The following is a 55,753-nucleotide window of genomic DNA, read 5'->3' as shown; positions in this document are numbered from 1 at the left end:
CCTATTCGATTGCTACCGGATGGACGATGAACCCGGCAGAAACGAGCGCCTCGGACAGCCGGTCGAGCTGCGCCGAATCGCGCGCCTCGCACTCGACGTCGATCGCCGCATCCTTGGCCGGAAGGCTGGTGAACACGCGCTGGTGATAGACCTCGACGATGTTGACCCTGTGCTCGTCGAACAATTTCATCACCGCGGCGAGCGCGCCGGGCCGATCCTGGAGCTGGATGCGAAGGCGAGTCATCCGCCCGGAGCGGGCCAGATCGCGAAGCAGCACGTTGGCGAGCAGGTGAGTGTCGATGTTGCCGCCTGAAAGGACCAGGCCGACGGTTCGGCCGCGGAAGCGGTCGGGATGGGCGAGCAGCGCCCCGAGCCCGGTCGCGCCCGCGCCCTCGGCCACCGTCTTCTCGGCCTCGACATAGAGGACGATCGCCCGCTCGATGTCGCGCTCGGGGACGAGCAATATGTCGTCGACGAAATGGTTGATGACCCCGGCAGTGATCATCCCCGGCGATTTCACCGCGATGCCCTCGGCGATCGTGTCGCCGGCGCAAGGCATCTGCTGGCGGGAGAATTTGGCGTACATGGACGGGTAGAGCTCGGCCTGGACTCCGACCAGCTGGATGCCCGGGTTCAGCGCCTTGGCCGCGACTCCGATCCCGGAAATCAGGCCGCCGCCGCCGATCGGAACGACGAGTGTGTCGACGTCGGGCGCGTCGGCGAGCAGCTCGAGCCCGACCGTCCCCTGCCCGGCCATCACCTCGAAATCGTCGAACGGGTGGACGAAGGTCAGTCCGCGCGCGTCGGCGACGCGAAGCGCCTCGGCGTAAGCTTCGTCGTAAACCTCGCCGTGGAGGATGACCTCCGCGCCATGGCCCTCGGTCTGGCTGACCTTGATCGTCGGCGTGGTGGCCGGCATCAGGATCGTCGCCGGCACGCCGAGCCTCGCCGCGTGATAGGCGAGCGCTTGGCTGTGGTTGCCGGCCGAGGCGGCGATCACGCCCCTTGCGCGCCTGGCTTCGTCCATCAGCAGCAGCTTGTTGAGCGCGCCGCGCTCCTTGTAGGCGCCGGTATGCTGGAGGTTCTCGAACTTGACGTAGACGGTGGCGCCGGTCGCTTGAGAGAGCGTTCGGCTGAGCATGGTCGGCGTCCGCACCACGGCGCCGGCGATCCGCCCCGCCGCGGCTTCGACGTCGGCGAGGCCGATCGGCAGGTCTGACTGGGGCGCCGGGCTCGCCATCGCGCCCGTCTAGAGCATCTGGCGCCTCGCGCAAACAAGCCTTATCGCCGCTTCATGCTCCGCAAGATCCTCGCTTTCCTCGCCCTCGCCTTCGCCGCGCCCGCGCTGGCCGACACGCTCGTCGACAACGTCAACGGCTACACGATCCGCGCCGACGGGCACGCCTTCCGCTTCAACGGCATCTGGATCGGAGACGACGGGCGCGTGCGCCAGCTCCTGAATCGCGGCGACCGCCGGCCGGAGCGCCCGCGCTATCTGCTGAACGGCCGCGGGCGGACACTGCTGCCGGGGCTGATCGACGCTCACGGCCACGTCATGGGCCTGGGGCTCGGCGCTCTGGTGCTCGACCTTTCCGACACGACTTCGCTTGCGGAGGCGCAGGAGCGGATCCGCGCTTATGCCGCGGCCAATCCGACGCCGCGCTGGGTGATCGGACGCGGCTGGAACCAGGAGCGCTGGGGCCTCGGGCGCTTCCCCACCGCGGCCGATCTCGACGCGGCGGTTGCCGACCGGCCGGTGTGGCTCGAGCGGGTCGACGGCCATGCCGGCTGGGCCAACGGCGCGGCGATGCGTGAGGCCGGGATCACGCCGCAGACGCAGGCGCCCAACGGCGGGCGGATCGAGCGGACCGGGCGCAATCCCAACGGCATCTTCGTCGACGCCGCGACGGGCCTGATCGAGCGCGCCGTGCCGCCGCCGCTGCCGATCGTTCGCGACCGCGCCTTCGCCCGGGCGCAGGAGATATTGCTGTCCTACGGAGTCACCGCCACCGCGGACATGGGCACCACCACCGAGGATTGGGCCGTGATGCGTCGGGCGGGCGACGACGGGCGGCTGAGCGTGCGCATCCTCTCCTACGCGTCGGGAATCGACAATCTGCTGGCGGTGGCCGGCACGCGCCCCACGCCCTGGCTCTATGACGGACGCCTGAGGATGGTCGGCGTGAAGCTCTATCTCGACGGCGCTTTGGGCTCGCGCGGCGCTTGGCTCAAGCAGCCCTATCGCGACGCGCCGGGCCAGCGGGGCCTGCCGTTGCTCACCGACACGGTGCTCAAGAATCTGATGAGCCGCGCGGCGATGGACCATTTCCAGGTCGCGGTGCACGCGATCGGCGACCAGGCGAACGCCACCCTGCTCGACGCGATCGAGGAGATGTCGCACACCTATGACGGCGACCGGCGCTGGCGGATCGAGCACGCGCAGATCGTCGATCCCGCCGATCTGCCGCGCTTCGCCCGGCATGGCGTGATCGCCTCGATGCAGCCGACCCACGAGACCAGCGACTGGCGCATGGCCGAGGCCCGGATGGGGATCGACCGGCTGCAGGGCAGCTATGCCTGGCGCTCGATGCTCGACAACCGCGTTCCGCTCGCCTTCGGCTCCGACTATCCGGTCGAAAGCCCCAATCCCTTCCCCGGCCTCGCCGCCGCGATCAGCCGCGAGGATGCCCAGGGCCAACCGCCCGGCGGCTGGATGCCCGCGCAGCGGCTCACGCTGGAGGAGGCCTTCGCCGCCTTCACCCGCGGCGGCGCCTATGCGGGCTTCGCCGAGGACCGGCTGGGAACCTTGGAGCCCGGCCATTTCGCCGACTTCATCTTCGTCGACCGCGACATTTTCGCCGAGGGCACGACTGCGCGGCAGATCGCCGAGACGCGAGTGATGGAAACCTATCTGGGCGGCGCGAAGGTCTGGGAGCGCGGGGCTAGCCGCCCAGAGCGGTAAGACGCCCGACGGTCAGGATTTGCGGCAGCACTTCGGCGTCGCGGCCGGGCGGGTAATAGAGGTAGAGCGGAACGCCCGAGCGGCCCTGGCGCTCGAGGAAGCGGCCGATCGTGGGGTCGCCGCGAGTCCAGTCGCCGGCCAGCACCTTGATGCCCCGCGAGCGGAAGGCCTCGGCGACCCCGGCGCCGGCCATCGCGCCGCGCTCGTTGACCTTGCAGGTGAGGCACCAATCGGCGGTGAAATAGACGAACACGGGTGTCCGCGAGGCCCGGAGCGCGTTCAGGCGCGCTTCGCTGAAGGGCTCGGCCGCCAGCCGCCCTTCCGCGCTTGCGGCGGCTGGCGCCCCCGTCGGCAGCAGGAGGAAAGGCGCGGCGATCGCGGCGAGCGCGAAGAGCAGCGCCAGCAAGCGTCCGCCCCGGCCGACCCACCACAAGGCGAGGCCCAGCAGAAGCGCTCCACCGAGCCCGATCGCCATCCCGTCGATTCCACTCTCCGCGCCGAGCACCCAGGCGAGGCCCAGAGCGGTGAGGAACATCGGCACCGAGAGGATGCGCTGGAAGGTCGCCATCCAGGCCCCCGGCTTCGGGAGCAGCCGGCGCAGGGGCGGCACGAATCCGAGCAGCAGGAAAGGAAGAGCGAGGCCGAGGCCGAGGCCGGCGAAGACCGCCAGCGCGCCGGCCGCCGGGAGGACCAAAGCCGCGCCAAGTGCCGCGCCCATGAAAGGCCCGGTGCAGGGCGTCGCGACGAACGCCGCAAGCGCGCCGGTGAAGAAGGCGCCTGCGAGGCCGCCCCGCCGGGTCAGCGCTTCGCCCGCGCCGATCGCCGGCAGATGAAACAGACCCGCCAGGCCGAGCGCGGTGGCCGTGCTCAGCAAGAGGAGGACGAGGATCACGCGCGGGTCCTGCAGCTGGAAGGCCCAGCCCACGGCCGCGCCCCCCGCGCGCACCGCAAGCAGCACCGCTCCGAGCGCGACGCAGGTGGCGATCACGCCGGCCGCATAGGCCAGCGCTTCGCGCCGCGCTCCGGCCGCCGTCTCGCCGGCCCGGGCAAGGCTCAGCGCCTTGAGGCTGAGGATGGGAAAGACGCACGGCATGACGTTGAGGATCAGCCCGCCGAGCAAGGCGCCGAGCAGCGCCCAGAGGATGCCGCCGCCTCCGTCGCCGGAAGCGGTGGACGTTTCGCCTTCCGGCGCCCCCGCAGCCGGCACCGCGCCGCGCGTCGCGGTGAAGGCCAGCCCGCGGCCCGGCCCGACCTGGAGAACCCCCTCGAGCGAAGTAAGCGATGCCGCGCTCGGCCCCGCCCCGGTCTCGACGATCACGAAGGAGCCGTTCCGCGAGATGCGCTGGGGGGGAGCGTAGCGCAGCGCATCCAAGGTGGCCGCGTAGAAATAGGGCGTCTCGATCGGCGTTTCGGCCGGCAGCGGCAGCGCGATCCGGATTCGGCCGCCCGCCGTCTCGAACCGCCCCGCAGTCGGCACGGGCGCGGGGAGCGCCCGGCGGTAGCCGTCGAACGCCGGGTTGGCCGCCCCGGGTGCGCCGATCGCGACCTGGGCGGTGACCGCCGCAGTCTCCGGCACGCACACCTCGTCGGTGCAGACGAGATAGTCGATCCGGGCGTCGATCGGGAAGGTTCCGCCCGGCTCGGCGCCGTCGGGGACCCTCACCCGCGCCAGCACAGCATAATCGCTGTCGAAGACGTAGTTCATCAGCCCCGCGACCGTCAGCCGGCCCGGCACCGGGAACTGGAGGGCGCCGGCCCGCCAGCCCTCCGGCAGGCGCCAGGTCACGCGCGGCGTATCGCCGGCATCCCCCGGGTTGAGCCAATAGCCGTGCCAGCCGGGTTGCGGGCGCATGACGAAGGCCAGGGTGAGCGCAGAGCCCGGGGCCACGGCGCCGGTCTCCGGCACGAGGCGCACGGCCATGTGGCGGCTCGCGGGCTGGGCCAAAGCCGCGCCGCCGAGCATCATCAGGATGAGAAGGAGCAACCCCCGGGACCGATTCATCGTCGCGCTATAGCCCGCCGCGAGCCCGCGAGGGAGTGGCTTCCCAAGCGGCCGGGCGCGCCCTAGCCTTTTGGTCATGCCGACCCATGCCGAGACCCTCCCCGACCGAATCAGGCTGCCGATCGATTTCGACCCGAAGCCGCTGGCGGCGGACCTGGAGCGGTTCGAGCCGGCCGATTGGACGCGCCACTACGTGCGCGACAATTACGAGGGCGAATGGAGCGCGGTTCCGCTACGCGCCGCGGCCGGCGAAACCCACCCGCTCCGCATGATCGGGGTCCATTCGTCTGACAAGGGATTCATCGACACGCTTTATCTCGATCGCGCACCGGCGCTTCGGGCCGCCCTGTCGCAGTTTCATTGTCCGCTGAAGGCGGTGCGGCTGATGCGTCTCGGCGCCGGCTCGATCATCAAGGAGCATGACGACCACGACCCCGAAGCCGAGCGCGGCGCCGCCCGCCTCCATGTTCCGATCACCACGAACCCGGAGGTCGAGTTCCTGCTCAACCGCAGTCCTGTGCCGATGACGCCCGGCAGCGCATGGTATCTGCGCCTTTCAGACCCACACAGCGTCGCCAATCGCGGAGCGAGCGATCGCGTTCACCTGGTGATTGACACCTGGAGGAGCGACTGGCTCGACCGGATGCTGCACGCGGGCGCCGCCCGGGCCGCCTGAACGCGATGAACGCACGCGCCCTCATTCCGATCGCCTTGCTGGGCGCGGCCGCGCCGCCCGCCGGCACGGCCTATTATGCGGTCGTCGCCGACGACGGAACGATCATCGGCTATGCCACGCACGAGGAACGGCGAAGCGGCGACGGACCGGAGAGCGTGGATCGCTCCGAAATGCGCCTGCAGGAGCAGGATCAGCCGGAGTTCCGGGTGCTGTCGGAAACAATCGTCCGCCGCGACGCGTCGGGCCGGACAATCTGGATCAGCGAGCATTCGCAAACCGAATCCGGCTGGTCGCGGAGCGAGGCGCGGATCGCGGACGGCGCCGCCGAGATCACCTACCGCAGCGGGCCCGAGCGCTTCGCCGTCCAGGTACCTTTGCCCGCCGGCGTCCGCTTCGACGGCGGGCAGGGACTGCTGCACGGGTGGGACCGGCGCGCGCCGCTGGAGTTCGAGGATTTCAACCTTTCGGCGATGGCGGTCGAGCATGTGGTGATCGAGGCGGCGCCCGGCGCGGCGGTGGATGAGGAGGGGCGGATCGCGGTCCTGCGCAGGCGCTACGACGGCCGCGACCTGCGCGCGATCTCGCGGCTATTGCTGGATCGCGGCAATCGCGTGGTCGAGCTTACCCAACCGAGCTTCGGCACCGGCATCACCTTTCGCCCGACCGATCGCGCGACGGCGCTCAGGCCGCGGCCGGCCTACAGCGTGATGCGCAATGCCGTCGTCCAATCGCCCTACCGCATATCGGACAACGCCCTGCGGGGTCATATCCGCTATCATTTCCGCTTCCGCGACGACCTTCGTTTCGATTTGCCCCAAACCGGCGAGCAACGGGTGACGGCCGCTGAGGCCACGACCCCCGGCGAGGTGACGGTCGACATCTGCGCCGCCTGCGGACCCGGCCTCGCCGGCGACGATGAAGCCTTCCGGGCGCGGGCGCTGCGCCCGACGCGCTGGCTGCAGAGCAATCATCCGCGGCTGCGGGCGATCGCGGCGCCGTTCGCCGGGATGGACGTTTCCGGCACGCGCAAAATGGAGCGGCTCGCGGTCAGGGCGCGGCAGCTGATGCCGCGGGTGGAGTTCGGCGGCCATTATTCGGCGCTCGAGACTCTGGCGCGCCGCGCAGGCGACTGCACCGAGGCGGCCGTCCTGCTCGCCGCCTTGGGCCGCGCCGCAGGCATCCCCACCCGGGTCGCCAGCGGCCTGGTCTATTCACGCGACGCCTATCACGGCGTCGGCAACGTCTTCACGCCGCACAGCTGGGTGCTCGCCTATGTCGACGGCCAATGGCGCAGCTTCGATGCGGCGCTCGAATATTTCGACGCCACCCATATCGCGATCGTCGTCGGCGACGGCGACGCGCGCTCGATCGAGGCGGCCAACCAGCTGGCCAGCCTGCTTCAGTGGAACGGGATGACCGAGGTCAGGGCCCGTCCGGCGATAGGCAACTAGGGACAGTTACGAGTAACTGTCCCCAATCACTCCACTCACACTGCCTATCTGCCCGGCTGCGCGTCCTCATAGGAAACGGGCAGTTCGGGCAGGCGCCGGTCCGACTGACGGTCGGCCGGACGAGCCGCGCGCCGGTCGCGCATCGCGCCGATCACGGTGATCGTCTGGATCCGGCTCCCGGTCTGGACCTCGCTGGGCCCGGTCGGAGCCGTCGGCTGCTCCTGCGCCGCCGCCGGGAGCGCCAGGGCGAACCCGATTGCGCCAAGTGCGGCAATCCGAAGTCTGGAAGATTTTGTCATGGTCTATCTCCTTTCCGGAACGGCAAGGATAACAGATTTTTCGAGCGAAATCAGTCCAAATTCGGCCGCAGCCAGCGCTCCGCCTGCTCCAGGCTGACGCCGCGCCTCGCGGCATAGTCTTCGAGCTGGTCGCGGCCGATTCGGGCTACTCCGAAATACTGGCTGTCCCTGTGGCCAAAATAGAAGCCGGAGACGGCCGAGGTCGGAAGCATCGCGAAATTGTCGGTCAGGGTCACGCCCGCCGGATCGCCGCCGAGCATCTTGAACAGCATCGGCTTCAAGCTGTGGTCGGGGCAGGCCGGATAGCCGGGCGCCGGGCGGATGCCGGTGTAGCTTTCGCGGATCAGGTCCTGGTTGGTCAGGTGCTCCACGCCGGCATAGCCCCAGACGCTCTCGCGGACATGGCCGTGGAGGCGCTCGGCGAAGGCCTCGGCGAGCCGGTCGGCAAGCGCTTTCAAGAGGATGTCCGAATAATCGTCATGCTCGGCCTTGAACCGCTCCAGATGCGGCTCGATGCCGTGGACGGCGACCGCGAAGCCGCCGATCCAGTCCTCGCCCGCCGGGTCGATGAAATCGGCCAGGCACATATTGGCGCGGCCCTCGCGCTTCTTCACCTGCTGGCGGAGCATCGGCAGGCGAGTCTCGTCGTTTCCGGCGAGGACGAGCAGATCGTCCTCCTCGCGCCGGCAGCGCCACAGGCCGACCGTTCCGCGGATCGTCAGCCAGTGCTCGGCGACGATCCTGTCGAGCATCGCCTGGGCGTCGGCGAAGAGGCTCTGCGCGCTCTCGCCGACCACCTCGTCGTCGAGGATCGCCGGGTAATTGCCGGCCAATTCCCAGGCGCGGAAGAAGGGGGTCCAATCGATATGATCGCGAAGCTCGCGAAGCGGCCAATCGTTGAAATGATGGATTCCGGGGCGCTGCGGCGCCGGCGCCTTGCCTTCGGCATCCCAGGGGAAGGCGTTGGCACGGGCCTCGGCGAGCGTCGAAAGCTCGTTTTGGCCCTTGTTGGCGCGGGTTTCGCGGATCTGGGTGTATTCGGCCGCGGTGCGCTCGATCAGCGGCTCCTTCTGAGTGTCCGAGACGAGGCTGGAAGCGACGCCGACCGCACGGCTGGCGTCGAGCACGTGGATCACCGGCCCTTCGTATGCGGGGTCGATGCGGAGCGCGGTGTGGACCCGGCTGGTGGTCGCGCCGCCGATCAGCAGCGGCAGGGTCAGCCCCTCGCGCTGCATCTCGCTGGCGACCGTGACCATCTCGTCGAGCGAGGGCGTGATCAGGCCGGAGAGGCCGATCATGTCCGCCTCGTTTTCGTTGGCGGCCTTGAGGATGTCCTGCCACGGCACCATCACGCCGAGGTCGATCACCTCATAGCCGTTGCACTGAAGGACCACGCCGACGATGTTCTTGCCGATATCGTGGACGTCGCCCTTGACCGTGGCCATCACGATCCGGCCCTTGGCGGTCGATATCCCGCTCTTCTCCTTCTCGGCCTCGATATAGGGGATCAGGTGGGCGACCGCCTTCTTCATCACGCGGGCGGACTTGACGACCTGCGGAAGGAACATCTTGCCCGATCCGAACAGGTCGCCGACGACGTTCATCCCGTCCATCAGCGGGCCTTCGATCACCTCGATCGGGCGCGGCGCCTTGAGGCGGCACTCCTCGGTATCCTCGACGACGAAGGCGTCGATGCCCTTGACCAGCGCGTGCTCCAGCCTTTTCTCGACCGCCCAGCCGCGCCATTCGGCCTCGGCCTTCTCGCGAACCGGATCGGAGCCGAGATATTTCTCGGCGAGCGTGACGAGACGCTCGGTGGAGTCGTCGCGGCGGTCGAGGATCACGTCCTCGCAAGCCTCGCGAAGCTCGGGGTCGATCGTGTCGTAGACATCGAGCTGGCCGGCGTTGACGATCGCCATGTCGAGCCCGGCGGGAATTGCGTGATAGAGGAAGACCGAGTGCATCGCCCGGCGCACCGGCTCGTTGCCGCGGAACGAGAAGCTGAGGTTGGAAAGACCGCCCGAGATGTGGACGTGCGGGCAGCGTTCCTTGATCTCCGTGCAGGCCTCGATGAAATCGAGCGCATAGCGGCGATGCTCCTCGATGCCGGTCGCGACCGCGAAAATGTTGGGATCGAAGATGATGTCCTCAGGGGGGAAGCCCTCGGCGACGAGAAGCTTGTAGGCGCGCTCGCAAATCTCGACCTTGCGCTCCTTGGTGTCGGCCTGGCCGGTTTCGTCGAAGGCCATGACGACCACTGCGGCGCCATAGCCCTGGACCGCGCGGGCGTGGGCGAGGAACTCCTCCTCGCCTTCCTTCATGCTGATCGAATTGACGATCGGCTTGCCGGAGACGCACTTCAGGCCCGCCTCGATCACGCTCCATTTCGAGCTGTCGATCATGAACGGGACTCGCGCGATGTCGGGCTCGGCGGCGATCAGCTTCAGAAAGGTGACCATCGCATGCTCGGCATCGAGCAGGCCCTCGTCCATGTTGATGTCGAGAACCTGGGCGCCGTTCTCGACCTGCTGGCGAGCGACTTCCACCGCGGCGGCATAGTCGCCGGCCATGACCAGCTTCTTGAACCGGGCCGAGCCGGTGACGTTGGTCCGCTCGCCGATATTGACGAAAGTGGCGGTTGCTCCCTCTCCCCTCTCGGGAGAGGGTTGGGGAGAGGGGGAGTCGTCGGACATCGCGGTGAAGGTCATGGTGTCTCTGGTTGAAAAATGGCGGGGCACTGCCCCTCTCCCAACCCTCTTCCCGGAGGGGAGAGGGCTTTAGGCGGCGAGGATCATCGGTTCGATGCCGGCGAGGCGGGTGCGGCGTTCGGGCGTCGGAATGGCGCGCGGCGGATAGTCGCATACCGTTCGCGCGATGGCGCCGATATGCGCGGGCGTGGTTCCGCAGCAGCCGCCGACGATGTTGACGATGCCCTGCTCGCACCATTCGCGGACCTGCCGCGCCGTATCCTCCGCCGCCTCGTCATAGTCGCCGAGATCGTTGGGAAGGCCGGCATTGGGATAGGCCATGATCAACGTGTCGGCGATGGCCGAGAGAGCGGTGATGTGCGGGCGTAGCTGGGCGGCGCCGAACGAGCAGTTGAGCCCGATCGACAGCGGCCTGGCGTGGCGGACCGAGGCCCAGAAGCTCTCGATCGAATGGCCCGAAAGGTTGCGCCCGGAAAGGTCGGTAATGGTCATCGAGAGCATGACCGGAAGCTGCGGCGCGGCGCTCCGCGCGGCGTGGATCGCGGCCTTGGCGTTCAGCGTGTCGAACACCGTCTCGATCAGGATGATGTCGACGCCGCCTTCGACGAGGCCCTCGATCTGCTCGGCATAGACGTCCGAGACGAGATCGAAATCGACCTCGCGATAGCCGGGATCGTTGACGTTCGGCGAGAGCGACAGGGTCTTGTTGGTCGGCCCGAGAGCGCCCGCGACCCAGCGGTCCGGCCCCGCGACCTCGCGCATGATCCGCGCCGAGGCGGCGTTGATGTCGCGCACCAGGCTTTCCGCGCCGTAATCGGCCTGGCTGATGCGGTTGGCATTGAACGTGTTGGTGGCGAGGATGTCGGCGCCAGCGTCGGCGAAGCTCTGGGCGATCTCCCGCACCAGCTCCGGGCGGGTCAGGTTGAGGAGGTCGTTATTGCCCTTCTGTTCGCGCGACAGGCCGAGGTCGCCGGCATAATCGGCTTCCCTCAGGGCGCGCTGCTGAATCTGGGTGCCGTAGGCGCCATCCTTGACGAGGATTCGCTTGCCGGCTTCGGCCCTAAGCCGTTCGGCGATGTTCATGACTCTCTTCCTTCGGCCTCAGGCCGAGCAGGTGACAGATGGCGTAGCTGAGCTCAGCCCGGTTGAGCGTGTAGAAATGGAATTGCCGCACCCCGCCCCGGTAGAGCTGGGCGCACAGCTCGGCGGCGACGGTGGCGGCGACGAGCTGGCGGGCGGCCGGCAGATCGTCGAGCCCCTCGAACAGCCGATCGAGCCAGGCGGGGATGCTCGCCCCGCACATCGCGGCGAACTTGCGGGTCTGGGCGACGTTCGAAACGGGCAGGATCCCCGGAGTCATCTCCGCCGAAATGCCGGCCGCTGCGACCTGGTCGCGGAACCTCAGGAAGCAATCGGGCGAGAAGAAGAACTGGCTGATTCCGCGGTCGGCTCCGGCGTCGATCTTGCGCTTGAGATTGTCGAGATCGGCCACCTGGGTCGGCGAATCCGGGTGGCATTCGGGATAGGCGGCGACCGAAATCTCGAACGGCGCGACCTTCTTGAGGCCGGCGACCAGCTCGGCGGCATTGGCATAGCCCTGCGGGTGCGGGCTGAACGGCTTGCCCGCCTCGGGCGGATCGCCCCGCAGAGCGACGATGTGGCGGATTCCGGCGTCCCAATAGGCTCGCGCGACATCGTCGATCTCGCCCCGGCTCGCCTCGACGCAGGTCAGATGCGCCGCGGCCTGAAGGCTGGTCTCGCGCTGGATCCGGGCGACCGTGTTGTGGGTGCGCTCGCGGGTCGATCCGCCGGCGCCGTAGGTGACCGAGACGAAGCGGGGGGCGAGCGGCTCGAGCGTCTTGACGCTCTCCCACAAGACCTGCTCCATCTTCTCCGTCTTGGGCGGGAAGAATTCGAAGCTGACCTCGATGTCCCCGGCCGCATCCTCGAACAGGGGCCGAGCGGGCTGCGACAAGGCGGTGGCGAGCGGGCTCATGCGACCTGCCTGATTCGCGTTTCGGGCTGAAGCCCGAGCCAGATGGTGACGGTGAGCTCCCCGCCCTCGAGATGCTCGACCACGCGGCCCTCAAGCCCTGCCTCCTCGAAATGCCTGAGGATCGCCTCGTCGGCGAAGCCCAGGCGGACATGGGCGTCGGTCGCGCGCAGCTCCTCGCGCTCGTGCGGCGCGAAATCGACGATCAGCAGGCGCCCTCCGGGGCCCAGCAGCCGCGCCGCCTCGGCCACCGCCGCCGCCGGGTTTTGCGCGTAATGAAGCACCTGGTGGATGATCACCGTGTCCGCGGCGGCCGAAGGCAGCGGAAGCGCGTACATATCGCCCTGCCTGAGCTCGACCGCACCCAGGCCCGCCTCGGCCAGCTTGGCGCGGGCGAGGCGGAGCATCTCGGGGCTTCGGTCGATGCCCAGCGCCTTGTCGGCGGCGGGACCGAACAGCTCGATCATCCGTCCGGTGCCGGTGCCGATGTCGACCAGCCTTCCCACCGGGGCGCCTTCCAGCGCTCGGCGGCAGGCGGCCTCGACCTCGCTTTCGGCGACGTGGAGCGAGCGAAGCGCGTCCCAGACGCCGGCGTGGCTGGCGAAATAGCGTGTCGCGGCGGCGGCGCGGTCGGCCCGCACTGCGGCGAGGCGGGCCGCGTCGGCGGCGACGGAGGGATTGTCCCCGTCCAGGTCGCTCCACCGGTCGAGCAGCTGAAACAAGGGCTCGGTGCGCGCGCGCGAGCCGAGGCTGAGGAACACCCAGCTCCCCTCCTTGCGCCGCTCGGCGAGGCCGGAATCGATCAGGATCTTCACATGGCGCGAGACCCGCGGCTGGCTCTGCCCAAGCACCTGCGCGAGCTCGCCGACCGAAAGCTCCATCGCGCGCAGCAGCATGAGCATGCGAAGCCGCGTCGGGTCTGCAAGGGCAGCGAAGATGGAAGAGGCGAGAGCCATATATGCAGACATAAAGATATCTTTATATCGGTCAATGGCCAAGTGCGGCTTGTGACGACAGAACGGTCGGCGCCACTTGGTAGACAAGCCGATCCGTGAGATAGCTTAGTGGGGACGGTGCAGAAGCGTCAGAAAGCTCTCTTGCGTAAGAATGGGCGAGGTTGCCTTCTCGGAAACCCATTGCTCCAGAGTAAGCGGCGGATCGCCATAATGCCCGATAACCTCGGTATCTCCACCTGCAAGACGCTCAATTGCGGCCCGGAAGGCCGGATTGTCGAATCCGTATGCCCGCGAGAATTCGAAGACCGGACCGATCGGGCTTTCGGTGGCCGGCTCTCCGTTAATCCATCGGAGCAGTTGGCGCGCGCAACGAGGTACGCGCCACGGGGACAGCGCAAGATGTCGAACGCGCTGGGATGCATTAGCGGAGAGGGCATGCTCGTGCATTTCCAAGGGGATCAGCGAAAGTTCCTCGAAACCATTGCGAAGCAGGACGCGGGCGCTCTTGGTGGAAGTCTCATAATGCTCCGTCGTGATCAGTGTGCCGGGCTCATAAAGTGAAGCCAGGACAGCCCTGAAGCAGACCGACACGTCCGCGCCACCCAGACCACGATAGGCTTCGAGCCAGCAACTGGAGCCCAGTTCAGTGAAACGGCCCTTCGCATAGGCATAAAAGCCGCCGGTCGCTATGATATCCTCACCCACCTTGAAGACTTGCAGCGCACCGGATTCGAGCGCCTCCGCCGAACCCCGGACATCAACATTATGCTCGCCGCTGTCGAGCCACAGGTCCCGGACCTTCGGATAGTTGTTGTCCGTTGCCGGCTCGACTTTTATCACGAGGCCGCGAGGACGATGGTCCATCTGCTTTCTCCCAAGCCAAGAGCCAACCGAATTCCACCACACTCCGAAGGCTTTCAGGAGTGGACCCCTGTCGATACAGGCGATTGACCTTTGCGGCAAGAGGTTTCTCGCATGCTGCGAATCTTTTGCACTGTGGGTTGATTTTCTCCTTGAGGAGGTTAAGGGTGCGCGTCCCAAGCTCGTGCGACTGCCGCGCGATGTTTTTTGGCAACTTTTGAACAACGTGGAGGCTAACATGGACCAACGTGCCGAGACGGACCTAGGCGCTGAAGTGCACAGTTGCGATTACTCCCAACTAGCGTCGCTGGCCGTGTTCAAACTGGAGAACAGGGACTTCGAATCTTTTCGCTCGGCGGCCCGCCAGGCTTCGGAACTGGAGTTCCGCATTTGGAGCCAAATGGTCCAGTTGTACGACCCCCGCAATTCGGACGGCTTTGCCGATCTCATCGAGTTTTTCTCGCGCCAGTTTTCGGACAAGCGCGATGCAGCCGCCGTCTTCGGAGTGGCGCTGAGCACCTTCTATCGCTGGAAGAATGGGGATACGATCCCGCATGCGCTCGTCCGCGCAACGGTCAGGGATACGATCAAAAGCTATCTCAGCGAGCGGAGCTTTCCGCTGATCGAGCCAGAGGCACAGCGCGGAGATCAGAAGGCGTTTAGCAACCGGCGCTCTACGCATTAAAGTGGGATCGAGGGCTTCCTAACCACAATAGTAGAGAAACTCTAGACTCACCCGCCGGCATCCCCTAATATCGCCGCCTGCTGGGAGGCCTGAGGAGGGCCTGAGCTGCTCTTTCGGCGCCTCGTCCAGCGATTAGGGGTTCTCCTCGCAACACTCGCAACCAATCGAAGGAACTATCCAGTGAAGAAGATCGCTCTCACCCTCGTCGCCGTTTCCGCGCTGGGCCTCGCCGCCTGCGGCGGCAACACCGCCGCCAACAACACCACCGCCAACGAGACCGACGCGATGAACGCCGCGACCGACACGCTCGAGAACGCGTCCGCCGACGTCCAGAACGCTGCCGGCAACGTCAACGACGCCGCCGCCAACCTGACCGACGCCACGACCGGCGCCGCCGCCAACGCGAGCGCCGACGTCGGCAACGCCGTCAGCAACGAGACCAAGTAAGCTTCTTTCGAGCTTATTCGGGACGAGGGCCGCGCGCCGCCAAGGCGCGCGGCCCTTTTTCTTTGCCCGCCGATCGGGTTAGAGTGCGCTCGATGCGGTGGAGAAACCGGATATGAAGCGCCTGACGACCGCCGGCCTGGCTGCCCTCCTCGCTCTCGCGGCCTGCGGGCGCGGCAACGACCGCGGCGGCGGCCTCAGCGAGGAGGAGGAGCGCCAACTCGACAATGCCGCGGCGATGCTCGACGACAATGTGTTCGACGTGTCCCCGGATTCGCTGACCGCCAACGAGGCGGAGATCGCCGCCGAGGAGAATGCGGCGGAGGCGAACGAAGCGGCCGGCAACGGGCAGTGACGGATCGAGCCGGCAGACGCGCCCGAGCAAGGCGCGTCACGCTTGCCGCCGTGACTTCGCTTTTGGCCTCGCCCGCGGCGCTCGCCCAGGACAGGGCGGAAGACGCCGTCGCCCGCTTTCGCGTGCTGGACAGGATCGATCCGTGCAGCGCCTCGCGGCCGGACGACGAGATCGTCGTGTGCGGCAACAGACGCGACCGCGACCGCTACCGCCTTCCCCAGCTCGGCCGGACAAACGCGCTCTTCGGCGCCGGGAATATGAGGGGCGAGGTCCCGAGACCTTCGGCCGACCCGATCGCCACCGGCGGTTGCGGCATATTCCAGGACCAGCACCGCTGCAGCAAGGCGGAAATGGCGGATGCCGGCTATGGCGGAGGCAGGAATCCGCTGACGTTCATCACCAACCTCGCCGTCCGATTGGTCGATCCTGACGCCGAGACAGGATCGCCGCCGCTTATTCCCGTGCCCCCTCCCAGGTGAGGAAACGCGCCGCTTGCGGAAGCGACGGACAATAAGAAAGGGCCGGAGATTTCTCCCCGGCCCTCTTTTTTTCGGTGCGGCGGCGCGGAGTGAATCCGCGCCGTCGGTCGGGTTCGGTCGGCTTCGGGCCGACCGCCCCGCCGTCCGTTCCGATTTCGTCTCCGGCGCAGCGCCAGAGCGCTGCGCCGGTGCGAAATCAGAAGTCCATGCCGCCCATGCCGCCCATTCCGCCGCCGCCCATGCCGCCGGCGGGAGCCTTGTCTTCGGGCATCTCGCTCACCGCGGCTTCGGTGGTGATGAGCAGGCCGGCGACCGAGGCTGCGTCCTGGAGCGCGGTGCGGACGACCTTGGTCGGGTCGATCACGCCGGCGGTGACCAGGTTCTCGTAGACGTCGGTCTGGGCGTTGAAGCCCTGGGTCTCGTCGTCCCCGTCGAGCAGCTTGCCGACCACGACGGCGCCGTCGCTGCCCGCATTCTCGGCGATCTGGCGGATCGGCGACTGCAGAGCGCGGCGGATGATGTCGATGCCGCGGGTCTGGTCGTCATTGGCGCCGCTGAGGCCCTTCAGCGCCTTGGTGGCGTAAAGGAGAGCGGTGCCGCCGCCGGGGACGATGCCTTCCTCGACCGCGGCGCGGGTCGCGTGGAGCGCGTCGTCGACGCGGTCCTTGCGCTCCTTGACCTCGATCTCGGACGAGCCGCCGACCTTGATCACCGCCACTCCGCCGGCGAGCTTGGCAAGGCGCTCCTGGAGCTTCTCCTTGTCATAGTCGCTGGTGGTGTTCTCGATCTGCTGGCGGATGGCCTCGACCCGCGCCTTGATCCGGTCGTGCTCGCCCGCGCCGTCGACGATCGTCGTGTTGTCCTTGTCGATGGTGACTCGCTTGGCCTGGCCGAGCATGGGGACGGTGACGTTCTCGAGCTTGATTCCGAGGTCCTCGGAGATCATCTCGCCGTTGGTCAGGATCGCGATGTCCTCGAGCATCGCCTTGCGGCGATCGCCGAAGCCCGGAGCCTTGACGGCCGCGACCTTGAGGCCTCCGCGCAGCTTGTTGACGACGAGCGTGGCCAGAGCCTCGCCCTCGATGTCCTCGGCGATGATCAGCAGCGGACGGCCCGACTGGACGACCGCTTCCAGGATCGGGAGCATCGCCTGAAGGTTGCCGAGCTTCTTCTCGTGGATGAGGATGTAGGGATCGGTAAGCTCGACCTGCATCTTCTCGGGGTTGGTGATGAAGTAGGGCGAGAGATAGCCGCGGTCGAACTGCATGCCTTCGACGACGTCGAGCTCGAACTCGAGCCCCTTGGCCTCCTCGACGGTGATCACCCCTTCCTTGCCGACCTTCTCCATCGCCTCGGCGATCTTCTCGCCGACGACGGTGTCGCCATTGGCCGAGATGATTCCGACCTGGGCGATTTCGTTCGAGCCGGCGACCGGCTTGGAGCGGTTCTTGAGGTCCTCGACGACCTTGGTGACGGCGATGTCGATGCCGCGCTTGAGGTCCATCGGGTTCATGCCGGCCGCGACCGACTTCATGCCCTCGCGGACGATCGACTGGGCGAGAACGGTGGCGGTGGTGGTGCCGTCGCCGGCCAGGTCGTTGGTCTTCGACGCGACCTCGCGCAGCATCTGCGCGCCCATATTCTCGAACTTGTCCTTAAGCTCGATCTCCTTGGCGACGGTGACTCCGTCCTTGGTGATCCGGGGAGCGCCGAAGCTCTTGTCGAGGACGACGTTGCGGCCCTTGGGACCGAGAGTGACCTTCACCGCGTCGGCGAGGATGTCGACGCCGCGCATGATGCGCTCACGGGCGTCGCGCGAAAAACGTACGTCTTTGGCTGCCATGTTGGCTTACCTTTCAGGTTTGAATGTTCCGAATGTTCGCACTGACCATGGGCCAGCGCGCTCTCAAATTCAGCCGACGATGCCGAGGATATCGCTCTCTTTCATGATGAGCAGGTCCTCGCCGTCGATCTTGACCTCGGTGCCCGACCACTTGCCGAACAGGATCTTGTCGCCGGCCTTGACCTCGAGCGGGTGGATCTCGCCGGCTTCGTTGCGGGCGCCGGTGCCGACGGAGACGACTTCGCCCTCCTGGGGCTTTTCCTTGGCGCTGTCGGGGATGATGATCCCGCCGGCCGTCTTCTCCTCGGCCTCGACGCGACGGACGAGGACGCGATCGTGGAGCGGTCGAAACTTCATAGAGTCACCTTTCTCATGGGCGTAGAAAACTTGTTAGCACTCACGCGGGGCGAGTGCCAATGACGCCCATGTAGGGCTTGCGCATGACAGGTCAAGGACTCGACGGCGGCACTTGGCTCGGCTCGCCGCGCCTCCCATTTACAGCGCACGGGGCCTCGTCTAGCCCCGGAAGGGCAAAGGAGCGGCGGAACGATGAGGTTTCTGGGCAAGGCGTGGAAGGTGCTGGTCGGGATCAAGGACGCGCTCGTCCTGATCTTCATGTTGATCTTCTTCGGCGGCCTCTACGCGGCGCTTTCCGCCAGCCCGCACAAGGACAGCGCCGAGCGCGGCGCCCTGCGCCTCGAGCTTTCCGGAGCGATCGTCGAGCAGCCCTCGCAACGGAACCCCTTCGACCTGGTCGGCGGAACGCCCGTGACCCGCCAATATCGGGTGAGCGAGCTGATCCACGCGCTCGACACCGCCGCGGCCGACGACGACATCCAGGCCGTCGCCCTCGACCTCGACCTGTTCACCGGCGGCGGCCAGACGGCGATCGCCAATGTCGGGGAGGCGCTCGACCGCGTTCGGCGCGCCGACAAGCGCGTCGTCGCCTACGCCACGGGCTATAGCGACGACACCTACCAGCTCGCCGCCCATGCCGACGAGATCTGGCTCGATCCGCTGGGCGCGGTGCTCATCGCCGGCCCGGGCGGAAGCAACCTCTATTATGCCGGCCTGCTCGAGCGGCTCGGGGTGACCGCCAACGTCTACCGGGTCGGCGCGTTCAAGTCGGCGGTCGAGCCCTATACGCGAAGCGACATGTCGCCCGAGGCCCGCCGCGCCGCCCAGGCCCTCGCCGACGCTCTCTGGGGCACCTGGCAGCAGGACGTGCGACAGGCGCGGCCGCGCGCGCAGATCGCCCAATATGTCGCCGACACGCCGGCCGCGATCACCGCCGCGGGCGGCGACATGGCCCAGGCGGCGCTTCGCGCCGGGCTGGTCGACCGCATCGGCGGCCGCGCCCAGTTCGGGCAGCGGATGGCCGAGCTTGCCGGCACCGACGACCCGGACGAGCCCGACAGCTACCGCGCGGTCCATTACGATGCCTGGATTGACGACCATCCGGCGAGCGATTCGGGCGGCGAGATCGCGGTGCTGACGGTCGCCGGAGAGATCGTCGACGGCAACGCGCCGGCCGGGACGGCGGGCGGCGAGACCGTCGCCGGCAATCTCGAGCGCGGGCTGGAGCGCGGCGACATCAAGGCGCTGGTCGTCCGGATCGATTCGCCGGGCGGATCGGTCACCGCCTCGGAGCGAATCCGGCGGGCGGTGGTCGGCGCCAAAAGGCGCGGCATCCCGGTGGTCGTCTCGATGGGCTCGGTCGCCGCCTCGGGCGGCTATTGGATCGCGACCGCCGGCGACGTGATCTTCGCCGAGCCCTCGACGATCACCGGCTCGATCGGCGTGTTCGGAATCCTTCCGAGCTTCCAGGGAACGCTCGAGAAGCTGGGGGTCGGCGCCGACGGCGTGCGAACGACTCCGCTCTCGGGCGAGCCGGACCTGCTGCGCGGCCCCTCCCCCCAGGCGAGCCAGTTGCTCCAGATGGGGGTCGAGACGACCTACCGGCGCTTCATCGGCCTCGTCTCCCGCTCTCGCCACCTGCCGCCGGCGCGGGTCAACGAGATCGCCCAGGGCCGCGTGTGGGACGGCGGCACTGCCCGCCAGCTCGGCCTCGTCGACCGCTTCGGAAGCCTCGACGACGCCATCGCCGAAGCGGCGCGCCGGGCGCATATCGACCCCGCCGACGCGCAGCCGCGGTTCCTGGAGCGCGAGCCCGGCTGGCTCGGCCAGATCCTCGCCGACGCGGCCCGCGACGAGGAGGACCAGGACGACCAGGCGCGCGACGCCTTCGCCCGGCTCGCCCACCGCCCCGAGATCATGATCCAGCGCGCGCTCCACGACGCTCAGCAGCTGCTTTCGGGACCCGCGATCCAGGCCCGCTGCCTCGAATGCCCGCCGATCGCCCCGGCCCCGCGCGCGGCGGCGAGCGGGTCGCTGTGGACGCAGTTGATGGCGATGGTCTGGCGGGGGTGAAGATCCGGCGCGCCACCGCGGACGACGCGGCGGCAATCGCCTCGATCTACGCGCCCTACGTCGCCGGCACGGTCGTTTCGTTCGAGACCGAGCCGCCCGACGAAGCCGAGATGGCGCGGCGAATCGCGGAGGGCGGGGACCTCTATCCATGGCTGACCGCCTGCGGCGAGGATGAGGCCGCGATCGGCTACGCCTATGCCTGCCCGTTCCGCGCGCGGCCGGCCTATCGCTTCACCGTCGAGACCACGGTCTATCTCGCCGACGGGATGAGCGGGCGCGGCACCGGCACCCTGCTCTACCGCGCCTTGCTGCCTCTGCTGGAAGGCCAGGGCTTCGCCCAGGCGATCGCCGCGATCACCTTGCCCAACGAAGCGAGCGTCAGGCTCCACGAAAGCGTGGGCTTCCGGCAGGCGGGAACCTACGAGAAGGTCGGCTTCAAATTCCGCGAATGGCGCAGCGTCGGCCTGTGGCAGCGCGCGCTGGCCCCGCTTTCGACCCGGCCCGAAGAGCCGAAACCGGTCTCAATGGTCTGGCGCGGCTAGGGTCCGCACAGGATTAGAAATTCAGGTGGATGGTCTGACCTTGGGAGTCATCCCGGCGGAAGCCGGGACCCATGAACTCGGACAGTGCAATTGCGCTTCCGAAGCTGAGCGTCTCCTCAATGACCTGTGTTCATAGGTCCCGGCTTTCGCGGGGATGACTCTGAAATTGTACGCAGATCGGTCGAAGCCCATCGAGCCGGACTCTAGCGCGAATAGGCCGGCAGCGACCAGCCGCGCCAGATGGCGGCGCCCCTCAGCGCGAAGCCGGCGAGGAAGGCGGCGATGCCCGCAACGCCGCCCGGAACCCCCGCCAAAGCGAGGCCGACGAACAGCGCCGCCGACAGCGCCGAGGCGGTGACGTAGAGCTCGGGCCGCATCAGGATCGAAGGATCGCCGGCGAGCACGTCGCGTATGATTCCGCCGAGGCAGCCGGTCAACACCCCCATCGCGAAGGCCGGAACCGGCGCGATTCCGAAGGCGAGCGCCTTGGCAGCGCCATAGGCCGAGAAGGCGGCAAGGCCCGCGGCGTCGAACCAGAGCATGGCCCTGGCCGGCCACAGCCGCGCCGACACCAGCCACACCGCCGCGGCAGCGCCGAGGCAGATGGCCAGCGTCGCATTGTGGTGGACCCAGAAGACCGGCGCGCCGATCAGCAGGTCGCGCACCGTCCCGCCGCCGACTCCGGTCACCACCGCGAAGAAGACGAAGGTGACGAACGTCTGCTTGCGCTGCGCCGCGAGCATCGCCCCCGACGCGGCGAAGACGGCAATTCCGGCATAGTTGAGCCAGTCGAGGACCGGCCCGAGGGCTTCGGGGAGGGAGGCGGGGGGCATGAGCGCCACGCTACCACATCTGCGTCACCCCCGCGAAAGCGGGGGTCCAGCTTCTTCCGAAGAGCAGCGGGATTCCCGCTTTCGCGGGAATGACGGGGCGGTTGCGACGCCGCGTCAGATATGGATCGGCTTGCCGGTCACCGCCATCGCCGCTTCCTTGACCGCCTCGCTGTGGGTCGGGTGGGCGTGGCAGGTGTAGGCGATGTCCTCGCTGGTGGCGCCGAACTCCATCGCCTGGGCGGCCTGGGCGATCATCGTTCCGGCCACGGAGGCGATGATCCAAACGCCGAGCACCCGGTCCGATTTGGCGTCGGCGATCACCTTGACGAAGCCGTCGCCCTCACGGTTGGTCTTGGCGCGGCTGTTGGCCATCATCGGGAACTTGCCGGTCTTCACCTCATAGCCCTGCGCCTTCGCATCCTCCTCGGTGAGGCCGACTCCGGCGATCTCCGGCATGGTGTAGACGACCGACGGGATCACCTCGTGGTTCACGATTCCGGTCAGGCCGGCGATATTCTCGGCGACCGCGATTCCCTCGTCCTCCGCCTTGTGGGCGAGCATCGGGCCGGGGATGACGTCGCCGATCGCCCAGATGCCGGCGACCGAGGTGCGGAAGTCATGGTCGGTCTCGATCTGCCCGCGCTTGTTCACCGCGAGCCCGGCCTTGTCGAGCTGGAGCCCGTCGGTATTGGGCCGGCGGCCGATCGAGACCAGGACGACCTCCGCCTCGATCGTCGAGGCGTCGCCGCCCGCGGCGGGCTCGACGGTCAGGGCTACGCCCTTCTCGCCTGCCTTGGCGCCGGTCACCTTGGTCGAGGTGCGGATGTCGAAGCCCTGCTTCTTGAAGATCTTGGCGCATTCCTTGCGCACCTCGCCGTCCATTCCGGGGAGGATCTGGTCGAGATATTCGACGACAATGACCTTCGCGCCGAGCCGCCGCCAGACGCTGCCGAGCTCGAGCCCGATCACGCCGCCGCCGATGACGACCATCGTCTCCGGAACCCGGTCCAGCTCGAGCGCCGAGGTGGAATCGAGGATCCGCTCGTGGTCGATCTCGACGCCCGGCAGCGGGGTGACGCTGGAGCCGGTGGCGATGACGAAGTTCTTCGCCGTGTAGGCCTTGCCGGCGACGTCGATCGTATCCTTGGCGGTGAACTTCGCGTGGCCCTTGAGCCACTCGACCTTGTTCTTCTTGAACAGGAAGGCGATGCCGCCGGTCAGCCCCTTGATCGCCTCCAGCCGCGTGCCGTGCATCGCGCCGAGATCGAGCTCCAGGCCCGAGGTCTTCACCCCCCACTGGGCGAGCGCGCCCGAATGCGCCTCCTCGTAGAGCTCGGAAGCATGGAGAAGCGCCTTGGACGGGATGCAGCCGACGTTGAGGCAGGTGCCGCCGAGCGTCTCGCGGCTCTCGACGCAGGCCGTCCTGAGGCCCAGTTGCGCGGCCCGGATGGCGGCCACATAGCCGCCGGGCCCGGCGCCGATCACGATCACGTCGAAGTCAGTGTCTGCCATTTTCTATCCTTTGGTGCTCCGGCGAAGGCCGGAGCGTTGGCCACCCGCGCAATTGGACGAGGGTTTTCTCTCCCGGTCGCATCGCGCTCCATCCAGCGCTCCGGCCTTCGCCGGAGCACAATTTTTCTTCTCACAAATCGATCAGCAACCGCGTCGGGTCTTCCAGCGCCTCTTTCATCCGCACGAGGAAGGTGACCGCCTCGCGGCCGTCGACCAGGCGGTGGTCGTAGCTGAGCGCGAGGTACATCATCGGCCGGGCGACGATCTGGCCGTCGCGGACGACCGGGCGCTCCTCGATCCGGTGCATTCCGAGCACCGCGCTCTGCGGCGGGTTGATGATCGGGGTCGAAAGGAGCGAGCCGAACACGCCGCCGTTGGAGATGGTGAAGGTCCCGCCCTGCATCTCCTCGATCTTCAGGGTGCCGTCCTTCGCGCGCTTGCCGAAGTCGGCGATCCTCTTCTCGATTTCGGCGAAGCTCAGGCCTTGCGCGTCGCGGAGGACGGGGACGACGAGGCCGTTGGGCGCGGAGACAGCGACCGATACGTCCATATAATCGTGATAGACGATCTCCTCGCCGTCGATCGACGCGTTGACCGCGGGAACGTCGCGCGCGGCGAGCGCGGCGGCCTTCACGAAGAAGCCCATGAAGCCCAAGCGGATTCCGTGCTTCTTCTCGAACAAATCCTTGTAGCGGCTTCGCGCGGCCATGATCTCGGTCATGTCGACGTCGTTGAACGTCGTCAGCAGGGCGGCGGTGTTCTGCGCCTCCTTGAGCCGCTTGGCGATCGTCTGGCGGAGGCGGGTCATGCGGACGCGCTCCTCGCGCCGTTCCCCGGCGGAGGCCGGGGTCGAGGCCCTGGTTGGCGCGGGCGCGGCTTGCGGAGCCGACGGGGCTTCCGCCTGCGGCGCCTGGGCCCCGGCCTTCGCCGGGGAACCATTTTCCTGGCTCTCGGCGGCGGCAAGCACGTCGTCCTTGGTCAGGCGGCCGTCCTTGCCGGTGCCCTTGATCTTAGACGGATCGAGATGGTGCTCGAGCACGATCCGGCGCACCGCGGGGGAGAGCGTCAGATGCGGCGCCTCCTCATCCTCCTCTTCCGCGGGAGCGGCAGCGGGCGGCGCCTCCTTCGGCGCGATATTCTCGCCCGCGCCCTGGGGGTTGACCGGAGTCGCGGCGGCGCCGGCCTCCACGGTGGCGATCACCGCTCCGACGGCGACCGTGTCGCCCACGCCCGCACGCTGCTCGCCCATCGTGCCCGCGACCGGCGAGGGCACTTCGACCGCGACCTTGTCGGTCTCCAGGCTGGCGATCGGCTCGTCCTGGGCGACCGCGTCGCCAGGCTGCTTGAGCCACGCGCCGAGCGTCGCCTCGGTGATCGATTCGCCCAGAGTCGGGACTTTGACTTCAGTCGCCATTTAGCTCGCTTTCCTTTGTGCAGTCGTCGACTGGCCGAGCGCGTCGGCGATCAGGGCCGCCTGCTCCGCCGCGTGGCGCTTGGCAAGACCGGTCGCCGGCGACGCGGCGGGCGAGCGGCCGGCGTAAACGGGACGCTTGGGCTTCAGCCCGGCCTCGCCGAGCCGGCGCTCGATGCGCGGCGCGACATGGGCCCAATAGCCCTGATTCTGCGGCTCCTCCTGCGCCCAGATCACCTCTTCGAGGTTGGTCATGCGCTTGAGCCGCGCCAGCAAGGCCTCGCCCGGGAAGGGATAGAGCTGCTCGATGCGGACAATCGAGGTGGTTGCGTCTCCCGCTTTGTCGCGCGCCTCGATCAGCTCGTAGGAGAGCTTGCCGGTGCACAGCACCAGCCGCTTCACGTCCGAATCCTTCGGCGGGCTGGGATCGGAGAGGATGCGCATGAAGTGGCTCTCCCCGGCGAAATCGCCGAGGCTCGACACGGCGCTCTTGTTCCGAAGCAGCGACTTGGGGGTCATCACCACCAAAGGCTTGCGGAAATCGCGGTGCATCTGACGGCGGAGCAGGTGGAAATAGTTGGCCGGCGTGGTGCAGTTGGCGACCTGCATATTGTCCTCGGCGCACAGCTGGAGGAAGCGCTCGGGCCGCGCCGAGCTATGCTCGGGCCCCTGCCCTTCGTAGCCGTGCGGAAGCAAGAGGACGAGGCCAGACGCGCGCAGCCACTTGGCCTCGCCGGCGGCGATGAACTGGTCGATGATCACCTGAGCGCCGTTGGCGAAATCGCCGAACTGCGCCTCCCACAATACGAGCGTCTGCGGATCGGCGAGCGACCAGCCATATTCGAAGCCGAGCACGCCGAATTCGGACAGCGGGCTGTCGCGCACCTCGAAGCGGGCGGGGCCCACCTGGGTCAGGGGGATAAATTTGTGCCCGTCGCTTTGATCGACCCAGACGGCGTGGCGCTGGCTGAAGGTGCCGCGGCCGCTGTCCTGGCCGGACAGGCGTACCGGATGGTTCTCGCGCAGCAAGGTGCCGAAAGCGAGCGCCTCGGCCGTCGCCCAGTCGAATCCGGCGCCGCTCTCGAACATCTCCCGCCGGGCGTCGACGATCCGGCCGAGCGTCTTGTGCACCTGGAGCCCCTCGGGGATCGTGGTCAGAGTCCGGCCGACGTCGCGCAGAATCTCCTCGGAGCAGCCGGTGGCGACGTTGCGCCGCTCGGTGATCGCCGCCTTGGGCTTGCCGAGGCCGGACCAAGCGCCCTCGAACCAGTCGGCCTTGTTCGGCAGATAGGATTTGGCCGCCTCGAACTCCTGCTCGAGCAAGGCCGTGAAGGCCGCGACCTCGCCGTCGACCCAGCCCTTGGCGATGACCCCTTCCGGCTCAAGCCGCGCGGCGTAGAGCGCGGAGACCGGTGGGTGCTGCCGGATTTCCTGGTACATCAAGGGCTGGGTGAAGCTCGGCTCGTCGCCCTCATTGTGGCCGAAGCGCCGGTAGCACCACATGTCGATGACGATGTCGCGGTTGAACTTCTGCCGATATTCGATCGCAAGCTTGCAGCAGAAGGTGACCGCTTCGGGATCGTCGCCGTTGACGTGGAGGATCGGCGCCTGGATCGCCTTGGCGACGTCCGAGGGATAAGGCGAGGAGCGGCCGAACTGGGGCGAGGTGGTGAAGCCCACCTGGTTGTTGATGATGAAGTGGAGGCAGCCGCCGGTCGAATAGCCGGGGATGCCGGAAAAGCCGAGGCATTCGGCGACGATGCCCTGCCCGGCGAAGGCCGCATCGCCGTGGAGCAGCACGGGGAGCACCGTGTCGCCCTCGCTGTCGCCTTTGGCGACCTGCTGCGCGCGGGTCTTGCCGAGGACGACCGGATCGACCGCCTCGAGATGGCTCGGATTGGGCACCAGGCTGAGATGGACCCTGATCCCGTCGAACTCGCGGTCCGAGGAGGTTCCGAGGTGATATTTGACGTCGCCCGATCCGCCGACGTCCTCCGGGTTCGCGGCGCCGCCCGCGAACTCGCTGAAGATCGCGCGGTAGGGCTTGCCCATGACGTTGGCGAGGACGTTGAGCCGGCCGCGATGGGCCATTCCGAAGACCATCGAGGCGACTCCGTACTGGCCGCCATATTTGATCACCGCCTCGAGCGCCGGAACCATCGCCTCGCCGCCATCGAGGCCGAAGCGCTTGGTGCCGACATATTTGCGGGCGAGGAACTTCTCCCACTGCTCGGCCTGAACGACCTTGGTCAGGATCGACCGCTTGCCCTCGGGGGTGAAGCTGATCTCGGCGTCCTTGCCCTCCATCCGCTCCTGGAGGAAGCGCCGCTCCTCGAGGTCATTGATGTGCATATATTCGAGGCCGACACGCCCACAGTAATTGCGGCGAAGGATCTCGACGATCTCGCGCACGCTGGCCTTCTGCAGGCCCAGCGCCCCGCCGAGCCAGACCGGCCGGTCGAGCGCGGCTCCGGCGAAGCCGTGGAACTCCGGCGTCAGGTCCGCCGGCATCTCGCGCTGGCTGAGGTGGAGCGGATCGAGATCGGCGGCGAGGTGGCCGCGCACCCGATAGGTGCGGATCAGCATCATCGCGGCGATCGAATCCCGCGCGGCCTGCTCGATCTCGGCCTGCGAAGCGGCGGGGCCGGCGGCGTCCTTCGCTTTCGCCGCCACGCGCTGGATCGTCGCCTGGGTCGGATCGAGCCCGGCATTGACCTCGTCGAGCTCGACCAATGGCCAATCGTCGCGCGCCCAGCTGGGGCCCTCGGCTTGGTCAGTCATCATACTGCTCCCCGGCGAAGGCCGGGGTCCGGGCCCCGGCGACAGCCGGGTTTGAAAGCCACAACGTCATAGGAAAGCCTTCGGCTCCTGGACCCCGGCCTTCGCCGGGGAACAGCTCAGAAAAGCGTCGGATAGAGATCATCCCACTCAAGGTTAGCTTCCTCGATCAGCCTGATCTTCCAGGCCCGTTTCCATTCCTTGATCTGCAATTCGCGGCGACGCGCCTCCTGCAGATCGTCGTGCGCTTCGAACCACACCAGCAATTTGCAGCCATATTCCTTCGTGAAGCCCTTCACCAACCCCTCACGGTGCTCATATATCCGTTTCGGAAGGTCGCTGGTCACGCCGGTATAGATCGTCCCGTTCTTCCGGCTGGCCACGATGTAGACGAAGCCGCCGTTCATCTGTCCTTCCTTTTGTTCCCCGGCGAAGGCCGGGGCCCAGGCCGGCGAAAGCCGGACGTTCTTCCTGATAGTCGAAGCGCCTCACGGCGCTCCTGGGCCCCGGCCTACGCCGGGGAACTAGTCCTTCAAAAGCGCTGCGAGCGTGCTCCCAAGCTCCGACGGGCTCGGCGAGACCCGGATCCCCGCCGCCTCCATCGCCGCGATCTTGTCCTCGGCGCCGCCCTGCCCGCCCGAGACGATCGCCCCGGCATGGCCCATCCGGCGCCCCGGCGGCGCGGTTCGCCCGGCGATGAAGCCGACGACCGGCTTGGAGCGGCCCTTCTTCGCCTCGTCGGCGAGGAACTGGGCGGCCTCCTCCTCGGCCGAGCCGCCGATCTCGCCGATCATGATGATCGACTTGGTCTCCTCGTCGGCGAGGAACAGCTCGAGCACGTCGATGAAGTTGGTGCCGTTGACCGGATCGCCGCCGATGCCGACCGCGGTGGTCTGGCCGAGGCCCGCATTGGTCGTCTGGAACACCGCTTCATAGGTGAGCGTGCCCGAGCGGCTGACGATGCCGACGCTGCCCTTCCTGAAGATCGATCCGGGCATGATCCCGATCTTGCACTCGTTCGGGGTAAGCACGCCGGGGCAGTTCGGCCCGATCAGCCGCGACCTGGAGCCCGAGAGCGCGCGTTTGACCTTGACCATATCGAGCACCGGAACGCCCTCGGTGATCGCGACGATCAGCGGCACCTCCGCGTCGATCGCCTCGAGGATGGAGTCGGCGGCGAAGGGCGGCGGCACGTAGATCACGCTGGCGCTCGCGCCGGTCGCCTCGACCGCCTCGGCGACGGTGTCGTAGACCGGCAGCCCGATATGGGTCTGCCCGCCTTTGCCGGGCGTCACGCCGGCGACCATCTTCGTCCCGTAGGCCAGCGCCTGCTCGGTATGGAAAGTGCCGGTCTCGCCGGTCATCCCCTGGGTGATCACCTTGGTGTTCCGATCGACAAGAATGCTCATGCCTGTCCTTCACGTTCCCCGGCGAAGGCCGGGGTCCAGTCCTAAAACAAAGAGCGGCGCGATAGCGCCGCCTGGGCCCCGGCCTTCGCCGGGGAGCAGGTTCAGCTCAGCGAGCTATCGATCGCCTTGCACGCCTCGAGCAGCTCCTTCACGGCGTCGACCGAGACCTGGAAATTGGCCCTGGCCTCGGCGTTGAGCTCGATCTCGACGATCTTCTCGACTCCGCCCGCGCCGATCACGCAGGGGACTCCGACATAGAGGTCGTTGACGCCGTACTGGCCGGTGAGGTTCACCGCGCAGGGGAGCAGCCGCTTCTTGTCCTTGAGATAGGCCTCGGCCATTTCGATTCCGCTGGTCGCAGGCGCGTAATAGGCCGATCCGGTGCCGAGCAAAGCGACGATCTCGCCGCCGCCTCCGCGGGTGCGCTTGACGATCGCGTCGATCCGCTCCTTCGTCGACCAGCCCATCTTGACGAGGTCCGGTATGGGGATTCCGGCGACGGTCGAATATTCGACGATCGGGACCATCGTGTCGCCATGGCCGCCGAGCACGAAGGCGGTGACGTCCTGCACCGAAACGCCGAACTCGTCGGCGAGGAAGGTGCGGAAGCGGGCCGAATCGAGCACTCCGGCCATTCCGACGACCATGTGGTGGGGAAGGCCCGAAAATTCGCGCAGCGCCCAGACCATCGCGTCGAGCGGGTTGGTGATGCAGATGACGAAGGCATCGGGGGCGTTCGCCTTGATCCCCTCGCCGACCGCCTTCATCACCTTCAGGTTGATTCCGAGCAGATCGTCGCGGCTCATTCCCGGCTTGCGGGCGACTCCGGCGGTGACGATGATCACGTCCGCGCCCTTGATGTCGGCATAATCCTGCGAGCCTTTCAGCTTCGCGTCGGTGCCGTCGATCGGGCCGCATTGCGAGAGATCCAGCGCCTTGCCCTGCGGCACGCCTTCGACGACGTCGAACAGGACGATGTCGCCGAGCTCCTTTTGCGCCGCGAGGTGGGCGAGCGTGCCGCCGATATTGCCGGCGCCGATGAGCGCGATCTTGTTCCGAGCCATGGGCCCCTACCGATCCTTTCCAAGACGAGAGCGCCGCGTGCGCGCGGCCGAACGTGGCGCTGCGCTTAGACGCCTCGCGCGCGGGGGGCAACGGGCAACGAACCGCCGCCGGATCGACCCCGGTTGCGCGAATCGGGGAAAAGGGGAAGTCTTGCCGCCTTCACTCATCCGGTCATGGCGAAAGGGGAAGAAAATGAAGAAGATCGCGATCTATTTCGGCTGCGCGCTCGCGGTTGCCGGCTGCTCGATGTCCAGCGACGAGGACAGGATGGAAAACGCCATCCGCGAGGAGCTTTCGAAGAACGGCACGGTCAACCAGGTCGAGATGACCCGGGAAGGCGACAATATGGTCGGCTTTGCCGAGATCAGGACCGCCGACGGCAGCGAGGGCCGGCTGCGCTGCAACGCGACACCCGACACGACCAAATCCGGCTCCTACAATTGGCGGTGCCTGCCGGCGATCGACCAGCGCGTGATCGACCAGATGAAGAACACGATCAGGCAATCGCTCGCCCAGCACGGCGAGGTCAGGGAGGTCGAGCTGTCCCGGCAGGACGACATGCGCATGACCGGCCACGCCGTCGTCGTCGACAGCGGCGGCACCGAGATCCGCGCCAACTGCACGGTCACCCGCCAGAACGAGGCGAGCAACCAGTTCGACTGGCGCTGCAACCCGGCCGATTCCGCGGCGGTGGAACCGGCGGGTGGCGACGCGGGCGGGAAGTAGGCGATCCCCTAGACGGTCATGGCGGCACCGCAGGCTCCCTCTCCCAGGGGGAGAGGGTTGGGGTGAAGGGGCCCCACGTCCGCGAGTATTCGCAGACTCCGTAAACCCCCACCCTACCCTCCCCCTCAGGGGGAGGGGAAAAGCAGTCCTACCGCGCCAGGCGGCGGATCAGGTCGGTCCAGTGGTCGACGTCGTCGTAGAAGGCGCGGACGGGCAGGCGCTCGTCGCGGCCGTGGGCGCGCTCGTCGGCCGGGATCACGACCCATGAGCCGTCGACTCCGTAGACCGGAACCCCGCGCGCCCGGAAATAGAGGCCGTCGGTCGCCCCGGTGCTCATGTCCGGAGTGATCGCCGCGCCGGGATGGCGGGCGCGGACCGCCTCGGTGTAGGCGCCGACCACGTCCTCGCGCAGCGGCGAGGCCTCGGTCGGGTGGGCGGGATCGACCGGCTCGACGGTGACGTGATCGGGGGCGCTGAGCTCGCGCATCGTCGCCAGAACGGTCGCCGGATCGACTCCCGGGAAAATCCGGCAATTGACCGTCGCCCTTGCAAGCTGCGGCAGCGCATTGTCGGCATGGCCGCCCTCCAGCCGGGTCGCGACGCAGCGCGTGCGGGTCAGCCCGACCTCGGTCTCCGAGGCTTCGATGAAGTCGGCGGCCTCGCCGTCGTTCGGGTTGGCGAGCCAGCGGTTGATCGCCGCGGCAAGCTCCGGGCCGGCGCTCTCGGCGCGGTGGCGGAAATAGGCGCGCGTGGTCTCGTTCAGCATCGGCTGGAACCGGTAATGCTCGAGCCGGTCGAGCGTGTGGGCGAGCGCGTAAATCGCATTGTCCGGCCGCGGGCGCGAGCTGTGGCCGCCGGGATTGGTCGCGGTGAGGAAGTAGCTCTGGTAGATCTTCTCCGCGGTCTGGATGCCGAAGCCGAGCAGCCGCCCGTCGGCGAGGAAGGCGCCACCGCCGGCGTCCGCGTTGAGCGCGAAATCGAGCGTCGAGGCGTCGATCCACTGGTTCGCCGCCTGGTTCGCGCCGTTGCCGCCGGTCTCCTCGTCGCCGGTGAACAGGACGACGATGTCGCGGTTCGGCCGGAAGCCCTCGGCCTTGAGCCTGAGCAACGCCGCGGTGACCGCGACGACGCCCTGCTTGTCGTCCAGCGTGCCGCGGCCGTAGAAATAATTCTCGACCTCGCCGAGCTCGAACGGATCGCGCGACCAATCGGCCCGCCGCGCCTCGACCACGTCCATATGGGCCATGATCAGCATCGCCTTGCGGCCCGACGGACGCGCCGCCGGCCAGCGCAGGATCAGGGCTGCGGTGTGATCGGCGGGGCGGACCACGTCATAGGGATGGATGGTGACCTCGGTCAGGCCTGCGGCGCGGAACTGCTCCTGCAGATATTGGGCGAGCGCCGGCACCTGGCCGCGCCCCTGAACGGTCGGGATCGAGATCGCATGCTCGTAAATCTCGCGCGCCTTGGCGTGCCAGCGATCGGCCGGAACCTCGGCCGTGGCGGCGGCCGCGGCGGTGGAGAGCAGGGCTGCGGCGATGAGTGCGAGGCGCATGGCGGAACTCCCTTGGAAGGCGGCGGGAGATTTGGCGCAAAAAGAGAGCCGGTCAAGCGATGCGTTCGAAGACGATTTTGCGGGTCTCCGGCTCGGCGGCGAGGAGCTTCACCCGGATCGCGTCGCCGGGATCGGCATGGTGGGCCGTCGCCCGGGCGACGATCGGGAAGTCGCAGAGCTGGATTCGGGCGCCGCGCTCGTCCTGGTCGATGACGACCGCCGCGAACGTCTCGCCGATCCGGTCCTGGAGCATGGCCGCTTCGGCGAGGTCGATCACCGCGCGCTCGATCTGGCTGCCGCGCGCGTCGGCCCGGGCCATAACCTCGGGCAGCTTCTCGAAGGCGGCCGCCGCGGTCTCCGGCACAGGGCTGTCGTTGGCGATGGCCAGAGCGGCCTCGACCACGTAGCGGTCGGCGAGGCGGCGCAGAGGCGCCGTGGCGCGGGCGTAGGGCGCGGCCATCGCGGCGTGATAGGGGACCATATCGGGCCGGTAAGGCACGTAGGCGGCGCCCGTTCCGGCTCGGCGGATCGCCGTCATGAAAGCGGCCTCGCGCGGCTTGGCCGGATCGAGCCTCCTCTCGAAGGCCGGAAGCGGCTCGGCGGCCGGCCAATCGAGAGCCAGCGCGCGGGCCGTGTGGCGAAGGCGGCGGACCGCCCTTTCATCCGGCCCGGCCATGACCCGGAACAGGCCCGTGCGATGGCTGAGCAGAGCGTCGGCGATCGCCAGGTTGGCGGCGAGCGACAAAGCGGCGTTGCGGTCCTCGGCCGCGGTGCGCTCGCGGAAACTCAGCCGGCAGCGCCCTTCCTCGCAGGTCACCTCCTGCTCCGGCGGATCGACCCGCGACGCGCCCCGCGCCCGCTCCGCCGCCTTTACCCGCGCGGCGAATTCATCGAATTCCGGCGGCAGCTCGGCCTCGGTCACCGTCGTGTAGGCCAGCTTGGACCGGCTTCGGACGATCGCCCGCTCGGCGCCGTCGAGGCTGGCCTTGCCGTCGGGCGAGAGGCGCACGGCGAAGACCACGGCTGGCCGGGGCCCGTCCGGCAACAGGCTCGCCGCCTGCTCGCTCAGCACCGCCGGATAGAGCCGCGCCTTGCCGTCCGGCAGATAGAGTGTCGCCCCGCGCCGCCAGGCCTCCGCGTCGATCGGCCCGCCCGGATCGACGAACCAGCCGACATCGGCGATCGCGTAATGGAGCAGCAGGTCGCCGCCGGAGCGCTCGATGGCGAAAGCCTGGTCGAGATCGATCGAGGAGGCGGGGTCGAGCGTGACGAACGGCCGCTCGGTACGGTCCGCGTGGGCGTCGGGAGTGCGCCGCGCCGCCTCCGCGGCCGCCGCCTCGACCGTGGGCGGGAAGCGCTCGGGCACCTGGAATTGCGCGCGGATCGCGGCCAGCCCGCCGGCGAGCGCGGCGTCGGGATCGCGGAGAGTCTTCATTCCTCCCCGTGGCCGAGCGCGAGATAATCCGCGCTCTGCATCTCGATCAGGCGCGAGGCGGTGCGCTCGAACTCGAACGCCCCGTCGCCGGCGACGTAGAGATCGTCGGGCGCGGCGTCGGCGGCGGCGAGCAGCTTGACCTTGTGCTCGTAGAGCGCGTCGACGAGCGTGACGAAGCGCGCCGCTTCGTTGCGGTTCTCCGGCCCCATGCGCGAAATGCCGACGATGATCACGCTGTGATAGCGCCGTGCGATGGCGAGATAGTCGGGCGCGCCCCGCGGCTCGCCGCAGAGCCGCTTGAACGAGAAGACGGCGACGCCCTTGACGCTCTTGGGCACGTGCAGGGTTCGCCCGCCGCCGAGCGGCAAATCCTCGCTCGGCACCTTGGCCCGATCCTCGACCGGATAGTCGGTCAGCCGGAAGAAGGCCTCACTCAGCGCCTTCGTCGCCTCCGGCCCGTTCGGCACGTACCAGGTCGGCATGCCGCCGAGCCGCTCAAGCCGGTAATCGGTCGGCCCATTCAGCGGCACGACGTCCAGCTTCGCCTCGATCAGGTCGATGAACGGCAGGAACAGCTCGCGGTTGAGCCCGCCGAGATAAAGATCGCGCGGGGGGCGGTTCGAGGTGGTGACGACGGTCACGCCCTCCTCCAGCAGATGGGCGAACAGCCGCGAGAGAATCATCGCGTCGGCGGGGTTGTTGATCACCATCTCGTCGAAGCAGAGCAGTTTCGCTTCGCTGGCGATCGCCGCCGCGACCTCGGGGACGGGGTCACTCTTCTCCTTGGCCCGCTCCTCGCGCAGCCGGTCGTGCACTTCGAGCATGAATTCGTGGAAATGGACCCGCCGCTTGGGCGAGACGGCGATCGTCTCGAAAGCGAGGTCCATCAGCATCGACTTGCCGCGGCCGACCCCACCCCAGAGATAGACGCCGCCGGGCGCCGGCTCGGACCGCCCGAACAGGCCGAGCAGGCCCGTGCGCGGCCGGGCGAGCCGCGTCGCCAGCGCGTCGAGCGCCGCCACCGCCCCCTCCTGATCGGCGTCGGGCCTGAGCTCGCCGGCCGCGACCAGCGCTCGGTAGCGCTCCGCAAGCGCCGTCATTCGGCGCGGCTGGCCTTGCGCAGCGCGCCCGAGAAGGAGGCGACCAGTTCGCTTTCCTGGACGAGCTTGCCGGAGAGGAAGACCAGCCGCCTGGTCTCGCGGAGCAGCTCGACCTCGGCGTCGAGCGGCACGCCGATCCGCCCGCGGCTGAGGAAGCGCACAGAGCAATCGAGCGTCACCGCACGGGCCACGTTCGCTCCCGCCAGCCGCCCGCCGGCGAAGAAGGCCATGTCGATGAAGGTCAGCAGAGCGCCGCCATGGACCATGTCGCCGAGGTTCGAATGGCGCTCCTCCGGAAACATCCGGCACACGGCGCGCCCCTCGCCAGCGGGCCGAACCAGCAGCTTGCCGATCACGCCATGGAACCTGGCGTCGTCGGGCAGGTCCCAGGTCCACCAGCCGGGGTGGTCCGGATCGGGCGCGTGCTTGATCAGCGGGTGGACGTCCATGTCGGCGCAGTGCCGGGAAATACGCGGCCTTTCAAGGAAGCCATTTGCGCCCAACCAAGAGCCAGATTGTGATAAACAACTCTCCCGGGCAGCTCTGGGCGCCGACGGACAACGGAAGGAGAGAATCGTGGGACTTTCAGGACGAATGGTGGCCGCGGCTGCGGAATGTGTACGCGCTCCTGGCCGGCCGTCGGTTTGGTCAGACCGGCACGGAAGCTACGTTTGCAGCAATCACCCGGAATATGAGGGCGCAGCCGCTGAGCAGCGGCAGTCGGTCACGAGCGGCCATGCCCCTTTGAGCGCAGCCTTCAAGCTGGTGTTCCTGTCCGCCTTTGGAGGCACGGTCCTGTTCACTGCAATCTGCGTGGCCACCACTCTTCTCGCCGGCAGGGACCCTCCGCCTCTTACGGTAGAGGTGGTAAGATGGTTGGCGGATCTCGCGAAGATAGGATTTGGTGCGATCACCGGCATGCTGGGAGGGCAGTCCTTGCGACAAAGTAGCTAGCTTGAAGGCGTGGTGTTCCAACGCCACGACGAGCTCAAGCGGCGCGTATAGCTGTCAAACAGCCCGTTCCAGCAGCAGCTTCTTGGTCTCGGCGATCGCCTTGGCCGGGTTCAGGCCCTTGGGGCAGACGTTGGCGCAGTTCATAATCGTGTGGCAGCGGTAGAGGCGGAACGGGTCCTCGAGATCGTCGAGCCGCTCGCCGGCATATTCGTCGCGGCTGTCGGCGAGCCACCGATAGGCCTGGAGCAGGATGGCGGGCCCGAGGAACTTGTCCGAATTCCACCAATAGCTCGGGCAGGCGGTCGAGCAGCAGGCGCACAGGATGCATTCGTAGAGGCCGTCGAGCTTCTCGCGGTCCTCGGGGCTCTGCAGCCTTTCCTTCCCCGACGGCGTCGAAGTCTTGGTCTTCAGCCAGGGCTCGATCGAGGCATATTGCGCGTAGAAGTGCGTGAAATCGGGGACCAAATCCTTGATCACGTCCATGTGCGGCAGCGGCGTGATCCTGACCTCGCCCTTCAAATCCTCGATCGCGGTGGTGCAGGCGAGGCCGTTCTTCCCGTCCATGTTCATCGAGCAGGAGCCGCAAATCCCCTCGCGGCAGGAGCGGCGGAAGGTGAGCGTCGAATCCTGCTCGGACTTGATCTTGATCAGAGCGTCGAGGACCATCGGCCCGCAGCTGTCGAGATCGACCTCGAAGGTATCGTAGCGCGGATTCTCGCCGCTATCGGGATCGTAGCGGTAGATTCGGAAGCGCCGGGTCCGCTTCGCGCCGGAGGGAGCGGAATACGCCTTGCCCTTCCTGATCCTGCTGTTCTTCGGGAGCGTGAATTCGGCCATGGTCCTGGTTCCTCGTCGGGCCGTTAGCTTCAGGCGGCGCGCCTGTCGAGAAGGCCCGCGGCGATATCGTAGGTGCGCCGGTTGTCGACGTCGATCGCGTGGGCGCCGTCCTCCAGCACAATAGCGGACGCGCGAACATCGAAGCGCCGTCCCAGCCGCGCGATCGCGTCGGCGAGGGTGACGAGGCCATAACGCAGGCGCAGTAGATTGAAGAAGCCGACGGCGCGGGCGATCCGCATCGGATTCTTGGCGAACTGGCCGCCCTCGCGGAAGGTCTCGGCCAGCGCCAGCCCGCGCCGCGACATTCCGTAGAGGTTGCAGTTCGAAAATTCGCCGTCGCGGAAGCGGTAGAAGCGGCGCTGGCCCTCGGGATGGGCCGAGAGCACGTCCTCCTTGCGCGCCAGCGCCGCCACCGCGTCGTCCCCGGCGAGCAGCCGGTCCGCCACGCGGCGGACCGCGGTGGCCGTCAGAAGCACGTTGTCGGCGGTGGTCACGACCACCGGGCCGTCCGCGCCTTCCGCGCCGGCATAGACGCTGTCGGCGATGCTCGCCGCGGCAGGCACGAAGGCGACCCGAAGCGAGGCCGGCATCGGCACCGCGCGGAGCAGCCCCTCGGCGCCCGGCTCGACGACGATTCGGACGCTGTCGATCCCCTCGACCTCGGCCAGCGCGTCCATGACATGGGCAAGCAACGGCCGGCCGCCGATCGGCACCAGGCATTTATGGCTGACTCCGGCCTCGGCCGCGAGCGGGTCGAGCCGGCCGTCGCGCTGGGCGGCGAGGACGATAATCGTGAAGCCGCGATCAGTCATCGAGCAGCCCGTGCCGGCGCAAGCCCTCGTAGAGAATGGTCTCGATCAGCTCGGCCTGGGTCAGGCCGGCGCGGACCGCCGAGCGGCCGAACACCTTCTGCGACCAGAGATTGGCCTGGAGGTTGAGCTCGAGGAAGTTGAGCGTTCCGGTCTCCGCATCGAGCCGGAACTCGAAGCGGCCGTAATCGAAGGGGCGGAATTCCTCGGCGATGCGCCGCGTATATTCCGCGATCTGCGGCATCCAGCGCTCGTCGTCGAACGGCACCAGCTCGTATTTGTTCGCCCGCTCGACCAGGTCGCGCTTCTCGTAATAAGTGCGCAGGTGCGTCGGATCGGCCTGCTCGAACAGCATCATCGGCATCACCACCGGCGCGCCGTCGATGGTGATCACCGGCACCTCGACATCGCTTCCGTTGAGGAAGGGCTCGACGATCGCGTCGTGGCCTTGGGAATGGATGTCGGCGATCGCCGCCTCGACCCCGGCCCAGTCGCGCGCGTCCTGAACGCCCCAGCTGGCCGAGGAGGCGTTGGGCTTGATCACCATACGCTCGCCGACCGGGCAGCGCGCTTGGCTGACCGGCGCTCCGCGGCGGTAGATCGCCCAGGGCGCGGTCGGAATGCCGCGCGCGGCGGCGCAGAGCTTGGAAAGATGCTTGTCGTCGGCAAGGCCGCGAAGGATCGGAGTCGCGCCGAGATAGGGCAGGCCGAGCCGCGTGCAGAGCAGGGGCAGCATCATCTCGCTGTTGAGAAAGCCGCCGCGGTTGAGCAGGGGAAAGACGAAATCGGCGTCCGGGCCCTCGAACAGCTCGGCATAATCGTCGGCAAGCGCCAGGTTCAGCCCCAGCGACTCGAGCACCTCGCGGGTCTCGACGTGATAGAGCGCGTGGTTGCCGTCGTCCGGGTGAAGCCCGCCGCCCCATTTGGCATGCTTGGCGATGAACAGGATTCGCAGCCGCTGCTTCGCTCGCTCCGGGATGGAGCGCGGCTCGATGGGGGCGATTACGGGAGGCATTGCAACCTTTTGCGACATGAATGTGTGCGGCGGCCCCCTGTTCCCCGGCCGCCCCGGCCGATATGGAGGGCGTTAGTCCAGCCCAAAGGTCTGTGCAAGATTGATGAGAGTAAGCGTTGACCTGCCGGCCGCCGCCCAGCTGATGACGACCGGCGGGGACGCCCGCCTGTTCCTGGATGCGGAAACCGGCCTCAACCGCTATTTCAGCGTGCCGCGGCCGCGCGACATCCTCGCCTACGCCTCCTCGACGGCGAACGACATCTCGCCCGCCGCTTATGCCCGGGCCGAAGCGGTGCTCGCCGAAATCGGCGCTTCCCCCTCTCCCGCCGCCTACGCCGCAAGCCTCGAAGCGCTCAGGGGCCGAATCCGCGCCGCTTATGGGGTGGCGGGCGGTGTGGAGATCGTCTTCGCCCCTTCGGGCACCGACCTCGAATATGTCGCTTTGGCCTGCGTCGCCGGGCGCGCGCCGGGCGGCACTCAGGCCGTCCTTCTCGGAGCGGACGAGGTCGGATCGGGGTGCATCCACTCCGCGCACGGCCTCTATTTCGCCGGCGAGACCGCGCTCGGAGTCCCGGTCGAGCCCGGTCAGTCGGTGCTTGGCCTCGGCGGGGTCCATGTCGCGCTGGCCGATATCCCCGTGCGTGACCGCATGGGCCGGGTGCGTCCCGCGACCTACCTCGCGGAGCGGATGAAGAGCCTGGTCGCGGCGGCGCGCTCGGCAAGCAGGCACAGCCTCGCCCACATCGTCCACGGCTCGAAGACTGGCCTGATCCTTCCTTCGCTTGCCGACGTCGACCGGCTGATCGCGGCGCACGGCGATCATGCCACCTTCGTCGTCGACGCCTGCCAGGCGCGGATCACCGGGGCGGCGGTGAACGATTATCTCGAGCGCGGGGCGATCGTCTTCGTCACCGGCTCCAAGTTCATGGGCGGCCCGCCGTTCAGCGGCTTCGCCCTCGTCCCCGCCGCCTTTCGCGAACAGGCGCAGAACCTGCCCTCGGGCCTCGCCACGATCTTCCGCCGCGCCGAATGGCCCGCCGGATGGCCGGGCCGCGAGGACCTTTCCGAGACGGTCAATCTCGGCCTGCTGCTGCGGCTCGAAGCATCGGTGTTCGAGCTCGAGCGGTTTCAGGCGATTCCCGCGGCGGCGGCGGAGCGTGTGATCCTCGCCTTCCACGCCGCCGTGCGCGGCGAGATCGTCGAGCGGACCGCGGCGCGCCGGGTCGCGCCCTACCCGCCCGGCCATGTCGAGGATGCCGACACGCATCCGATCGAGATGCGCACCCTCTCGACCCTCGATCTCAGCGCGCTGACCCCCGGCGGCGCGCGCTTCGAGGACGCGCAGGCCTGGCACAAGGCGATGGCGCTCGCCGGCGTTCGGGTCGGCCAGCCGGTCAAGTGCGTCCGCCTGCGCAACGGCGATTGGGGCGCGACCTTGCGCATCGGTCTGACCATGGGCCAGATCGCCGACGCGGCCGCCCTGCCCGATGCCGCGCTCGCCGCCCGCTTCGCCGACGACATGGCGCGGATCCGCGAGGCGCTGCTCGCCGCCGAAGCGCGCCGGTGAGGATGGCCTCGCCGGGGCCTATGCTTTAGACTCCGGCAATGCGCTCCGCCCTTCTTCTGGTCGCCGCCCTCGCTCTCGCCGGCTGCCGTGCGGGGGCGCAAGAGCAGGCGACGATCCTCCCCATCGATGCGGCCGTGCTTCCCGGATCGGCGGCCGGCCAGATGCTGCACCAATGCTCGCGCGCCGTGCCACAACCGGGCGAAACGGCCTGGCAACCGGGCGCCGGCGATGTCGCCGCGCTCGAGCAGGCGCTTCCGGGCGCCCTGCGCGGACGGCCGGAGATAGGTGGGCCGCTCTACCCGGCCGACCGCGATTGGGCGCGCGTGCCGCTCGGCTGGCAAAGGCAATATGTCGGCTTGGTCAGGGACGGTCGGCGCTACGTCTACGGCAATTACTTTCCCCGGCGGGGCGACCAGCCTCTCGACTGGCACACCCAGCCGGTCGTGGTATGCGACGGCGGCCCGGTCTTCTTCGGGGTCGAATGGGACGTCGAAGCCCGGCGCTTCACCCACATCGCGTTCAACGGTTCCTTGGGCTAACCTTTATCGAGGCTCGGGCTGTTGCTCGACCCCCCCGGCGCGCCGGCCTCTCGGCGGACATGGCGATCCGCTTCGAAAAGGCGTTCGGCGTGAAGGCGGACTCCTTGCTGCGGATGTAGACAGCGTTTGAGCTTGCACAGGCGCGGGCGACGAGGGGGAGATACGGGTGGATAGGTTCAAGAGGGCTGCATGACCGATCCTCCCCCGCTAGTCCTGCGTGCTTTGCGGGTTAGTCAAACGCGCGGAACCGCGCTTCGCGCTATTTCCAACGGTCCGCTCTCTGCCGGGCGAGGAATGCGGCCGGAATGCTTCCCATCGACGCAAAGATCGCCATGAACGGTACTGCGGCCCCTTCGGTAGACGATTCCGGCGGTCGCGAGTTCAGCCAGAACACGACGCCGATGGCAGCGAGGATCGGCACGGCGCAGCCAATTACCATTGGGTGAATGCGGACGAACCGAGCTAAGGGATAGGTGATTAGGAATGCCGCGACGATTATCGTGAGCTGAGACGCTCCCTCACTCATCAGTACACCCGCGCCTTGGGCTTGATGTAGTCCACCTCGTCGGTCAGCGTATATTCGTGCACCGGGCGGTAATCGATCCGCACGTCGCCGCTTTGCCCGCCCCAGCCGTCGAACCAGGCGATCGTGTGCTTCATCCAGTTCCTGTCGTCGCGCTTGGGGAAATCCTCATGCGCGTGGGCGCCGCGGCTTTCCTTGCGGTTGACCGCGCCGGCGATGGTCACGCTCGCCTGGGCGATCAGGTTGTCGAGCTCGAGCGTCTCGACGAGGTCGGTGTTCCAGATCAGGCTTCGGTCGGTGACCCCGATGTCGCTCATCTTGCGGTAGGTCTCGGCGAGCTTCGCCACGCCCTCGCGCATCAGCTCGTCGGTTCGGAAGACGGCGCAGTGCGTCTGCATGTTGCGCTGCATCTCGACGCGGATCTCCGCGGTCGGAGCGGCGCCCTTGGCGAAGCGGAAGCGATCGAGCCGGGTCAGCGCCAGCTCCTCGCCGCCCTTGGGCAGCGTGGCGTGGCGGGTCTGCGGCCTGATCGTCTCGGCGAGTCTCAGGCCCGTGGCGCGGCCGAAGACGACGAGGTCGATCAGGCTGTTCGAGCCGAGCCGGTTGGCGCCGTGGACCGAGACGCAGGCCGCCTCGCCGACCGCGAACAGCCCGGGCACCACGCTGTCCGGATCGCCGCCCTTCAGAGTCACCACCTCGCCGTGGAAGTTGGTCGGGATTCCGCCCATATTGTAGTGAACCGTGGGTGTGACCGGCAGCGGCTGCCGCGTCAGGTCGACGCCCGCGAACACCTTGCCCGATTCGGTGATCCCCGGCAGCCGTTCGTGCAGCACCTTCGGATCGATATGATCCAGGTGGAGATGGATGTAATCCTTGTTCGGGCCGACTCCGCGGCCTTCGCGGATTTCCAGGGCCATCGAGCGCGAGACGACGTCGCGGCTGGCGAGGTCCTTTGCGCTCGGCGCGTAGCGCTCCATGAAGCGCTCGCCCTCGGAGTTGGTGAGGTAGCCGCCCTCGCCGCGCGCGCCCTCGGTGATCAGCACGCCGGCGCCGTAGATCCCGGTCGGGTGGAACTGGACGAACTCCATGTCCTGCAGCGGCAAGCCGGCGCGCAAGGCCATTCCGCCGCCGTCGCCGGTGCAGGTATGGGCCGAGGTCGCGGTGAAATAGGCGCGGCCGTAGCCGCCGGTCGCAAGCACCACCGCGTGGGCGCGGAAGCGGTGGATCGCGCCCGTCTCCAGGCAGAGCGCGACGACCCCGCGGCACGCCCCGTTCTCCATGATCAGGTCGAGCGCGAAATATTCGACGAAGAAGTCGGCGTCGTACCTGAGCGACTGCTGGTAGAGCGCGTGGAGCATCGCGTGCCCCGTGCGGTCGGCGGCGGCGCAGGTGCGCTGCGCGGGCGGCCCCTCGCCCATATTCTGCATCATCCCGCCGAAGGCGCGCTGGTAGATCTTGCCCTCGCTCGTCCGGCTGAACGGAACCCCGGCATGTTCGAGCTCGTAGACCGCGGCCGGGGCCTCGCGGACCATATATTCGATCGCGTCCTGGTCGCCGAGCCAGTCGGACCCTTTGACCGTGTCGTACATGTGCCAGGTCCAATGGTCCGGCCCCATATTGCCGAGGCTGGCGGCCACCCCGCCCTGCGCGGCGACCGTGTGCGAGCGCGTCGGGAACACCTTGGTGATGTTCGCGGTCCTGAGGCCCCCCTGAGCCGCCCCCATCGTCGCCCTGAGGCCCGACCCGCCCGCGCCGACGACGACCACGTCATAATCGTGGTCGATGATCTTGTAGGCGGCGGTGGACATGCCGGGCTCCAGTTCCGGTGGGACGGCCCGCTATTAGCCTTGGCGGAAGAGGTTGCAAGGGCCGCCACCCCCGGTCGGCTGCGCGGATCGAAGGAAGATCGGTTCACGCGAAGACGCGAAGGCGCGAAGGGGCCGAACCGGTCGCCCGCCCCGAGCATAGTCTCGGCTTTCCGGCGGCAACGGGCCTTCGGCCCACTCTTGCCTTCTTCGCGCCTTCGCGCCTTCGCGTGAAATAAAGCGGAGACCGAGCCGCGCGAGCCTAGGGGGTAGCCCCCGTCGCCGCGGCGGCCGCGAAGGCGATCTTGAGCACCGAGAAGGCGGCGAGCGCTCCGGCGCCCACGCTGGCGAAGCGGATCAGCATCAGGAGGAGCAGCTTGTTGCCCTCCTCGTGAACGTAATCCTCGACCACGACGGCGAGACCCCAGTCGAGATGGCGGAACGTCGCCGCGATCAGGAGCAGCATCGGCACCGCGGCGAGCGGATTGCGAAGCCATTCGCTGACCGTCTCGAGATCGAGCGCGGGCAGCCGCAGCAGCGACACGGCGAGCCAGACGAACAGCAGCAAGGTGGCGACCGACAGCGCGCGCTCCTGCCCCCAATGATGCCCGCCCTCGCGCGCCGAGCCGAGCCCGCGCACGCGGCCGAGCGGGGTGCGGCCGACATCGGCCGAGCCCGCGGCGTCGCGCCCCCCCGCCGATCCCTTGGCGCTCGCCTTCGAGCGCGCCACGTCCGTCATGCGGCCCTCCCGTAGATGATCCAGGCCCAGAGCAGGGCGGTGAGGACGAGGGCGAGCGCAAGCACCGCCCAGGCCCAGAATTTGTTGGTGTCGAGCGCGAAGCCCGCGCCCGCGTCCATTACAAAGTGGCGCATGCCCGACAGCGTGTGCTGGAAGAAGGCCCAGGAAAGCGGCACCCACACCAGCAGCGCCCATTTCCAGCTCGCCCAGCCGGCGAACGTCCCATAGGCCTCGGCGCCCGAGGCGGCCGCGACCAGCCACCAGGTGAACAGCCCCATGCCGACGAGCGCGAGGCCGACGCCGGTGATCCGGTGGAGGATCGAGATGGCCATGTGCGGGCCCCATTTCCAGATGGTGAGATGGGGCGAGAGGGGTCGGTCTGGATTGCGGGTCATGCGGCGAAAGGCCCCTGGTTTGTGGCTGGGGCCGCTTTTACGGCGTGGGCGGGGGGATGCAAGGGTGGGTCGGCAATCTCGCGCCTTACCGGCTGCCGCGACACTACAGGCTAGCTCGAACCTTCCGCCTTTCGCTTGAACCACGGTTCCCCCGTCCGCTCCATCGCGATCAGCTCATCCGGAAAGCACCGCCCCTGAAACCCCATCACGTCGTCGAGGCTCCCGCGCAGCCACAGGTCGTAATCCTCCTCGTGAAGCAGCACCGGCATCCGGTCGTGCACCGGGCGGATCGCCTCATTGCAGTCGGTCATCAGCCCCGAATAGACCGGCCCCCATTCGGCGCTGTCCTTCCACATCCCCGCCCAGGCGAAGAGCGGCCGCTCGTGCAAGGAGAACCAGGTCTGCGTCTTCGCTCCCTTCTCCCCTTCGGCCTCGCAAAAGCCGGTCATCGGGATGATGCAGCGATGCTCGGGCTTGCCGGCGATGAAGCGCCACATGAAGCTCGAAAGGTCGGCGATATTGTTGACCGGCTTGGGCTTGGTCCCGGGCTTCATCGATTTGAGCCGCAGCGGAAAGCCCCAGGTCATCGCCTGAAGCACGCGCGTCCCATTGTTCTCGCGCACCACCATGCCCGGCCCGCCCGGATAGACCTCGTCCGGCCCGGCGTTGAAGGCGATTGGAAGCTGCGCCCGGAAATGCGCAGCGACCTCCGCGGCGCTCTTCTTATTGGTGTAGAGGTTGCACATTCCGTGAGGATAACATTGCGGGCGGCAATGTCAGCTATGGTGGGGGTTTACGTTCACCGTCGATGAACGCGATAGCCGCTCTCTTGCAGAAACGCGCTCAAGTTCCGCCAATATGGCCGCCACGGCACCAGTGCGTCGTAATAGCATGTTCGCCGCACGCTTATGCGGGCGCGGCTGCTGCGGTTCGATGTGCTTACGGTGATCGCGACGCTTACGTCCGGACTCTGGAGGATGAGGTCACTTCGTCGGAGCACGGGCTGCTCATAAGGGTCCTCGAAGGTGCCCCCGCTGACGCTCATCCCCAGACGGGTTTCGGCTATCGCTGTAATCTGCTCTTCAAGTTGAGCGGCTCCTCCGCTTGGCAAGTCCACGCTCATTGAGGCTCGGATGCCTTCTCTTCTTGGATTCGAACATCTTGAGTCGTCCGCGGCGGCCGGCGTCGTTCCCGCCAATAGGGCGAGTAACGATATTAGACTGATGACGCGAAACTGTTTCACACGACATTTGTGCGCCAAGAGCCGCCGGTCAGCAATGGGCTCGCGCTCCTTAATTGTTCCCGCTATGTTCTCTCGCCTCGAGTCCAACCCGAGCGAGAAGCGTGCCCGATCTCCCGACCGTGAACCCGTTCCGGGACCTGTACGACGCCGCGATCCGCTACGGCGCGATCCGCCTCACCTGCTGCCGCTGCCGCCACCAGACGATCGTCAGCGCGGTGGCGCTCTGGTATTACTACCACAAGAAAGGTTGGGCCGACCGCTTCCGCGAGGTCCAGCGCCGAAGCATTTGCATGGTCTGCTGGTACGAACGCGGCGAGAGGGTGCGCATGCCCGACATGGAGTTCGGCGACTGGGAGCCGACCGACACGAGGTTTCCGATGCCCTCGGAGTTCGAGTGGAAGGCGGAGCGAAGGCGGCGGCGTTAGGCGAGCAAGCAACCCAGTTGCGCTTTTGTTCTTGACTAATAATCACCTATTCGGTAAATTACGATCCCCGAGTCGTTGCCCGGGGTGCGAGGCGGGGCCTGTCGCTCCGCCGAAGCGGCCCGTCGAGGCCGTTCGAAGGCATAAGTCTTCGTGACAATCATTGGGGGGAAGCGGGGCGGCCGTCGGCCGTGCCGGGTCTTTGGTCCCGCGCGATCGGCGCGGAGCGGGAGGGTCGATGGGCAAGGGAAAGAAGCGCGGTATCTGGACGCCGCAAATCCGGGAGCGGTTTCTGGCCGCGCTGCGCGAGACGGGCAATGCGCGGGCGGCCTACAGGCGAATCGGGCACCAGAACATGTTCATGCGGCGGCGGCGGAGCGATCCGGAGTTCGCGCGGGACTGGGCCGAGGCCGAGAAGGCGGCGGACGGGAAATGGAGCGCGGCGACCAGCGCGTTCGCCGCGGCGCGGAAGCGGCCGTGCAAGCTCCCGAAATCCGCGCCCGATCCGGACAGGCTGCTGCGGCCGATGCCGAAGCGCAAGCCCGAACAGCGCGAGCAGGTGATCCGGCGGACTCGCGGGGGGCGCGTGCAGATCGCGCTGGCGCCGGAGCGGAACATGACCTCCGAGCAGGAGGGCGAGTTTCTCACCTTGCTGAGGGCCACCGGCAATTTCAGCCAATCGGCGCTGGCGATCGGATTTCAGCCCGCCTCCCTGTTCCAGCGGATGCGGCGCTGGCCGGCCTTCGCCCAGGATTGCGACTCGGCGCTGAAGGAGGCTTCGATCCAGCTCGACTACAGGCTGGCGGCGCATGCCCATATGCTGCTGAAGGCGCCGGGGGCGGCGGACGAGCCCGAGGACGACGGCACCCCGTTCGATCCGGACAAGGCGATGCGCATCCTTTCCTTCCTCGACCGGAGACGCGGCGGCGGAACGACGCGCGGGCGGCGGCGCAAAGGGCCGCCCGAGCGCAGCTTCGAGGAGGCGGTGGAGAGCGTGCTGGCCAAGATCGAGGCGATCGAGCGGCACGAGGCGATGCTGGCAGCGGGCGAGCGTGGCGACGAAGAGAGCGGTTAGCCCTCTCTCCCCTTTGGGGAGAGAGTGGGAGAGAGGGGCGCGAGCGAAGCGAGCCCTTAGGCGTCTTCGGCGGCGTCGAGCCGCCTCAGCCGCAACCCCTCTCCCTACCCTCTCCCCTAAAGGGGCGAGGGGTTTTGCTTCAAACACTCGGAACCAGGAATGATGACAGACGAAAAGGCGGTCCTCCAGCGCCTGCGCAAGATTGCGCCGGAGAAGCGGGGAATGGCGCTGTTCGCGATCGGCGAGGCGCTGGTGAAGACCCTCGACGGATATTGGCCGACCTGGGCGCATGAGGGTCAGGCGCCGCCGAACGACGATTGGGACGTGTGGGTGATGCTCGCCGGGCGCGGGTTCGGCAAGACGCGGGCCGGGGCGGAATGGGTGAGCGCCCGGGCGCGGGAGAATCCGGAAGCGCGGATCGCTCTGGTCGCCGCGACTCCGATGGAGGCGCGCCGGGTGATGGTCGAGGGGCGCGGCGGCCTGTTCGCCGCCGCGCGCGACGGCGAGGAACGGCGCAAGATGCACTGGGAGCCCTCGCTCGGCCGGTTGACCTTCGCCAGCGGCGCGGAGGCGTTCGTCTATTCAGGCGCGGACGGGGAGACTTTGCGCGGTCCCGAGCATCATTTCGCCTGGTGCGACGAGCTCGCCAAGTGGAAGCAGGCCGAGATTGCGTGGGATAATTTGCTGCTGGGGCTGCGTGCGGGCAAGCGACCCCGCGCGATCGTGACGACGACTCCGCGCCCGGTGCCGGCGCTTCGGCGCGTGCTCGCCATGTCCGGGGTTGTTCTGACGGGCGGAGCGAGTCGCGACAATCCACACCTCGCCGCCGCCTTCATCCGGATGATCGAGGAGGTGCACGGAAAGACCCGCTTCGGGCGGCAGGAACTGCTCGGCGAATTGATCGAGGATCTGGGCGGCGCGCTATGGCCGCGCGCCCTGATCGAGGCGAGCCGAGCCGAGCCGCCGCCACGGGAGGCGCTGAGGCGGGTGGTGATCGGGGTCGATCCGCCGGCCACGGCCGATGGCGATGAATGCGGGATCGTCGCCTGCGGGATCGACGAAGGCGGAACCGCCTATGTGCTCGGCGACCACAGCGCCGGCGGCCTCTCGCCCGAGCAATGGGCGCGCAAGGTGGCCGGAGCGGCGGAAAAATGGGCCGCCGACCGGGTGATCGCCGAGGGCAATAATGGCGGCGAGATGGTGGAGAGCGTGCTGAAGGGCGCGGGGCTGAGGCTGCCGGTCAGGCGGGTCCACGCGCGGACGGGAAAGAGCGCGCGTGCCGAGCCGATCGCCGCCTTCTTCGAAAGCGGCGAGGCGAAATTCGCCGGGCGGTTCCCGGCGCTCGAGGACCAACTGGCCGGGCTCGTGGCCGGCGGCGACTATCAGGGTCCAGGCCGCTCCCCCGACCGCGCCGACGCCTGCATCTGGGCGCTGACCGAATTGCTGCTCAGCCCGCGAAGGGAGCCGCGGATCAGGGCGCTTTAGGAGGCGGCTTCTATCCTCCCCTCGATTCCCGAGGGGAGGGGGACCATCCGCAGGATGGTGGAGGGGCACCCCCTTCAACAGAAGGTCCCCTCCACCGCGCTACGCGCGGTCCCCCTCCCCAGGAAATCCTGGGGAGGAACTGGAAGCCGTCCCCGCCTCCCGCCCACCAAATCCGCAGCTTTTGGCTAACACCATCTTAACACCTTGCGCCTTAACTCGGCGGCGAAGAGACGCGTGCACGAAAAGGGATGGTGACGATGACTGAGGCGTCGGGCAAGGGCCAGGGCATCAGCTACGAGAAGAGGCTCGCTCTGTTCGCGGCCGACAGCGACCTCGTCGCCGACTGCCGCGAAATCTGGGAGCTGATCGTCCACGGCAGGGAAGACATCGCGCGTCAGTTCTGGATCCAATATTCACGCTCGGAGGACGTCGCGCGCAAGATCGAGGGCGACAAGCTCGACGAGCTCACGGCACGGATCGTGCCCTATCTCGCCGCCAAATATGGAAACCTTTCCGATCCCGCCTGGACGGATTCGGTCAGCGCCTATGTCGCCTCCGCGGCCTCGGCCGGAATCTCCCTGACCTCGCTCTTCGCCGGAGTCGCCGCGGGCGCTCAGACCGCGCACGACCTGCTCATCCGGGCGCTGATCGGCGAGCCGGAGCGGTTGGCGCGGCTCGGCAAGGCGCTGACCCAGGCGACGGTGCTCGAGATCGACGTCTTCTCCGACCATTATGACGCGCTTCGCAAGCGCGCCGAGGCCGAGCGGCGCACCGCCCAGGGCTCCGACTTCAACAAGGAAATCATGACCGTGGTCGAAAAGACCACCAGCGGCAGCCGCAAGGTGCGCACCCAGGCGGCCGAGGCGAGCAATGCGGCGCGCGGGATGCTCGGCAAGACCAGCGAGGTCGCCGCCGCCGCCGAACAGTCGGCGGTCGCGATGCGCGAGGCGGCGCAGACCGCGGCGGGGCTGATCATGGCCATCGAGGAAGCTCGGAACGAGGTCGAGGTCGCCGCCGGGGTCGCGGTGCGCGCCGGCGACCAGGCGAGCCAGGCGGTCAAGGTCAGCCAGGCCCTTTCCGCCCATGTCGAGGCGATCGAATCGATCCTGGGGCTGATCCGCGACATCGCCGGCCAGACCAATTTGCTCGCGCTCAACGCGACGATCGAGGCGGCGCGCGCTGGCGACGCGGGGCGCGGCTTCGCGGTCGTCGCCCAGGAAGTGAAGAGCCTCGCCAGCCAGACGGCGCGGGCCACGGACGATATCACCTCGAAGATCGCCGCCATCCAGTCGGCCACCAAGCAGACCCTCGAGGCCAACGATTCGATCCAGGGGACGGTCGAGGAGGTTCAGGTCAGCGCCGACCGGATCCGCAAGGCGATGGAGATGCAGGCGCAGACGGTGACCATGATCACCGCGGCGGTCGACGAGACCGCGCTCGCCGCCGATTCGATGAGCTCGACGATCGCCGCGATCCGCTCCGACACCGAGAATGTGGCGAGCGAGATCGACGAGGTCGCCAAGAGCTTCGGCGAGGTGGATGAGCAGATGGCCAAGTTCAAGCTGAGCGCGGGCCGCTTCGTCCAGAATTTCGCGGCCTAGGCTTTTCAGCCCCCCACGGCGCGCCTATCCCGCGTGCCATGAGCGAACCTCTCCACATCCTCGTCACCGGCACCAGCCGGGGCATCGGCGAATCCATCCTCGAAGCGTTCGCCGGGCACCGCGCCGTCGGCCACTCCACCGCGGGAGGCGGCGGCAGGATCGCCGCCGACCTCTCCCGCCCGGGCGTCGCCGAGGGGCTGTGGGGCGAGGCGCTGGAACGGCTCGAGGGGCGGATCGACGTGCTGGTCAACAATGCCGGCGTTTTCGAGGCGGCGCCGATCGATCTTGCCCACGGCGAATGGGTCGCGGGGTGGGAGCGGACTCACCGGATCAACCTGTTCGCCGCGGCCGAGCTCTGCCGCCTCGCGGTGCTTCACTTCCGCGGACGCGGAAGTGATGGCCGGATCGTCAACGTCGCCAGCCGCGCGGCCTATCGCGGCGACAGCCCCGACCATTGGCATTATGCTGCGTCCAAGGCCGGCATGGTGGGAATGACCAAGACCATCGCCCGGAGCTACGCGGCCGAGGGAATCTACGCCTTCACCGTGTGCCCCGGCTTCACCGTCACCGGAATGGTCGAGGATTATATCGAGAGCCGCGGCGGGCTCGCCTCGCTGGGCGACCTGCCGATCGGGCGACCGGCGACGACGGCGGAGATCGCCGAGACGGTGCGCTGGCTTGCTCTCGACGCGCCCGCATCGGCCACCGGAGCGGTCATCGACGTCAATGGAGCGAGCTTTGTCCGCTAGCGCCTGGAAGGTCACCCTCCCCTGCACCAAGGCGGAGGCCGAAGCGCTGACGGGCGACATCGCGCAGCTCGCGGCGATGGATTCGCCGCCGGTGCTGATGACCAGCGAGGCCGACGGCGAGAAGTGGCGGCTCGACGCCTATTTCGAGCTCGCGCCGACCCGCTCCGACGTGGACCTGCTGCACTTCCTCGTGCCGAGCTCGGCGGCGACCGATGCGGTGATCGAGCGGCTGCAGGAGCAGGATTGGGTGACCTTGAGCCAGCAGGGGCTGGAGCCGATCCGTGCCGGGCGCTTCTTCGTCCATACGCCGGCCCATCGCGATGCCGTGCCGGCGGGCGCCGTGGCGTTCGAGATCGACGCCGGGCGCGCGTTCGGCACCGGCCAGCACGAGACGACCACCGGCTGCCTGCTCGCGCTCGACCGGCTGAAGGCGACCGGCGCCAGCTTCTCCGACCTCGCGGACATCGGCACCGGCACCGGGCTGCTCGCCTTCGCGGCCATGCGGCTGTGGCCCGCGGCGAGAGCCGTCGCCTCGGACATCGACCCGGTGGCGATCGAGGTCGCGGCCGGCAATGCGAAGGTGAACCGGATCCCGGTCGGACGGGCTCGCGGCCAGGTGGAGCTGATCGTGGCGGCCGGCCTCGACCACCCGCGGCTGAAGGATCGCGCGCCCTACGATCTGCTCATCGCCAATATCCTCGCCGGGCCGCTGATCGCGATGGCGCCGGCGCTGGCCGGCGCGCTGGCGCCGGGCGGCCGGCTGATCCTCGCCGGCCTGCTCGATTCGCAGGCGGGCGCGGTCTCGGCCGCTTATCGCCGGCAGGGCATGATGGCCGCGGGCAGGATCGACCGCGGCGATTGGCCGACCCTGGTGATGCGCAAGCGGCGGGCGACGGGCTGGCGGTAGATTTGAGCAGTCATTGCGAGGAGCGAATCCAGCGGGCCTCGGATGCCGCACTGGATTGCTTCGCTACGCTCGCAATGACGGGGTGAGGCTTAGCGGGGGCCCCACTGCCGCCGCTGCTCTTCGCTGATCAGCACCGCTTCGTGGCAGCCGTCGACGACCCGGTCGACCGCAAACAGGGCGCGGCCGGGCGGCTCGCGGTCGAGCCGGGTGCCGTCCCGCCGCTCGCCCCGCGCGACCTGCTGCTGGATCGGGGTGCAGCGCGGGCGCTGCTGAAACCGGTTCATCCGGTCGAGGCTGGGCGGGGCCTGTTGCGCCGCCTCCGCGCGAGGCCCGGCCTCGGGCGCGGCGGGTGGGGCGGCCGTGGCCGTCAGGGGCAGAAAGGCCAGGGCCGCCGCCGCGATGATACGCATGGCTCGTCTCCTTTGCTGGCGCGCTTATAACGCACGAAGCGGCGAAAATCAGCCGCCCGCTTCGGCGACGATCCTGAGCCAGGCCGCCTCGTCGATCACCTCGATACCCAAATCGGCGGCCTTCTTGAGCTTCGAGCCCGCGCCTGGGCCGGCGACGACGAGATCGGTCTTCTTCGAGACGTCGCCCGCCGCCTTGGCGCCGAGCTTTTCCGCCTGGGCCTTGGCCTCGTCGCGGGAGAGCGCTTGGAGGCTGCCGGTGAAGACCACCGTCTTGCCGGTCACGGGGGACTGGCGGACCTCGTGGACGACGTCAGCCACGGCGACGCCCGCCGCGAAGATCGCCGCCAGCGCCTCGCGGTTATGCTCCTCCTCGAAGAAATCGAGCAAGGCATTGGCGACTTCGGGGCCGATATTCTGCGTGGCGACGGCCTCGACGATCGCCTTGTCGCGCCGCTGGCTGAATTTCCGCTCGTCCTCGCCGAGCACCGGCTGCATCTCGCGCCGGACCCCGAGCGCGGCCTCGATCATCGCCACCAGGCCGTCCCAGCTTCGGTAGCGGCGGGCGAGATCGCGCGCCGTGACCTCGCCGACATGGCGGATGCCGAGCGCATAGAGGAAGCGGTCGAGCGGCGGATTGCGCTTCGCGTCGATCGCATCGATCAGATTCTGCGCCGAAATCTCCGCCCAGCGCTCGCGGCTCAGCAGCTGTTCCTTGGTCAACGTGAATATGTCCGCGGGCGACTGGAGCAGGCCGTCGCGGAAGAAGCTTTCGATATTGGTGATCCCCAGCCCCTCGATATCGAGCGCGTGGCGGCTGACGAAATGGCGCAGCCGCTCGACGCGCTGGGCCGGACAGATCAGACCGCCGGTGCAGCGGACGTCGACTTCGCCCTCCTCGCGCACCGCGTCGGAGCCGCATTCGGGGCAGGCGCGGGGGAAGATGTAGGGCGGCCGCTCCTCGCCCGGCGTGAGATTCTCCAGCACCTGCGGGATCACGTCGCCGGCGCGCTGGATCAGTACCCGGTCGCCGACCCGCACGCCGAGCCGGGCGATCTCGTCGGCATTGTGGAGCGTCGCGTTGGTCACGGTCACTCCGCCGACTCCGACCGGCTTCAGTCGCGCCACCGGGGTCAGCTTGCCGGTCCGGCCGACCTGGATATCGATCGCCAGAAGCTCTGTCTCCGCCTTCTCGGCCGGGAATTTATGGGCCAGCGCCCAGCGCGGGGCCCGGGCGACCTGGCCCAAGCGGCGCTGCCAATCGAGCCGATCGACCTTGTAGACGACGCCGTCGATGTCGAACGGCAGGTCCGCCCGCCCGGCGCCGATCTTCTGGTAGTGCGCCATCAGCCCCGCAATGTCCGAGACGCAGGCGATATCATCGGCGATCGGCACGCCCCAGCTCTCGATCGCGCGCATCACACCGAGTTGGGTGTCGGCGGGAACCGCCGAGGCCTCGCCCCAGCCATGGGCGTAGAAGCGCAAGGGGCGCGAGGCCGTGACTGCGGCGTCCTTCTGGCGGAGCGAGCCGGCGGCGGCGTTCCTCGGGTTGGCGAACTGACGCGCCTTGTCCGGGTCCTCCGCCTCGGCCAGCAGGCGAGCGTTGAGCGCGGCGAAATCGGCCTTGGACATGTAGACCTCGCCGCGGACCTCGAAGATTTCGGGGATCTCGTTCCCCGAGGGCAGTGGTCCGGCTGCGCCGGACCCTGGGCCCCGGCCTTCGCCGGGGAACAGGTGCTGGGGAATGTCTTCGATGGTCCCGACGTTGGGCGTAACGTCCTCGCCGGTGGTGCCGTCGCCGCGGGTGGCGGCGAGCACGAGCGCGCCTTTCTCGTAGCGAAGCGAGCAGGAGAGGCCGTCGATCTTGGGCTCGGCGGTGAGCTTCACATCCTCGCCTTCGGGCAGGCTCAGGAAACGCCGCACGCGGGCGAGGAAGTCGGCCACCTCGTCTTCCGAGAAGGCGTTTTCCAGGCTGAGCATCGGCAGCGCATGGCGGACCTTGGCGAGCGCTCCCGTAGGCGTCGCGCCAACGACTTTGGACGGGCTGTCGTCACGCACCAGATGCGGAAACTCGGCCTCCAGCGCGGAATTGCGCCGAACGAGCGCGTCGAACTCGGCATCGCCAATCTCGGGCGCGTCATTGTCGTGGTACAGGCGGTTGTGCCGCGCGATCTCGTTGGCGAGACGCTCCAGCTCGGCGGCGGCTTCGGCGTCAGTCATCGCGCGGGCCGGGGAATCCAGATCGAGCAGGAAAGTCCCCACGTCGCGGGGGTGCCATCGGGCATGCGGACGCGCTTGAAGCATCCCCCCAGCGGGAAGTCGCGGCTGAGCCAATAGCCATCCTGGCCGGCATTCTGCTCATAGGAGTGGACATTCGCGCGCTCCAGAAAGGTCCAGAACCGCTCGGCAGCCTCGTCGGTGCAGGTATATTTGTGGCTGTCGTCCGTTTCGCTGACCTCACCCGTCTCGATCGCGTTCGCGAGGCATGCCTCGATCAGGCCCGGCACGTGCTCCGGAAATGGCGTGGGCGCCGGGTCGGTAAGGGCCATGGCAGCGATCAGCAGCAACATGTCAGCTCTCCCTCCGGGCCAATTGCGGGGCGCGCGCACATCCACCTACCGGCCCTCACGCAGCCTCCAGCAGCCGCGAGGCCTGCGCGCGCGCCTCGTCGGTCACCTCGGCGCCGGACAGCATCCGCGCGATCTCCTCGCGCCGCCGCCCCGCGTCGAGCAGGTGGACGCCCGTTCGGGTAACCAGGCCGTCGTGGCTCTTTTCGATCAGCAGGTGGCGCGCGCCGCGGGCGGCGACCTGGGGGGAGTGGGTAACGACGAGGACCTGGCCGCGCGTCGCGAGGCGATGCAGGCGCTCGCCGACGGCGCTTGCGACCGCGCCGCCGACTCCGCGGTCGATCTCGTCGAAGATCATCGTCGTCGCCCCGCCTTTCTCGGCCAAAGCGACCTTGAGGGCGAGGATGAAGCGCGACAGCTCGCCCCCCGAGGCGATCCGGATCAGCGCCCCGAAGGGCGCTCCGGGATTGGTCGAGACTTCGAACTCGACTCGGTCGCGGCCCGAAGGGCCGGGCTCGGCCTCCGCGAAGGCGGTGCGGAAGCGCGCCTGATCGAGCTTGAGCGGCGCCAGCTCCGCCGCAACCGCCGAGTCGAGCCTGGCCGCGGCCGCCTTTCGCGCCTCGCCGAGCGCGGCCGAGGCCGCATCATAGGCGCTCCTCGCTTCAGCCAGATCGGCCTCGATCGCCGCGGTCCGGGCGCCGCCGGCCTCGATCGCTCCGAGCCGGCTTTTCAGGTCCTCGAGCAAGCCCGCCAGCGCGTCGGCTTCGACCCGGTGCTTGCGCGCCAAAGCGCGGATCTCGAACAGCCGCGCCTCGGCCTCTTCGAGCCGGGCCGGATCGTAGGCCAGAGCCTCGGCCGCACGCTCCAGCGCCGCTTCTCCGTCGGACGCCTCGATCAGCGCGCGATCGAGCGCCGCGAGCGCCTCGGCGAGCGCGGGATGGTCTGCCGCGATCCGGTCCAGCCGCCGCGCCGCCTGGCGCAGCTGCGCAAGGCCGCCTTCCGATCCCTGGAGCAAGGCGGCGACCGTTCCGAGCTCGTCGCCGAGCCGAGCGCCGGCCTGCATCGTCGCGCGAAGGCCGGCCAATTCCTGCTCCTCGCCGGGGCGGGGATCGAGGCGTCCTATCTCCTCCACTGAATGTTCGAGCCATTCGCGGTCGCGCGCCGCGGCTTCGGCCTCTGCCCGGGCGGCGGCGAGCGCGTCCTCGAGCGAGCGCATCCGCCGCCACGCCGCTTCGGCCGCGCCGGCGTCGACCCTGCCGTAAGCGTCGAGCAGGGCGCGGTGGCCGCGCGGGTTGAGCAGGCCGCGATCGTCGTGCTGGCCGTGGATCTCGACCAGGCTCGCGCCCAACTCGCGCAGCAGGCCGGCCGAGACGGGCTGGTCGTCGACGAAGGCGCGGCTTCCACCGTCGGACTTGACCGTGCGGCGGATGACGAGGGGTTCGCCGGGCTCGTGGCTCAGGCCGTTCTCGTCGAGCGCGGCGAGCGCGGGATGATCGGCGGCGACCTCGAAGGTGACGCTGACCGAGGCCTGGGGCTGGCCGGCGCGGACGAGGCCGCTGTCCGCCCGGGCGCCGAGCGCGAGGCCGAGCGCGTCGAGCAGGATC

Annotated in this window: 51 protein-coding genes and 1 pseudogene; 19 read left to right on the top strand and 33 right to left on the bottom strand. The window is 68.2% G+C overall.

The features are described 5' to 3' along the window. Nucleotide 1 precedes the first annotated feature (1 nt). A complete protein-coding gene (locus tag E6G92_00260) occupies nt 2-1,240 on the bottom strand; it encodes a threonine ammonia-lyase (protein ID TMJ18329.1) in 1,239 nt (412 codons plus the stop codon). A 54-nt stretch (nt 1,241-1,294) separates the two neighbouring features. Between E6G92_00260 and E6G92_00255 the strand changes: the two genes are divergently transcribed. Further along, nucleotides 1,295-2,962, top strand: a complete 1,668-nt coding sequence (locus E6G92_00255) for an amidohydrolase (protein TMJ18328.1) — start codon at nt 1,295-1,297, stop codon at nt 2,960-2,962. Here the strand turns inward: E6G92_00255 and E6G92_00250 are convergent. Beyond that, the gene (locus tag E6G92_00250; GenBank protein TMJ18327.1) at nt 2,943-4,964 is read right to left on the bottom strand and encodes a thiol:disulfide interchange protein; all 2,022 of its coding nucleotides are present in this window, start codon (nt 4,962-4,964) and stop codon (nt 2,943-2,945) included. The two genes, E6G92_00255 and E6G92_00250, sit on opposite strands and share 20 nt — an antisense overlap. 76 nt (nt 4,965-5,040) lie before the next feature. Here E6G92_00250 and E6G92_00245 point away from each other — a divergent pair, with 76 nt between their 5' ends. Then, nucleotides 5,041-5,640, top strand: a complete 600-nt coding sequence (locus tag E6G92_00245; GenBank protein TMJ18326.1) for an aspartyl/asparaginyl beta-hydroxylase domain-containing protein — start codon at nt 5,041-5,043, stop codon at nt 5,638-5,640. Nucleotides 5,641-5,645: 5 nt separating this feature from the next. Continuing rightward, nucleotides 5,646-7,091 carry a transglutaminase domain-containing protein gene (locus E6G92_00240; GenBank protein TMJ18325.1) on the top strand — a complete coding sequence of 482 codons (1,446 nt, stop codon included), beginning with the start codon at nt 5,646-5,648 and terminating at the stop codon, nt 7,089-7,091. Between the two features lie 44 nt (nt 7,092-7,135). Here the strand turns inward: E6G92_00240 and E6G92_00235 are convergent, their stop codons facing one another. The 6 genes from E6G92_00235 to E6G92_00210 all read right to left on the bottom strand — a co-directional run bounded on the left by E6G92_00235 (nt 7,136) and on the right by E6G92_00210 (nt 13,911). Next, a complete protein-coding gene (locus E6G92_00235) occupies nt 7,136-7,390 on the bottom strand; it encodes a hypothetical protein (GenBank protein ID TMJ18324.1) in 255 nt (84 codons plus the stop codon). A 50-nt stretch (nt 7,391-7,440) separates the two neighbouring features. Beyond that, a complete protein-coding gene (gene metH, locus E6G92_00230; GenBank protein ID TMJ20632.1) occupies nt 7,441-10,083 on the bottom strand; it encodes a methionine synthase in 2,643 nt (880 codons plus the stop codon). Nucleotides 10,084-10,167: 84 nt separating this feature from the next. Further along, on the bottom strand, nt 10,168-11,181 hold the full coding sequence (locus E6G92_00225) for a 5-methyltetrahydrofolate--homocysteine methyltransferase (GenBank protein ID TMJ18323.1): 1,014 nt from the start codon (nt 11,179-11,181) through the stop codon (nt 10,168-10,170). Continuing rightward, nucleotides 11,159-12,094 carry a methylenetetrahydrofolate reductase [NAD(P)H] gene (gene metF, locus E6G92_00220; GenBank protein TMJ18322.1) on the bottom strand — a complete coding sequence of 312 codons (936 nt, stop codon included), beginning with the start codon at nt 12,092-12,094 and terminating at the stop codon, nt 11,159-11,161. Before metF ends, E6G92_00225 begins: the two co-directional genes overlap by 23 nt. Then, on the bottom strand, nt 12,091-13,059 hold the full coding sequence (locus tag E6G92_00215; protein TMJ18321.1) for a metalloregulator ArsR/SmtB family transcription factor: 969 nt from the start codon (nt 13,057-13,059) through the stop codon (nt 12,091-12,093). Before E6G92_00215 ends, metF begins: the two co-directional genes overlap by 4 nt. A 93-nt stretch (nt 13,060-13,152) precedes the next feature. Next, on the bottom strand, nt 13,153-13,911 hold the full coding sequence (locus tag E6G92_00210) for a hypothetical protein (protein TMJ18320.1): 759 nt from the start codon (nt 13,909-13,911) through the stop codon (nt 13,153-13,155). Between the two features lie 235 nt (nt 13,912-14,146). On the opposite strand from E6G92_00210, the gene E6G92_00205 reads away from it, so the two are divergent. The 4 genes from E6G92_00205 (at nt 14,147) to E6G92_00190 (ending at nt 15,871) form a co-directional block, all read left to right on the top strand. Next, nucleotides 14,147-14,593 (top strand): hypothetical protein, encoded by a 447-nt coding sequence (locus tag E6G92_00205; protein ID TMJ18319.1) that lies wholly within the window; start codon nt 14,147-14,149, stop codon nt 14,591-14,593. A gap of 180 nt (nt 14,594-14,773) precedes the next feature. Next, nucleotides 14,774-15,040: a circumsporozoite protein gene (locus E6G92_00200; protein ID TMJ18318.1), complete on the top strand. Its 267-nt coding sequence runs from the start codon at nt 14,774-14,776 to the stop codon at nt 15,038-15,040. Between the two features lie 112 nt (nt 15,041-15,152). After that, nucleotides 15,153-15,392, top strand: a complete 240-nt coding sequence (locus E6G92_00195) for a hypothetical protein (GenBank protein ID TMJ18317.1) — start codon at nt 15,153-15,155, stop codon at nt 15,390-15,392. A 50-nt stretch (nt 15,393-15,442) separates the two neighbouring features. Continuing rightward, nucleotides 15,443-15,871: a hypothetical protein gene (locus tag E6G92_00190; protein TMJ18316.1), complete on the top strand. Its 429-nt coding sequence runs from the start codon at nt 15,443-15,445 to the stop codon at nt 15,869-15,871. A gap of 196 nt (nt 15,872-16,067) precedes the next feature. Here the strand turns inward: E6G92_00190 and groL are convergent, their stop codons facing one another. Together groL and E6G92_00180 are read right to left on the bottom strand one after the other, a co-directional pair. Beyond that, entirely contained in the window at nt 16,068-17,714 is a 1,647-nt protein-coding gene (gene groL, locus E6G92_00185) for a chaperonin GroEL (protein TMJ18315.1), read from the bottom strand. A gap of 69 nt (nt 17,715-17,783) precedes the next feature. After that, a complete protein-coding gene (locus E6G92_00180; GenBank protein TMJ18314.1) occupies nt 17,784-18,071 on the bottom strand; it encodes a co-chaperone GroES in 288 nt (95 codons plus the stop codon). Nucleotides 18,072-18,263: 192 nt separating this feature from the next. Between E6G92_00180 and sppA the strand changes: the two genes are divergently transcribed. Together sppA and E6G92_00170 are read left to right on the top strand one after the other, a co-directional pair. Further along, nucleotides 18,264-20,144 (top strand): signal peptide peptidase SppA, encoded by a 1,881-nt coding sequence (gene sppA, locus E6G92_00175; GenBank protein ID TMJ18313.1) that lies wholly within the window; start codon nt 18,264-18,266, stop codon nt 20,142-20,144. Next, nucleotides 20,060-20,686 (top strand): N-acetyltransferase family protein, encoded by a 627-nt coding sequence (locus E6G92_00170; protein TMJ18312.1) that lies wholly within the window; start codon nt 20,060-20,062, stop codon nt 20,684-20,686. Before sppA ends, E6G92_00170 begins: the two co-directional genes overlap by 85 nt. 203 nt (nt 20,687-20,889) lie before the next feature. On the opposite strand, the gene E6G92_00165 is transcribed toward E6G92_00170, so the two are convergent. Then, nucleotides 20,890-21,519 carry a trimeric intracellular cation channel family protein gene (locus tag E6G92_00165; GenBank protein TMJ18311.1) on the bottom strand — a complete coding sequence of 210 codons (630 nt, stop codon included), beginning with the start codon at nt 21,517-21,519 and terminating at the stop codon, nt 20,890-20,892. Here E6G92_00165 and E6G92_00160 point away from each other — a divergent pair. Further along, nucleotides 21,518-21,718, top strand: coding sequence for a hypothetical protein (locus E6G92_00160; GenBank protein TMJ18310.1), 201 nt, complete (start codon nt 21,518-21,520; stop codon nt 21,716-21,718). The two genes, E6G92_00165 and E6G92_00160, sit on opposite strands and share 2 nt — an antisense overlap. On the opposite strand, the gene lpdA is transcribed toward E6G92_00160, so the two are convergent. The 6 genes from lpdA to mdh all read right to left on the bottom strand — a co-directional run bounded on the left by lpdA (nt 21,634) and on the right by mdh (nt 29,693). Then, the gene (gene lpdA, locus E6G92_00155) at nt 21,634-23,031 is read right to left on the bottom strand and encodes a dihydrolipoyl dehydrogenase (protein TMJ18309.1); all 1,398 of its coding nucleotides are present in this window, start codon (nt 23,029-23,031) and stop codon (nt 21,634-21,636) included. The two genes, E6G92_00160 and lpdA, sit on opposite strands and share 85 nt — an antisense overlap. Before the next feature lie 130 nt (nt 23,032-23,161). Continuing rightward, nucleotides 23,162-24,445, bottom strand: a complete 1,284-nt coding sequence (gene odhB / locus E6G92_00150) for a 2-oxoglutarate dehydrogenase complex dihydrolipoyllysine-residue succinyltransferase (protein TMJ18308.1) — start codon at nt 24,443-24,445, stop codon at nt 23,162-23,164. Further along, entirely contained in the window at nt 24,446-27,226 is a 2,781-nt protein-coding gene (locus tag E6G92_00145; GenBank protein ID TMJ18307.1) for a 2-oxoglutarate dehydrogenase E1 component, read from the bottom strand. A 113-nt stretch (nt 27,227-27,339) separates the two neighbouring features. Then, nucleotides 27,340-27,627: a GIY-YIG nuclease family protein gene (locus E6G92_00140; protein TMJ18306.1), complete on the bottom strand. Its 288-nt coding sequence runs from the start codon at nt 27,625-27,627 to the stop codon at nt 27,340-27,342. 117 nt (nt 27,628-27,744) lie between these two features. Further along, nucleotides 27,745-28,629, bottom strand: a complete 885-nt coding sequence (sucD, locus tag E6G92_00135) for a succinate--CoA ligase subunit alpha (protein ID TMJ18305.1) — start codon at nt 28,627-28,629, stop codon at nt 27,745-27,747. 101 nt (nt 28,630-28,730) lie between these two features. After that, nucleotides 28,731-29,693, bottom strand: coding sequence for a malate dehydrogenase (gene mdh, locus E6G92_00130; protein TMJ18304.1), 963 nt, complete (start codon nt 29,691-29,693; stop codon nt 28,731-28,733). Between the two features lie 193 nt (nt 29,694-29,886). Between mdh and E6G92_00125 the strand changes: the two genes are divergently transcribed. Next, nucleotides 29,887-30,420, top strand: coding sequence for a hypothetical protein (locus E6G92_00125; GenBank protein TMJ18303.1), 534 nt, complete (start codon nt 29,887-29,889; stop codon nt 30,418-30,420). A 148-nt stretch (nt 30,421-30,568) separates the two neighbouring features. Here the strand turns inward: E6G92_00125 and E6G92_00120 are convergent, their stop codons facing one another. From E6G92_00120 to E6G92_00085, 8 genes are all read right to left on the bottom strand, one after another. Then, complete coding sequence (locus E6G92_00120; protein TMJ18302.1) at nt 30,569-31,975, bottom strand: M20/M25/M40 family metallo-hydrolase; 1,407 nt, start codon at nt 31,973-31,975, stop codon at nt 30,569-30,571. 52 nt (nt 31,976-32,027) lie between these two features. Beyond that, on the bottom strand, nt 32,028-33,410 hold the full coding sequence (locus tag E6G92_00115) for an RNB domain-containing ribonuclease (protein ID TMJ18301.1): 1,383 nt from the start codon (nt 33,408-33,410) through the stop codon (nt 32,028-32,030). Beyond that, nucleotides 33,407-34,510 carry an AFG1 family ATPase gene (locus E6G92_00110; protein ID TMJ18300.1) on the bottom strand — a complete coding sequence of 368 codons (1,104 nt, stop codon included), beginning with the start codon at nt 34,508-34,510 and terminating at the stop codon, nt 33,407-33,409. The genes E6G92_00115 and E6G92_00110 overlap by 4 nt, the downstream gene beginning before the upstream one ends. After that, on the bottom strand, nt 34,507-34,959 hold the full coding sequence (locus tag E6G92_00105; protein ID TMJ18299.1) for a PaaI family thioesterase: 453 nt from the start codon (nt 34,957-34,959) through the stop codon (nt 34,507-34,509). The genes E6G92_00110 and E6G92_00105 overlap by 4 nt, the downstream gene beginning before the upstream one ends. Nucleotides 34,960-35,518: 559 nt before the next feature. Continuing rightward, nucleotides 35,519-36,301, bottom strand: a complete 783-nt coding sequence (locus tag E6G92_00100; GenBank protein ID TMJ18298.1) for a succinate dehydrogenase iron-sulfur subunit — start codon at nt 36,299-36,301, stop codon at nt 35,519-35,521. A gap of 29 nt (nt 36,302-36,330) precedes the next feature. Beyond that, entirely contained in the window at nt 36,331-37,113 is a 783-nt protein-coding gene (locus E6G92_00095) for a nucleotidyl transferase (protein TMJ18297.1), read from the bottom strand. Further along, nucleotides 37,106-38,125, bottom strand: a complete 1,020-nt coding sequence (locus tag E6G92_00090; protein TMJ18296.1) for a phosphoribosylglycinamide synthetase — start codon at nt 38,123-38,125, stop codon at nt 37,106-37,108. Before E6G92_00090 ends, E6G92_00095 begins: the two co-directional genes overlap by 8 nt. A gap of 1,394 nt (nt 38,126-39,519) precedes the next feature. Continuing rightward, the gene (locus E6G92_00085; GenBank protein TMJ20631.1) at nt 39,520-39,714 is read right to left on the bottom strand and encodes a hypothetical protein; all 195 of its coding nucleotides are present in this window, start codon (nt 39,712-39,714) and stop codon (nt 39,520-39,522) included. A 16-nt stretch (nt 39,715-39,730) separates the two neighbouring features. Between E6G92_00085 and E6G92_00080 the strand changes: the two genes are divergently transcribed. Together E6G92_00080 and E6G92_00075 are read left to right on the top strand one after the other, a co-directional pair. Further along, a complete protein-coding gene (locus E6G92_00080) occupies nt 39,731-40,231 on the top strand; it encodes a hypothetical protein (protein ID TMJ18295.1) in 501 nt (166 codons plus the stop codon). A 59-nt stretch (nt 40,232-40,290) separates the two neighbouring features. Further along, a pseudogene (locus E6G92_00075) lies at nt 40,291-40,424 on the top strand (plasmid maintenance system antidote protein). A gap of 332 nt (nt 40,425-40,756) precedes the next feature. On the opposite strand, the gene E6G92_00070 reads toward E6G92_00075, so the two are convergent. The 4 genes from E6G92_00070 to E6G92_00055 form a co-directional block, all read right to left on the bottom strand. Beyond that, entirely contained in the window at nt 40,757-42,562 is a 1,806-nt protein-coding gene (locus E6G92_00070) for a succinate dehydrogenase flavoprotein subunit (protein ID TMJ18294.1), read from the bottom strand. A gap of 259 nt (nt 42,563-42,821) precedes the next feature. Then, nucleotides 42,822-43,298, bottom strand: a complete 477-nt coding sequence (gene sdhD / locus E6G92_00065) for a succinate dehydrogenase, hydrophobic membrane anchor protein (protein TMJ18293.1) — start codon at nt 43,296-43,298, stop codon at nt 42,822-42,824. Next, entirely contained in the window at nt 43,295-43,693 is a 399-nt protein-coding gene (sdhC, locus tag E6G92_00060; GenBank protein TMJ18292.1) for a succinate dehydrogenase, cytochrome b556 subunit, read from the bottom strand. The genes sdhD and sdhC overlap by 4 nt, the downstream gene beginning before the upstream one ends. Nucleotides 43,694-43,803: 110 nt before the next feature. Beyond that, nucleotides 43,804-44,439: an SOS response-associated peptidase gene (locus E6G92_00055; GenBank protein TMJ18291.1), complete on the bottom strand. Its 636-nt coding sequence runs from the start codon at nt 44,437-44,439 to the stop codon at nt 43,804-43,806. Between the two features lie 616 nt (nt 44,440-45,055). Between E6G92_00055 and E6G92_00050 the strand changes: the two genes are divergently transcribed. The 6 genes from E6G92_00050 to E6G92_00025 all read left to right on the top strand — a co-directional run bounded on the left by E6G92_00050 (nt 45,056) and on the right by E6G92_00025 (nt 51,175). Beyond that, nucleotides 45,056-45,361, top strand: coding sequence for a hypothetical protein (locus E6G92_00050; protein TMJ18290.1), 306 nt, complete (start codon nt 45,056-45,058; stop codon nt 45,359-45,361). Between the two features lie 235 nt (nt 45,362-45,596). After that, entirely contained in the window at nt 45,597-46,433 is an 837-nt protein-coding gene (locus E6G92_00045; GenBank protein TMJ18289.1) for a hypothetical protein, read from the top strand. A gap of 159 nt (nt 46,434-46,592) precedes the next feature. Further along, entirely contained in the window at nt 46,593-47,918 is a 1,326-nt protein-coding gene (locus tag E6G92_00040) for an ATP-binding protein (protein ID TMJ18288.1), read from the top strand. Between the two features lie 257 nt (nt 47,919-48,175). Next, nucleotides 48,176-49,519 (top strand): chemotaxis protein, encoded by a 1,344-nt coding sequence (locus E6G92_00035; protein ID TMJ18287.1) that lies wholly within the window; start codon nt 48,176-48,178, stop codon nt 49,517-49,519. Between the two features lie 38 nt (nt 49,520-49,557). Then, nucleotides 49,558-50,268 carry an SDR family oxidoreductase gene (locus E6G92_00030; GenBank protein ID TMJ18286.1) on the top strand — a complete coding sequence of 237 codons (711 nt, stop codon included), beginning with the start codon at nt 49,558-49,560 and terminating at the stop codon, nt 50,266-50,268. Next, a complete protein-coding gene (locus E6G92_00025) occupies nt 50,246-51,175 on the top strand; it encodes a 50S ribosomal protein L11 methyltransferase (protein TMJ18285.1) in 930 nt (309 codons plus the stop codon). The genes E6G92_00030 and E6G92_00025 overlap by 23 nt, the downstream gene beginning before the upstream one ends. Before the next feature lie 89 nt (nt 51,176-51,264). Here the strand turns inward: E6G92_00025 and E6G92_00020 are convergent, their stop codons facing one another. The 4 genes from E6G92_00020 to E6G92_00005 form a co-directional block, all read right to left on the bottom strand. Further along, the gene (locus E6G92_00020; GenBank protein TMJ18284.1) at nt 51,265-51,585 is read right to left on the bottom strand and encodes a hypothetical protein; all 321 of its coding nucleotides are present in this window, start codon (nt 51,583-51,585) and stop codon (nt 51,265-51,267) included. A gap of 48 nt (nt 51,586-51,633) precedes the next feature. Beyond that, nucleotides 51,634-53,802, bottom strand: a complete 2,169-nt coding sequence (gene ligA, locus E6G92_00015; protein ID TMJ18283.1) for an NAD-dependent DNA ligase LigA — start codon at nt 53,800-53,802, stop codon at nt 51,634-51,636. Next, complete coding sequence (locus E6G92_00010; protein ID TMJ18282.1) at nt 53,799-54,152, bottom strand: hypothetical protein; 354 nt, start codon at nt 54,150-54,152, stop codon at nt 53,799-53,801. The genes ligA and E6G92_00010 overlap by 4 nt, the downstream gene beginning before the upstream one ends. A gap of 55 nt (nt 54,153-54,207) precedes the next feature. Further along, nucleotides 54,208-55,753, bottom strand: a 1,546-nt coding sequence (locus E6G92_00005) for a DNA repair protein RecN (protein ID TMJ18281.1), incomplete at its 5' end; no start/stop codon positions are given.

It is taken from the genome of Alphaproteobacteria bacterium (assembly GCA_005883305.1).
Classification (GTDB): Bacteria; Pseudomonadota; Alphaproteobacteria; order Sphingomonadales; family Sphingomonadaceae; genus Allosphingosinicella.
This window is presented reverse-complemented; position numbering and strand designations above follow the sequence as displayed.

What these genes read in the sequence shown, in the direction of transcription:
- odhB (TMJ18308.1), bottom strand. Translation starts at nt 24,445, where the DNA reads ATGGCGACTGAAGTCAAAGTCCCGACTCTGGGCGAATCGATCACCGAG.
- E6G92_00100 (TMJ18298.1), bottom strand. Translation starts at nt 36,301, where the DNA reads ATGGCCGAATTCACGCTCCCGAAGAACAGCAGGATCAGGAAGGGCAAG.
- E6G92_00045 (TMJ18289.1), top strand. Translation starts at nt 45,597, where the DNA reads ATGGGCAAGGGAAAGAAGCGCGGTATCTGGACGCCGCAAATCCGGGAG.
- E6G92_00215 (TMJ18321.1), bottom strand. Translation starts at nt 13,059, where the DNA reads ATGTCTGCATATATGGCTCTCGCCTCTTCCATCTTCGCTGCCCTTGCA.
- E6G92_00080 (TMJ18295.1), top strand. Translation starts at nt 39,731, where the DNA reads ATGCGCTCCGCCCTTCTTCTGGTCGCCGCCCTCGCTCTCGCCGGCTGC.
- E6G92_00255 (TMJ18328.1), top strand. Translation starts at nt 1,295, where the DNA reads ATGCTCCGCAAGATCCTCGCTTTCCTCGCCCTCGCCTTCGCCGCGCCC.
- E6G92_00120 (TMJ18302.1), bottom strand. Translation starts at nt 31,975, where the DNA reads ATGCGCCTCGCACTCATCGCCGCAGCCCTGCTCTCCACCGCCGCGGCC.
- E6G92_00260 (TMJ18329.1), bottom strand. Translation starts at nt 1,240, where the DNA reads ATGGCGAGCCCGGCGCCCCAGTCAGACCTGCCGATCGGCCTCGCCGAC.
- E6G92_00070 (TMJ18294.1), bottom strand. Translation starts at nt 42,562, where the DNA reads ATGTCCACCGCCGCCTACAAGATCATCGACCACGATTATGACGTGGTC.
- E6G92_00010 (TMJ18282.1), bottom strand. Translation starts at nt 54,152, where the DNA reads ATGTTGCTGCTGATCGCTGCCATGGCCCTTACCGACCCGGCGCCCACG.
- mdh (TMJ18304.1), bottom strand. Translation starts at nt 29,693, where the DNA reads ATGGCTCGGAACAAGATCGCGCTCATCGGCGCCGGCAATATCGGCGGC.
- E6G92_00090 (TMJ18296.1), bottom strand. Translation starts at nt 38,125, where the DNA reads ATGCCTCCCGTAATCGCCCCCATCGAGCCGCGCTCCATCCCGGAGCGA.
- E6G92_00140 (TMJ18306.1), bottom strand. Translation starts at nt 27,627, where the DNA reads ATGAACGGCGGCTTCGTCTACATCGTGGCCAGCCGGAAGAACGGGACG.
- ligA (TMJ18283.1), bottom strand. Translation starts at nt 53,802, where the DNA reads ATGACTGACGCCGAAGCCGCCGCCGAGCTGGAGCGTCTCGCCAACGAG.
- E6G92_00055 (TMJ18291.1), bottom strand. Translation starts at nt 44,439, where the DNA reads ATGTGCAACCTCTACACCAATAAGAAGAGCGCCGCGGAGGTCGCTGCG.
- E6G92_00125 (TMJ18303.1), top strand. Translation starts at nt 29,887, where the DNA reads ATGAAGAAGATCGCGATCTATTTCGGCTGCGCGCTCGCGGTTGCCGGC.
- sdhC (TMJ18292.1), bottom strand. Translation starts at nt 43,693, where the DNA reads ATGACCCGCAATCCAGACCGACCCCTCTCGCCCCATCTCACCATCTGG.
- E6G92_00235 (TMJ18324.1), bottom strand. Translation starts at nt 7,390, where the DNA reads ATGACAAAATCTTCCAGACTTCGGATTGCCGCACTTGGCGCAATCGGG.
- metF (TMJ18322.1), bottom strand. Translation starts at nt 12,094, where the DNA reads ATGAGCCCGCTCGCCACCGCCTTGTCGCAGCCCGCTCGGCCCCTGTTC.
- E6G92_00180 (TMJ18314.1), bottom strand. Translation starts at nt 18,071, where the DNA reads ATGAAGTTTCGACCGCTCCACGATCGCGTCCTCGTCCGTCGCGTCGAG.
- E6G92_00225 (TMJ18323.1), bottom strand. Translation starts at nt 11,181, where the DNA reads ATGAACATCGCCGAACGGCTTAGGGCCGAAGCCGGCAAGCGAATCCTC.
- E6G92_00030 (TMJ18286.1), top strand. Translation starts at nt 49,558, where the DNA reads ATGAGCGAACCTCTCCACATCCTCGTCACCGGCACCAGCCGGGGCATC.
- E6G92_00170 (TMJ18312.1), top strand. Translation starts at nt 20,060, where the DNA reads ATGCCCGCCGATCGCCCCGGCCCCGCGCGCGGCGGCGAGCGGGTCGCT.
- E6G92_00035 (TMJ18287.1), top strand. Translation starts at nt 48,176, where the DNA reads ATGACTGAGGCGTCGGGCAAGGGCCAGGGCATCAGCTACGAGAAGAGG.
- E6G92_00165 (TMJ18311.1), bottom strand. Translation starts at nt 21,519, where the DNA reads ATGCCCCCCGCCTCCCTCCCCGAAGCCCTCGGGCCGGTCCTCGACTGG.
- E6G92_00025 (TMJ18285.1), top strand. Translation starts at nt 50,246, where the DNA reads ATGGAGCGAGCTTTGTCCGCTAGCGCCTGGAAGGTCACCCTCCCCTGC.
- E6G92_00210 (TMJ18320.1), bottom strand. Translation starts at nt 13,911, where the DNA reads ATGGACCATCGTCCTCGCGGCCTCGTGATAAAAGTCGAGCCGGCAACG.
- sucD (TMJ18305.1), bottom strand. Translation starts at nt 28,629, where the DNA reads ATGAGCATTCTTGTCGATCGGAACACCAAGGTGATCACCCAGGGGATG.
- E6G92_00040 (TMJ18288.1), top strand. Translation starts at nt 46,593, where the DNA reads ATGATGACAGACGAAAAGGCGGTCCTCCAGCGCCTGCGCAAGATTGCG.
- E6G92_00110 (TMJ18300.1), bottom strand. Translation starts at nt 34,510, where the DNA reads ATGACGGCGCTTGCGGAGCGCTACCGAGCGCTGGTCGCGGCCGGCGAG.
- sdhD (TMJ18293.1), bottom strand. Translation starts at nt 43,298, where the DNA reads ATGACGGACGTGGCGCGCTCGAAGGCGAGCGCCAAGGGATCGGCGGGG.
- E6G92_00020 (TMJ18284.1), bottom strand. Translation starts at nt 51,585, where the DNA reads ATGCGTATCATCGCGGCGGCGGCCCTGGCCTTTCTGCCCCTGACGGCC.
- E6G92_00160 (TMJ18310.1), top strand. Translation starts at nt 21,518, where the DNA reads ATGAGCGCCACGCTACCACATCTGCGTCACCCCCGCGAAAGCGGGGGT.
- E6G92_00095 (TMJ18297.1), bottom strand. Translation starts at nt 37,113, where the DNA reads ATGACTGATCGCGGCTTCACGATTATCGTCCTCGCCGCCCAGCGCGAC.
- E6G92_00205 (TMJ18319.1), top strand. Translation starts at nt 14,147, where the DNA reads ATGGACCAACGTGCCGAGACGGACCTAGGCGCTGAAGTGCACAGTTGC.
- lpdA (TMJ18309.1), bottom strand. Translation starts at nt 23,031, where the DNA reads ATGGCAGACACTGACTTCGACGTGATCGTGATCGGCGCCGGGCCCGGC.
- E6G92_00115 (TMJ18301.1), bottom strand. Translation starts at nt 33,410, where the DNA reads ATGAAGACTCTCCGCGATCCCGACGCCGCGCTCGCCGGCGGGCTGGCC.
- metH (TMJ20632.1), bottom strand. Translation starts at nt 10,083, where the DNA reads ATGTCCGACGACTCCCCCTCTCCCCAACCCTCTCCCGAGAGGGGAGAG.
- groL (TMJ18315.1), bottom strand. Translation starts at nt 17,714, where the DNA reads ATGGCAGCCAAAGACGTACGTTTTTCGCGCGACGCCCGTGAGCGCATC.
- E6G92_00105 (TMJ18299.1), bottom strand. Translation starts at nt 34,959, where the DNA reads ATGGACGTCCACCCGCTGATCAAGCACGCGCCCGATCCGGACCACCCC.
- E6G92_00195 (TMJ18317.1), top strand. Translation starts at nt 15,153, where the DNA reads ATGAAGCGCCTGACGACCGCCGGCCTGGCTGCCCTCCTCGCTCTCGCG.
- E6G92_00250 (TMJ18327.1), bottom strand. Translation starts at nt 4,964, where the DNA reads ATGAATCGGTCCCGGGGGTTGCTCCTTCTCATCCTGATGATGCTCGGC.
- E6G92_00245 (TMJ18326.1), top strand. Translation starts at nt 5,041, where the DNA reads ATGCCGACCCATGCCGAGACCCTCCCCGACCGAATCAGGCTGCCGATC.
- E6G92_00240 (TMJ18325.1), top strand. Translation starts at nt 5,646, where the DNA reads ATGAACGCACGCGCCCTCATTCCGATCGCCTTGCTGGGCGCGGCCGCG.
- E6G92_00145 (TMJ18307.1), bottom strand. Translation starts at nt 27,226, where the DNA reads ATGATGACTGACCAAGCCGAGGGCCCCAGCTGGGCGCGCGACGATTGG.
- sppA (TMJ18313.1), top strand. Translation starts at nt 18,264, where the DNA reads ATGAGGTTTCTGGGCAAGGCGTGGAAGGTGCTGGTCGGGATCAAGGAC.